Source organism: Actinocatenispora sera (assembly GCF_018324685.1).
Lineage (GTDB): Bacteria > Actinomycetota > Actinomycetes > Mycobacteriales > Micromonosporaceae > Actinocatenispora > Actinocatenispora sera.
The window spans coordinates 115344-172575 of sequence record NZ_AP023354.1; the positions used below are offsets into that span (position 1 = coordinate 115344).

The 57232-nt window shown below is 72.6% G+C and carries 52 protein-coding genes (1 of these 52 running past the window's edge); 25 read left to right on the top strand and 27 right to left on the bottom strand.

All coding sequences use genetic code 11. The features are described from left to right. Positions 1-392, top strand: partial view of a GNAT family N-acetyltransferase gene (locus Asera_RS00465; RefSeq protein WP_051801888.1) — the 3' portion only. It extends 115 nt beyond the left edge of the window; only the last 392 of its 507 coding nucleotides appear in the window; its start codon lies beyond the left edge, outside the window; its stop codon occupies positions 390-392. A gap of 241 nt (positions 393-633) precedes the next feature. Here Asera_RS00465 and Asera_RS00470 read toward each other — a convergent pair whose 3' ends face one another. Next, a complete protein-coding gene (locus Asera_RS00470) occupies positions 634-1413 on the bottom strand; it encodes a GNAT family N-acetyltransferase (RefSeq protein ID WP_035295746.1) in 780 nt (259 codons plus the stop codon). Positions 1414-1498: 85 nt separating this feature from the next. Between Asera_RS00470 and Asera_RS00475 the strand changes: the two genes are divergently transcribed. After that, entirely contained in the window at positions 1499-2158 is a 660-nt protein-coding gene (locus tag Asera_RS00475) for a class I SAM-dependent methyltransferase (protein ID WP_030444952.1), read from the top strand. Positions 2159-2202: 44 nt separating this feature from the next. Here the strand turns inward: Asera_RS00475 and Asera_RS00480 are convergent, their stop codons facing one another. From Asera_RS00480 to Asera_RS33830, 8 genes are all read right to left on the bottom strand, one after another. Then, on the bottom strand, positions 2203-2613 hold the full coding sequence (locus tag Asera_RS00480; protein WP_035295743.1) for a DMT family transporter: 411 nt from the start codon (positions 2611-2613) through the stop codon (positions 2203-2205). A gap of 44 nt (positions 2614-2657) precedes the next feature. Continuing rightward, complete coding sequence (locus Asera_RS00485; RefSeq protein WP_030444950.1) at positions 2658-2978, bottom strand: DMT family transporter; 321 nt, start codon at positions 2976-2978, stop codon at positions 2658-2660. Positions 2979-3101: 123 nt separating this feature from the next. Continuing rightward, positions 3102-3578 (bottom strand): MarR family winged helix-turn-helix transcriptional regulator, encoded by a 477-nt coding sequence (locus Asera_RS00490; protein WP_030444949.1) that lies wholly within the window; start codon positions 3576-3578, stop codon positions 3102-3104. Between the two features lie 83 nt (positions 3579-3661). Next, positions 3662-3868, bottom strand: a complete 207-nt coding sequence (locus Asera_RS00495; RefSeq protein ID WP_030444948.1) for a hypothetical protein — start codon at positions 3866-3868, stop codon at positions 3662-3664. Between the two features lie 36 nt (positions 3869-3904). Continuing rightward, positions 3905-4375 carry a pyridoxamine 5'-phosphate oxidase family protein gene (locus Asera_RS00500; protein ID WP_212804465.1) on the bottom strand — a complete coding sequence of 157 codons (471 nt, stop codon included), beginning with the start codon at positions 4373-4375 and terminating at the stop codon, positions 3905-3907. Beyond that, positions 4375-4845 carry a P-loop nucleotide/nucleoside kinase family protein gene (locus Asera_RS00505; protein WP_030444946.1) on the bottom strand — a complete coding sequence of 157 codons (471 nt, stop codon included), beginning with the start codon at positions 4843-4845 and terminating at the stop codon, positions 4375-4377. Before Asera_RS00505 ends, Asera_RS00500 begins: the two co-directional genes overlap by 1 nt. A gap of 62 nt (positions 4846-4907) precedes the next feature. Beyond that, a complete protein-coding gene (ychF, locus tag Asera_RS00510; RefSeq protein WP_030444945.1) occupies positions 4908-5981 on the bottom strand; it encodes a redox-regulated ATPase YchF in 1074 nt (357 codons plus the stop codon). Positions 5982-6029: 48 nt separating this feature from the next. Continuing rightward, positions 6030-6398, bottom strand: coding sequence for a response regulator transcription factor (locus tag Asera_RS33830; RefSeq protein ID WP_425305929.1), 369 nt, complete (start codon positions 6396-6398; stop codon positions 6030-6032). Positions 6399-6688: 290 nt separating this feature from the next. Between Asera_RS33830 and Asera_RS00520 the strand changes: the two genes are divergently transcribed. The 3 genes from Asera_RS00520 to Asera_RS00530 all read left to right on the top strand — a co-directional run bounded on the left by Asera_RS00520 (position 6689) and on the right by Asera_RS00530 (position 11199). Further along, positions 6689-7885, top strand: coding sequence for a sensor histidine kinase (locus Asera_RS00520; protein ID WP_051801885.1), 1197 nt, complete (start codon positions 6689-6691; stop codon positions 7883-7885). Between the two features lie 132 nt (positions 7886-8017). Next, the gene (locus Asera_RS00525; RefSeq protein WP_030444943.1) at positions 8018-8680 is read left to right on the top strand and encodes a response regulator transcription factor; all 663 of its coding nucleotides are present in this window, start codon (positions 8018-8020) and stop codon (positions 8678-8680) included. A 146-nt stretch (positions 8681-8826) separates the two neighbouring features. Then, positions 8827-11199 carry an MMPL family transporter gene (locus tag Asera_RS00530; protein ID WP_212804467.1) on the top strand — a complete coding sequence of 791 codons (2373 nt, stop codon included), beginning with the start codon at positions 8827-8829 and terminating at the stop codon, positions 11197-11199. A 77-nt stretch (positions 11200-11276) separates the two neighbouring features. Here the strand turns inward: Asera_RS00530 and Asera_RS00535 are convergent, their stop codons facing one another. Further along, complete coding sequence (locus Asera_RS00535) at positions 11277-12137, bottom strand: SMI1/KNR4 family protein (RefSeq protein WP_030444940.1); 861 nt, start codon at positions 12135-12137, stop codon at positions 11277-11279. 1178 nt (positions 12138-13315) lie between these two features. Between Asera_RS00535 and Asera_RS00540 the strand changes: the two genes are divergently transcribed. Both Asera_RS00540 and Asera_RS00545 read left to right on the top strand, forming a co-directional pair. Continuing rightward, entirely contained in the window at positions 13316-14872 is a 1557-nt protein-coding gene (locus tag Asera_RS00540; protein ID WP_030444938.1) for an AlkA N-terminal domain-containing protein, read from the top strand. A gap of 280 nt (positions 14873-15152) precedes the next feature. Continuing rightward, complete coding sequence (locus Asera_RS00545; RefSeq protein ID WP_030444937.1) at positions 15153-15647, top strand: methylated-DNA--[protein]-cysteine S-methyltransferase; 495 nt, start codon at positions 15153-15155, stop codon at positions 15645-15647. Here the strand turns inward: Asera_RS00545 and Asera_RS00550 are convergent. After that, positions 15613-16038, bottom strand: a complete 426-nt coding sequence (locus Asera_RS00550) for a hypothetical protein (RefSeq protein WP_157034660.1) — start codon at positions 16036-16038, stop codon at positions 15613-15615. The two genes, Asera_RS00545 and Asera_RS00550, sit on opposite strands and share 35 nt — an antisense overlap. A gap of 146 nt (positions 16039-16184) precedes the next feature. Between Asera_RS00550 and Asera_RS00555 the strand changes: the two genes are divergently transcribed. From Asera_RS00555 to Asera_RS00580, 6 genes are all read left to right on the top strand, one after another. After that, positions 16185-17999 (top strand): ABC transporter ATP-binding protein, encoded by a 1815-nt coding sequence (locus tag Asera_RS00555; protein ID WP_051801882.1) that lies wholly within the window; start codon positions 16185-16187, stop codon positions 17997-17999. Beyond that, positions 17996-19894, top strand: coding sequence for an ABC transporter ATP-binding protein (locus Asera_RS00560; RefSeq protein WP_030444934.1), 1899 nt, complete (start codon positions 17996-17998; stop codon positions 19892-19894). Before Asera_RS00555 ends, Asera_RS00560 begins: the two co-directional genes overlap by 4 nt. 165 nt (positions 19895-20059) lie before the next feature. Next, positions 20060-21835 carry a hypothetical protein gene (locus Asera_RS00565; RefSeq protein ID WP_051801881.1) on the top strand — a complete coding sequence of 592 codons (1776 nt, stop codon included), beginning with the start codon at positions 20060-20062 and terminating at the stop codon, positions 21833-21835. Between the two features lie 213 nt (positions 21836-22048). Next, positions 22049-23362, top strand: coding sequence for an HNH endonuclease signature motif containing protein (locus Asera_RS00570; protein ID WP_051801880.1), 1314 nt, complete (start codon positions 22049-22051; stop codon positions 23360-23362). 48 nt (positions 23363-23410) lie between these two features. Then, entirely contained in the window at positions 23411-26005 is a 2595-nt protein-coding gene (gene valS, locus Asera_RS00575) for a valine--tRNA ligase (protein WP_030444931.1), read from the top strand. 116 nt (positions 26006-26121) lie between these two features. Then, complete coding sequence (locus Asera_RS00580) at positions 26122-26751, top strand: DUF1707 SHOCT-like domain-containing protein (protein ID WP_211255491.1); 630 nt, start codon at positions 26122-26124, stop codon at positions 26749-26751. A 56-nt stretch (positions 26752-26807) separates the two neighbouring features. Here Asera_RS00580 and Asera_RS00585 read toward each other — a convergent pair whose 3' ends face one another. Then, complete coding sequence (locus tag Asera_RS00585; protein WP_030444929.1) at positions 26808-27569, bottom strand: hypothetical protein; 762 nt, start codon at positions 27567-27569, stop codon at positions 26808-26810. Positions 27570-27699: 130 nt separating this feature from the next. Here Asera_RS00585 and Asera_RS00590 point away from each other — a divergent pair, with 130 nt between their 5' ends. The 3 genes from Asera_RS00590 to Asera_RS00600 all read left to right on the top strand — a co-directional run bounded on the left by Asera_RS00590 (position 27700) and on the right by Asera_RS00600 (position 31284). After that, positions 27700-28947, top strand: coding sequence for a DNA recombination protein RmuC (locus tag Asera_RS00590; protein WP_425305930.1), 1248 nt, complete (start codon positions 27700-27702; stop codon positions 28945-28947). A gap of 129 nt (positions 28948-29076) precedes the next feature. Further along, positions 29077-30531 (top strand): M6 family metallopeptidase, encoded by a 1455-nt coding sequence (locus tag Asera_RS00595; RefSeq protein ID WP_030444927.1) that lies wholly within the window; start codon positions 29077-29079, stop codon positions 30529-30531. A gap of 201 nt (positions 30532-30732) precedes the next feature. Next, positions 30733-31284 (top strand): hypothetical protein, encoded by a 552-nt coding sequence (locus tag Asera_RS00600; RefSeq protein WP_157034659.1) that lies wholly within the window; start codon positions 30733-30735, stop codon positions 31282-31284. Between the two features lie 99 nt (positions 31285-31383). On the opposite strand, the gene Asera_RS00605 is transcribed toward Asera_RS00600, so the two are convergent. Continuing rightward, on the bottom strand, positions 31384-32337 hold the full coding sequence (locus Asera_RS00605; protein WP_425305931.1) for a 4-hydroxy-3-methylbut-2-enyl diphosphate reductase: 954 nt from the start codon (positions 32335-32337) through the stop codon (positions 31384-31386). Between the two features lie 110 nt (positions 32338-32447). On the opposite strand from Asera_RS00605, the gene xseA reads away from it, so the two are divergent. Continuing rightward, the gene (gene xseA, locus Asera_RS00610; protein ID WP_030444924.1) at positions 32448-33683 is read left to right on the top strand and encodes an exodeoxyribonuclease VII large subunit; all 1236 of its coding nucleotides are present in this window, start codon (positions 32448-32450) and stop codon (positions 33681-33683) included. Between the two features lie 10 nt (positions 33684-33693). Beyond that, positions 33694-33909, top strand: coding sequence for an exodeoxyribonuclease VII small subunit (locus Asera_RS00615; RefSeq protein ID WP_030444923.1), 216 nt, complete (start codon positions 33694-33696; stop codon positions 33907-33909). Between the two features lie 229 nt (positions 33910-34138). Here Asera_RS00615 and Asera_RS00620 read toward each other — a convergent pair whose 3' ends face one another. Continuing rightward, positions 34139-34723: a DUF4245 domain-containing protein gene (locus Asera_RS00620; protein ID WP_157034658.1), complete on the bottom strand. Its 585-nt coding sequence runs from the start codon at positions 34721-34723 to the stop codon at positions 34139-34141. Positions 34724-34857: 134 nt separating this feature from the next. On the opposite strand from Asera_RS00620, the gene glpX reads away from it, so the two are divergent. Next, positions 34858-35883, top strand: a complete 1026-nt coding sequence (gene glpX / locus Asera_RS00625) for a class II fructose-bisphosphatase (protein WP_030444921.1) — start codon at positions 34858-34860, stop codon at positions 35881-35883. A 38-nt stretch (positions 35884-35921) separates the two neighbouring features. Here glpX and Asera_RS00630 read toward each other — a convergent pair whose 3' ends face one another. The 3 genes from Asera_RS00630 to phoH2 all read right to left on the bottom strand — a co-directional run bounded on the left by Asera_RS00630 (position 35922) and on the right by phoH2 (position 39144). Then, positions 35922-36692 (bottom strand): rhomboid family intramembrane serine protease, encoded by a 771-nt coding sequence (locus Asera_RS00630; RefSeq protein ID WP_084130988.1) that lies wholly within the window; start codon positions 36690-36692, stop codon positions 35922-35924. A 154-nt stretch (positions 36693-36846) separates the two neighbouring features. Continuing rightward, positions 36847-37509: an aggregation-promoting factor C-terminal-like domain-containing protein gene (locus tag Asera_RS00635; RefSeq protein ID WP_157034657.1), complete on the bottom strand. Its 663-nt coding sequence runs from the start codon at positions 37507-37509 to the stop codon at positions 36847-36849. A gap of 309 nt (positions 37510-37818) precedes the next feature. Next, entirely contained in the window at positions 37819-39144 is a 1326-nt protein-coding gene (phoH2, locus tag Asera_RS00640) for an RNA 5'-3' helicase PhoH2 (RefSeq protein ID WP_051801873.1), read from the bottom strand. Between the two features lie 536 nt (positions 39145-39680). On the opposite strand from phoH2, the gene Asera_RS00645 reads away from it, so the two are divergent. Beyond that, positions 39681-40307, top strand: coding sequence for a LysE family transporter (locus Asera_RS00645; protein ID WP_030444917.1), 627 nt, complete (start codon positions 39681-39683; stop codon positions 40305-40307). A gap of 3 nt (positions 40308-40310) precedes the next feature. On the opposite strand, the gene Asera_RS00650 is transcribed toward Asera_RS00645, so the two are convergent. From Asera_RS00650 to Asera_RS00660, 3 genes are all read right to left on the bottom strand, one after another. Then, positions 40311-41081 (bottom strand): isoprenyl transferase, encoded by a 771-nt coding sequence (locus tag Asera_RS00650; protein WP_030444916.1) that lies wholly within the window; start codon positions 41079-41081, stop codon positions 40311-40313. Between the two features lie 219 nt (positions 41082-41300). Then, entirely contained in the window at positions 41301-41891 is a 591-nt protein-coding gene (locus Asera_RS00655; protein ID WP_030444915.1) for a hypothetical protein, read from the bottom strand. Between the two features lie 76 nt (positions 41892-41967). Continuing rightward, positions 41968-44166, bottom strand: a complete 2199-nt coding sequence (locus Asera_RS00660; RefSeq protein ID WP_157034656.1) for a class II glutamine amidotransferase domain-containing protein — start codon at positions 44164-44166, stop codon at positions 41968-41970. Between the two features lie 158 nt (positions 44167-44324). Between Asera_RS00660 and Asera_RS00665 the strand changes: the two genes are divergently transcribed. Continuing rightward, positions 44325-44636, top strand: a complete 312-nt coding sequence (locus Asera_RS00665) for a nuclear transport factor 2 family protein (protein ID WP_030444913.1) — start codon at positions 44325-44327, stop codon at positions 44634-44636. 162 nt (positions 44637-44798) lie between these two features. On the opposite strand, the gene Asera_RS00670 is transcribed toward Asera_RS00665, so the two are convergent. The 6 genes from Asera_RS00670 to mca all read right to left on the bottom strand — a co-directional run bounded on the left by Asera_RS00670 (position 44799) and on the right by mca (position 52890). After that, positions 44799-46811: a thioredoxin domain-containing protein gene (locus Asera_RS00670; RefSeq protein ID WP_030444912.1), complete on the bottom strand. Its 2013-nt coding sequence runs from the start codon at positions 46809-46811 to the stop codon at positions 44799-44801. Positions 46812-46904: 93 nt separating this feature from the next. Continuing rightward, positions 46905-47546: a family 43 glycosylhydrolase gene (locus tag Asera_RS00675; protein WP_212804469.1), complete on the bottom strand. Its 642-nt coding sequence runs from the start codon at positions 47544-47546 to the stop codon at positions 46905-46907. Next, complete coding sequence (locus Asera_RS00680) at positions 47480-48616, bottom strand: family 43 glycosylhydrolase (RefSeq protein ID WP_212804471.1); 1137 nt, start codon at positions 48614-48616, stop codon at positions 47480-47482. Before Asera_RS00680 ends, Asera_RS00675 begins: the two co-directional genes overlap by 67 nt. Positions 48617-48754: 138 nt before the next feature. Continuing rightward, on the bottom strand, positions 48755-51244 hold the full coding sequence (locus tag Asera_RS00685) for a putative bifunctional diguanylate cyclase/phosphodiesterase (RefSeq protein WP_051801872.1): 2490 nt from the start codon (positions 51242-51244) through the stop codon (positions 48755-48757). A 288-nt stretch (positions 51245-51532) separates the two neighbouring features. After that, the gene (locus tag Asera_RS00690; protein ID WP_084131033.1) at positions 51533-51796 is read right to left on the bottom strand and encodes a hypothetical protein; all 264 of its coding nucleotides are present in this window, start codon (positions 51794-51796) and stop codon (positions 51533-51535) included. Between the two features lie 221 nt (positions 51797-52017). Beyond that, positions 52018-52890, bottom strand: a complete 873-nt coding sequence (mca, locus tag Asera_RS00695; protein ID WP_030444909.1) for a mycothiol conjugate amidase Mca — start codon at positions 52888-52890, stop codon at positions 52018-52020. Between the two features lie 86 nt (positions 52891-52976). On the opposite strand from mca, the gene Asera_RS00700 reads away from it, so the two are divergent. The 3 genes from Asera_RS00700 to Asera_RS00710 all read left to right on the top strand — a co-directional run bounded on the left by Asera_RS00700 (position 52977) and on the right by Asera_RS00710 (position 54542). Further along, positions 52977-53477 (top strand): DUF4307 domain-containing protein, encoded by a 501-nt coding sequence (locus Asera_RS00700; protein ID WP_084130987.1) that lies wholly within the window; start codon positions 52977-52979, stop codon positions 53475-53477. Between the two features lie 131 nt (positions 53478-53608). After that, entirely contained in the window at positions 53609-54109 is a 501-nt protein-coding gene (greA, locus tag Asera_RS00705; protein WP_030444907.1) for a transcription elongation factor GreA, read from the top strand. 232 nt (positions 54110-54341) lie between these two features. After that, positions 54342-54542, top strand: coding sequence for a PspC domain-containing protein (locus tag Asera_RS00710; RefSeq protein ID WP_030444906.1), 201 nt, complete (start codon positions 54342-54344; stop codon positions 54540-54542). Between the two features lie 38 nt (positions 54543-54580). Here Asera_RS00710 and Asera_RS00715 read toward each other — a convergent pair whose 3' ends face one another. Then, complete coding sequence (locus Asera_RS00715) at positions 54581-55645, bottom strand: DUF2332 domain-containing protein (protein WP_051801866.1); 1065 nt, start codon at positions 55643-55645, stop codon at positions 54581-54583. Between the two features lie 65 nt (positions 55646-55710). Here Asera_RS00715 and Asera_RS00720 point away from each other — a divergent pair, with 65 nt between their 5' ends. Beyond that, on the top strand, positions 55711-57051 hold the full coding sequence (locus Asera_RS00720) for a citrate synthase (RefSeq protein WP_030444904.1): 1341 nt from the start codon (positions 55711-55713) through the stop codon (positions 57049-57051). The last annotated feature ends 181 nt before the right edge of the window (positions 57052-57232 follow it).

A 57232-nucleotide genomic window follows, 5' to 3' on the forward strand; every position in this document is an offset into this window, starting at 1 on the left:
GGGCGCACTTCGATCGGCTCGCCGCGAACGCCGAGGCCGGGCGCGGCAAGCGCGGCTTCGGGGTCTGGTGGGACGACCGGCTGGCCGGCTACGTCGACTGCGACCCGGACAACCGGGACGGCCTGCAACCGGGCGAGGCTCCGGTCAACCTGTCCTACTGCGTGCACCCGTGGGCGCGCGGGCACGGCGTCGCCGTCGCTGCCGTCGGCCTGATCTGCTCGTACATCACCGACAACGCCATCGGTGAGACGGCGGCGATCCGGGTCGAGCCGGCCAACACCGCCTCGGTACGCGTCGCGGAGAGGTGCGGCTTCCGGCGCTGCCGCCGCTACCCCGCCCGGGACCCCGCCGGCAATCCCATCAGCTACGACCTCTACCTCCATGACCTCTGACGACCGCCCTGGCAGCTCGGCCGGGGCGGCGGCGTTCAGCGAACCTGGCCCCGGGACGGGCGGTGGCTGTTCGGCAGTCCTGACGAAAGAAGGTGGCAGAGGGCGTGTAGCCGAGGGCGGCGTAGAAGTCGTCGGCGCGGCTGGTCGCGAGCGCGACGTAGGCGGCGTCGTGATCGGCGGCCCAGGACTCGGCACCGCGCATGAGCACCCGCCCGACACCGTCGCCGCGCACCGACTCGGCTCAACGCTTCCAGACGTAGGGCGTGGTGGTCGAGACCTTGACGAGGCCGGCGCGTTCCAGGATCGGGCGGGAGTACTCGGTCGAGTCGCTGTGCAACAGCGTCTTGCCGGCGGCGAGCGCGGACCGCGCCCGGACGGCGGTCAGCGCGCGGTAGATGCCGCGGTGACGCCACTCGGGAAGCGTTGCGCCACCCCAGATCCCGGCGAAGTCGGTGCCCGGCACCGGCTCGAGCCGGCCGGCGCTGACGATCCGGCCCGCGGCCTCGGCGGCCCACAGCTCCAGCCCGTCGCCGTCCGCCAGCTGTCGCAGCAGCGCCGCCGCACCGTGGAAAGCGGACGGCGTACCGAACGCCTCGTCCTGCATCGCGCACAGGGCGCGGACGTCGGGCTCCGCGGTGACGCGGCGCAGCGTCACGCCCGCCGGCAGCGGTACCTCGACGGCGAGCGCGGCCGCGTCGCCGAGCATGATCGACTCGCGCTCCTCCGGGACGAACCCGTTGGCCACCAGCGTCGCGTGCAGCCCCGGGGCCCGGTCGTGGCCGCGGGTCTTCCACTCCACCTGCCCGATCGCCGGATCGGCGCGGTAACGCTCGAGCGCCTCGGGTACCAGTCGCTCGACGTTCGCGCCATCCAGGTCGCGGTAGCTCACGAAGCCCTGCCCGCCGGCGAACGTCATCAGCCACAACGGCCCGAGGCGGGTCACCGAGACCGCGCCGTGCGCCTCGGCGTCGGTACGCAGCTGGTCGTCGTACGCGCGAAGCAGCGCGGCCTGATCCATCATCGGGAGCATCCTCGCGGCCCGGCCGCGAGCCGGCAAGCCGAATTCCGCGGTTGCGGGGCGGCTCGGTGCGGGCGACGATCCGGGGGTGACGGCAGAAGAAGCGACCGATCTCGACCAGCTGCTCGACGAGCAGATCGCCTACTACCGGGTGGCTGCCCCGGAGTACCAGGACCACGCGCTCCCGTACGGTGGCGGGGACGAGCTGTCCGCTGCCCTCGACGCGTTCCACCCCACCGGCGAGGTGCTGGAACTGGCCTGCGGCCCGGGCCTGTGGACCCGGCAATTGGTACGCCACGCGGACCACGTCACCGCGGTGGACGCGTCACCGGAGATGCTGGCGCTCGCCGCGCGCGATGTGGACGGCGACCGGGTCCGGTTCGTCCGGGCGAACATCTTCGACTGGCGGCCGGACCGCCGCTACGACGCGGTGTTCTTCGGCTTCTTCCTCTCCCACGTCCCGCTGGAGCGGTTCGCGTCGTTCTGGGCGATCGTCGCGGACTGCCTCGCCCCGGACGGGCGGGTGTTCTTCGTGGATGACGGGTACCGCACCGCCGACGAACTGATCGAGGGCGAGGACTCCACGACCATCCAACGCCGCCTCACCGACGGCAGTACCCATCGGATCGTCAAGGTCCCGCACCAGCCCGCCGACCTGGCACGACGCCTGGCCGCCTGCGGCTGGTCGGTCACCGTCACCCAGGCGCCCGGCGGACCCTTCTACTGGGGTACCGGCCGACCGGCCTGACCCGCCGACGGCGGTCCCGAGCCGTCGAGACGCCCTCGATGCCGTCAGCGGCGACGCTCGTGGCCGGCGGCCGGGCCCGCGTCGTTCGCCCTGGCGGCGCGGGCACGCCGGCCCGGCACGCCGTCGGCGAGCTTGAGCCAGACGACACCGGCGATCACGACGGCGAGCCAGAACGCGCGCAGCGGGGTGAGGTGCTCGTCGAACAGGACAGGGCCGAGCAGCGCCGCCCCGACCGCACCGATGCCGGCCCAGACCGCGTACCCGATCCCGACGTCGATGCGCCGCAGCGCGACGCTCAGCGCGAACAGGGTCAGCAGGAAGAACACTGCCGCCGAGACCGACCAACCGAGGACGGTGAAGCCGTTGCTGCCACCGACGCTGAGCGCGTAACCGATCTCGAAGCCCCCGGCGAGCAGGAGCATCGCCCAGGGGCCGGCCTGCTTCGTGGTGCGCATGAGGTGGATCCCTTCGCTGCTGGTGGGTGCCGGGTCCGGCCGGCTCACGCCGCGCCGCTGAGCTGCAGGCCGGCGACGCCGCCGATGATGATCGCGATGCCGAGAGCCCTGCGCCAGTGCAGCCGCTGGCCGAGGAACAGCGCGCCGATCAGGACGATCCCGATGCCGGAGATGCTCGTCCAGATCGCGTAGCCGACGCCGACGTCGAACGTGAGCAGGGCGCGGCTGAGCAGGACGGTGCCGGCGGCACCGCTGGCGAGCGTGCCGAGTGTCCACCACAGCCGGGTGAACCCCTGCGCCTTGCTGGCGAGGAGGCCGACGGCCACCTCGAAGACGACGGCGAGGCCGAGGTAGAGCCAACTCATGACGGGTGCCCTTCGATCGGATGTTGTCGTGTGTACCGCGAGCATTTCAATGCCTGTACATGCATGTATTTGCCCCTGCCGAGGCACCCACTGCCCGCCTCCGCGTGCACCGGGCGCGCCGGGTCAGTCGGCCAGCAGCGCGCCCACCGTGCCGAGAGCGCCCGCGAGGCGCGGCAGATCCAGTTCGGGGAACCGCGCGCCCGCCGCGGACAGCAGGTCCCGGACCCGCTCCTCGTACGGCGTGCGCAGGTCGCCGAGCAGCGCCTCGCCCTGCGCGGTGAGGACCGCGTACACCCCGCGGCCGTCGTCGGTGCAGACGTCTCGACGCACCAGCTTCTTGGCTTCCAACCGGCTCACCAGGCGGGTCGCCGAGCTCTGGGTCAGCCCCACCTGCTGGGCAAGCTCGCTGACCCGCAACTCCTTGTCCGCCGAGCGGCTCAGCGCCGCGAGCGCGCGGCAGTCGGTCAGCCCGATCCGGTACCGGTCCGCGAGCCACCGATCGAGTTCGGCATCGACCGCCGACGCGAACGCGGCGACCGCGGCCCAGGCCGAACTGACCGGGGCGGCGGCCCCACTCGAACCACGTACCTGCATGTGCATGCATTGATAATACCGAGACGTGCTCGGCGCGCAAGCCTTTGAGGCACGGCACACGATGGCGCGGTCCCGGCGCCCCGCCGCGCTCAGCGGCGGCGTTCGGTGCCGCGCCGGTAGTTGCCGGTGACGCGGGCGAGCAGCTGCTGGTCGGCCTCGTCGCCCGCACCGAGGCGGGCGACCACCCGGTCCGCCTGCGCCCCGCGCAGCGTCACGACGACGCGGCCACCGCGGCTGATCCGCACCTCACCGGACTTGGTCACCTGGTACGAGAACGGATCGTCCGCGAGCCCCACCGTCGCCTCCCTGCCGGCCGCCGGCCCGAACCGGGCTCACCACCCGGCGCCCTCCGCCACCCGCGCCGGCTCGGTGCGGGCGTCGTAGCAGCGCAGCCAGCGGGGGCGGATCCGCACGAGCGAGAACCCGTCGTCGAGCGCCCGCGACCCGGGAAACTGCGACAGGTACGTCTCGCCGCAGGCGGCCCGGTCGGCGCCCGCCAGGATCTCGGCGCTCCCCTCCACCTGTACCGACACGGCGTCGTCCGTGCCGATCACTACGGCGACCCGCGGATCGTTCCGGAGGTTGCGCATCTTGCGGGCGTCGCTCGGCGCATCGAAGACCAGTTCCCCGGCGTCGGTGACGGCCAGCCCGACCAGCGCCGCCTCCGGGTTCCCGGCCGGGTCGACGGTGGCCACCACACCCAGCCGGGTGCCACGGACGAACGCCACGAACCGCTCCCGCGTCATCAACTCCATGAACTGGCTGGACGTTGAGCGGAAGTCGACGATGTCGCCGTCGCGCATCACGTGGTCCTTGCCACCACCGTCAAGGGGCCTTCGTCCGGGGTCGGCGGCTCGAAATGATCGAAGTAGGCCGCCGCCGTCTCGGTGTCCACGGCGAAGTCGTCACCATGGGCGAGTCCACGTGCGGCAACGCGCTCCAGGCACGTGGACCGTTCGGTCGCCAGGTAGATCGTCTCGGGAACCACGCCGAGCGGCCCCAGCACCCGACGCCACTCTTCGCGCATGGCGCGCGACCAGAACGAGAAGTCGAGCACGACGTCACGCCCCGCACCGACGAGCGCGGCAAGCCGTCGCTGCAGGTGCGTCCCGATGTCGGCATGCACGTCCTCGGACAGCGGCATGTGCCGGATGCCCCGGTCCCAGGCTTCTTGGTCGTACGACAGGCGAACGAAGCCGTTGGCTTCCCAGCGGCGAGCGACGGTCGACTTGCCCGAGCCGGCGGGTCCGCACATGAAGACGACCCTCACCATGCGCCTCACTCTAGCTGGTGCGCTTCCCGGCACGATCGCGGTTCTCGACGGGAACGGCGGTCCTACACGTTGAAGCGGAAGTCGACGATGTCGCCGTCGCGCATGATGTAGTCCTTGCCCTCCATGCGGACCTTGCCCTGAGCCTTCGCCTCGGCCATCGAGCCGGCGGCGATCAGGTCGTCATACGAGACGATCTCGGCCTTGATGAAGCCGCGCTGGAAGTCGGTGTGGATCACGCCGGCCGCCTCCGGTGCGGTCGCACCACGGCGGATCGTCCAGGCGCGGGACTCCTTCTCCCCCGCGGTCAGGAACGTCTGCAGGCCGAGGGTGGCGAAGCCGACCCGGGCCAGCTGCGACAGGCCGGACTCCTCCTGTCCCATCGACTGCAGCAGCTCCAGCGCCTCGTCGTCGGGCAGCTCGACCAGTTCCGACTCGATCTTCGCGTCCAGGAAGATCGCCTCGGCCGGGGCAACCAGCTTGCGCAGCTCCTGCTTGGCGCCCTCGTCGGTGAGCTGGTCCTCGTCCACGTTGAACGCGTACAGGAACGGCTTCGCGGTGAGCAGGTGCAGGTCGTACAGCGGCTCGGGGTCGAGGCCGGCGGCGAACACGGTACGGCCGGAGTCGAGGACCTGCTTGGCCTCCTCGACGGCGGCGAGCACCGGCTGCTTGTCCTTGATCAGCCGGGCCTCCTTGGTCAGCCGCGGCAGGACCTTCTCGATGGTCTGCAGGTCGGCCAGGATCAGCTCGGTGTTGATCGTCTCGATGTCGTCGTGCGGCGACACCCGGCCGTCGACGTGCGCCACGTCGTCGTCGTGGAACGCCCGGATGACCTGGCAGATCGCGTCCGACTCGCGGATGTTCGCGAGGAACTTGTTGCCCAGCCCCTGGCCCTCGCTCGCGCCCCGCACCAGGCCGGCGATGTCCACGAACGTCACGGTCGCCGGCACCACCCGCTGCGAGTGGTACATGTCCGACAGCACGCCGAGCCGTGGGTCCGGGACGCCCACCACGCCGGTGTTGGGCTCGATCGTCGCGAACGGGTAGTTCGCGGCCAGGACCTCGTTGCGGGTCAGCGCGTTGAACAGGGTGCTCTTGCCGACGTTGGGCAGGCCGACGATGCCGATCGTGAGACTCACAGCGGGCCAGTCTACGTGCGCTCCACCGACCCGGCAGCCGCGGCGGTGTCAGTGCTGCGGCCGGACCAGGCGATACTCGTACGCCCAGATCACGGCGTGCACGCGGTCCCGCAGGCCGAGCTTGGCCAGGAGGCGGCCGACGTGGATCTTGACGGTACCGGCGGAAAGGTGCAGCCGCAGACCGATCTCGGCGTTGGTGCCACCGCGGGCGAGCTCCAGCAGTACCTCCCGTTCCCGGGCGGTGAGCGGGGCGAGCGGATCGGCGGTACCGGCAGCGGGCAGACCGGCGGCGACGTGGTCGAGCAGCCGGCGGATGGGGGACGGCGCGATCACCGCATCGCCGAGCACCAGAACCTTCGGGGCCGGGCCGCGGGCGACGAGGCGGCGAGTGGCCTTGGCGCCGTCCCGCCGCGGCACCGGACGTCCATCAGGACGACGTCGGCGGCGGTCACGGCGAGGCGGTCGAGCGCCTGCGCGCCGTCGTCGGCGATACCGCAGACCGGGCGGCCGGACCTGGGATGCCGACCGGTAGACGCCGGGGTGGGCGGCGTCGCCGTGACCCGCTCGCCGGCCCGCACGATCACGGCCCTGGCGGTGACGGGATAGCGGGCCGGCCCGGTGTGGCGCCCGGCGTACATCGGCGGGAGTACGGGGTGCCTTCCCGCGGAGGACACGCCGGGTGTGCCGGCACGCCTAGGCTCGGTGACGTGACGACGACGCGGTACCAGGGGGTGGTGCGGTGGCGACCGCGCCCGCGGCTGGTGGACGCGGCGCTCGCGGTCGTGGTCACCGCGCTGGTGGTGCTCGGCTCGGTGGGCGAGTCGTACCCGAGCAACCCGGACGACGTGGTGGCCGGGCTGGTGGCCCCACCGTGGCCGGCGTACCTGGTCGCCGCCGCGGCCGCGGCGGTACTGGGGTGGCGGCGGCGCTGGCCGGTCGCGGTCTGGGCGGTCTCGCTGGCGCTGGTCGTGCTGTACACGATCCCCGGCTACGTCAACGGTTCCGCGCTCATCGCCCCGGTACTGGCGGTGTACACGGTGACCACGCTCGGCCGGGTGCGGCGGGCGCTGCTGCTCGCCGGGATCACCGTCGTGGTGCTGATGGGCAGCACGATGCTGTTCAGCCCGTTCGGCTTCGGTGGGCCGGTCACGGTGATCCCGTTCGAGGTGGCGGTGGCGCTGGCGGCCGGGCTCGCCGTGGCCAGCCGCCGCGCGTACGTGGCGGAGATCGCCGACCGGGCGGAACGGGCCGAACGGACCCGCGAGCAGGAGGCGCGCCGACGGGTCGACGCGGAGCGGCTGCGGATCGCCCGGGAACTGCACGACGTCGTGGCGCACACGATGGCAACCATCAGCGTGCAGGCCGCGGCGGCCGCGCACGTGCTGAAGGATCCGCCGCCGGAGGCGGCGACCGCGCTGGCCGCGATCCGCGCCGCGAGCAAGGACGGCCTGGTCGAGCTGCGGGCGATCCTGCGGCTGCTGCGTACCGAGGGCGAGGCCGATCCGCGGCACCCGACGCCCGGGCTGGCCCAGCTCGCCACGCTCGCCGAGCGCACCCGGCAGGCCGGGGTTCCGGTCACGCTGCGGCTGCCGACGCCGCTGCCGGAGCTGCCCGCCGCGACCGAACTCGTCGCGTACCGGATCGTGCAGGAGTCGCTGACCAACACCGTCAAGCACGCCGGTCGCGCCCGCGCGACGGTCACCGTCGACACCCGGGACGGCCACCTGGAGCTGACCGTACTCGACGACGGGATCGGCTGTACCGCACCGGAAACCGACGGCCACGGGCTGCTCGGTATGCGCGAGCGCGCGGCCTCGGTCCGGGGTAGCGTCGAGGCCGGCCCGGATCCGGCCGGCGGCTTCCGGGTGCACGCCCGGCTCCCGTTGCCGGGCGGTGCCCGATAGTGGCCCGGCGACACCTGCCCGGCCCGGGCCGGCGCGGCGCCCGATCGCCCGCCGGCCACGGCTACCCCGACCTGTCCCGGCCGGCGCGTCCCGGTCGAAAGTGGTACTCCGAACCGTGAGGTTGATGCCGTGGTGATCAAGGTGGTGCTCGCCGACGACCAGGCGCTGATCCGGGCCGGGTTTCGTACCCTGCTCGCCGACGCCGGTGACATCCAGGTGGTGGCGGAGGCCGCGGACGGCGACGAGGCGGTCCGGGCGGCGCGGGACACCGCGGCCGACGTGGTCCTGATGGACATCCGGATGCCCGGCACCGACGGGCTGACCGCGACCCGCGAGATCGCCTCCGACGACGACCTGGCCGGCGTCCGGGTGCTGATCCTCACCACGTACGAGACCGACGAGTACGTGTACCAGGCGCTCAAGGACGGCGCGTCCGGCTTCCTGGTCAAGGACATCGAGCCGGACGAGCTGCTGCACGCGATCCGGGTGGTGGCCCGCGGCGATGCGCTGCTCGCGCCGTCCATCACCCGCCGGCTGATCGCCGACCTCGTCGCCCGGCCGGCCAAGCGCGTCGCCGACACGTCGGTGCTGTCCCGGCTCACCGACCGGGAACGCGAGGTACTGGTGCTGGTCGCCGGCGGGTTGAGCAACGACGAGATGGCCGGCCGGCTGTTCCTGAGCCCGCTGACGGTCAAGACGCACGTCAGCCGGATCATGACCAAGCTCGCCGCGCGCGACCGCGCCCAGCTCGTCGTGCTGGCGTACGAGAGCGGCCTGGTCACGCCGGGCGGCTGAGCACCCCGGCCCCGAACGGGGTCGGGGTGCGTACTCCGTCGGGATGCCTCCGACGGGGGTACCGGTCGGCAACTCGGGGTGGACGACCGGAAACGGCCGTGGCGCGAGGCTCAGGGGGTCCATTCGAGCCCCTTCAGGAGTGCGTCATGCATCCCAGGCACACCAGTCGATCCCGGTCCGAGAACCGGTCCGGGTCCACGCCGAGACCGACCGGGCCGCTGGCCGGGCTGGCCCGCGGCTGCTACCGGCACCGCTGGCTGGTGCTGGCCTGCTGGCTCGTCGGTACCGCCGCGCTGCTCGTCGCCGGCTTCCGCTACGCGGCGCCTGCCGACAACGACTTCTCCGGCGGTACCAGCGAGTCCGCGCACGCGCAGGAGCTGATCCGGCAACACTTCCCGAAGCAGAACGGCGACACCCTCACGCTCGCGGTGACCGCGCAGCAGCCCGTCACCGACCCGGCGGTACGCACCCGGGTCGAGTCGCTGTTGCACACCCTGCGCGGCGCTCCGCACATCGTCGAGACGGCGGACCCGTACCGGACGCCGGGGCAGATCTCCGCCGACCGGCACACCGCGTACGCCACGATCCGGTCCAGCGAGGACCAGATCTCCGCCGACACGGTGACTCCGCTGCTGGACAAGGTGAAGCACGCGTCCGGCGACGGCGTCACCTTCACCCTGGGCGGCGACGCGGTGCTGTCGGTCGAGCAGCCGCCCGGCGGGCCGAGCGAGGGCGTCGGCGTGCTCGCGGCGGTGATCGTGATCCTGATCAGCTTCGGTTCGCTGCTCGCGATGGGGCTGCCGCTGATGACCGCACTGTTCGGCATCGGTACCGGCCTGGCCGGCATCGAACTGCTCGGCCACCTGCTACCGGCACCGTCGTTCACCCCGATCGTGTCGACGCTGATCGGGCTCGGCGTCGGGATCGACTACGCGCTGTTCATCGTCACCCGCTACCGCGAGGCATTGCACGGCGGAGCCGGGCAGGGCGCACAGCACGGCGGAGCCGGGCAGGGCGCACAGCACGGCGGAGCCGGGCACGGCGCACAGCACGGCGGAGCCGGGCACGGCGCACAGCACGGCGGAGCCGGGCACGGCGCACAGCACGGCGGAGCCGGGCACGGCGCACAGCACGGCGGAGCCGGGCAGGGCGCCTGGCAGGGAGCGACACCGGAGCAGGCCACCGTCATCGCGATCACCACCGCCGGCCGGGCCGTCCTGTTCGCCGGCAGTACCGTCGTGATCGCGCTGGCCGGGCTGTTCGTGATGCAGCAGCCGCTGCTCAACGCGACCGCCGTCGCCGCGTCGGTGACGGTGCTCGCCACCATGGTCGCGGCGGTCACGCTGCTGCCGGCGCTGCTCGGCTTCGTCGGGCGCAACATCGACCGGCTCCGACTGCCGTACTTCGGCCGGACGTCGACGACCAGCCCGCTCGCGTCCCGCTGGGCCGGGACGATCCAGCGGCATCCGGTCGTCGGCCTGGTCGTCGGCGCCGCGGTGCTGCTGACGCTCGCGGTACCGGCGCTGTCGATGCGGCTCAGCTTCGCCGACGCGTCGACCGCGCCGCGCGACACGTCCGCGTACGCCACGCACCGGACCCTCGCCGACGCGTTCGGTCCGGGCCGGGACGCGCCGCTGGTGATCGTCACGGACGGCTCCGGCGCCGCGCTGCGGCCGGTAGCCGACGCGGTCCGCGACACCCCGGGCGTCGCCGCCGTGACGCCGGTGCGTACCAGCGCGGACGGCGGGGCCAGCGAGTTCGTCGCGATCCCGACCACCGGCACCCAGGACGCCGCCACCCCGAAGCTGGTACATCGGTTGCGGGACACCGTGATCCCGCACGCGGCGCCGGGACAGCGGGTGTACGTCGGGGGGCCGAACGCGGCGACGATCGACTTCGCCGACTCGGTCACCACCCGCCTGCCGTGGCTGATCGCGGTCGTCGTGGCGCTCTCCCTGCTCGTCCTGCTGGTACTGGTGCGCTCGGTGGTGATCGCGGTCAAGGCGGCGGTGATGACGCTGCTGTCCACGCTCGCCGCGTATGGGGTGCTGACCGCCGTCGTGCAGTGGGGCTGGTTCGGCCACGCGCTCGGGTTCGCGACCGACCAACCGGTCACCACCTGGGTACCGCTGTTCGTGTTCCCGATCCTGTTCGGGCTGTCCACCGACTACGAGGTGTTCCTGGTGTCCCGGATCCGGGAGGAGTACGACGCGGGCGCGGACACCCGCGAGGCGGTACGGCGCGGGCTGGCGTCGACCGCCCGGATCATCACCGCGGCCGCGGCGATCATGGTCCTGGTGTTCCTGACCGTACTGCTGGGCGACGACCCGGCGGTCAAGCAGTTCGGCCTCGGCCTCGCGGTCGCGGTGCTGCTGGACGCGACGCTGGTCCGGATGGTGCTGGTGCCGGCGCTGATGGAGCTGTTGGGCGCCGCGAACTGGTGGCTGCCCCGGCCGCTGGCCCGGCTGCTGAGCCGGCGTGCCGAGGCCGAGCGGGCGGACGATCCGGTCCGCGCCTGACCACCACCGCGGTCCGGCCGGTCGACGCTGGCCGGATCGCGGTGCCCGTCTGCGGGCCGGGACGGATCCGGCGGCCGTCAGAGCGAACCGCGCAGCAGCCGCCTCGGGCCGGCGGACACACCGAACGCGGCCGACCACTCGATCTCGACCTCGAAGGTGTTGTTCCCGGCCAGCTCGGCGGCGGCAAGGCCGACCGGGATCGCGTCGAGGTCGCGCAGCCGTGCCCACTGCCCCGCGTCGAGCACCAGGACCCGCAACCGGGGCAGCCCGACGACCAACTCCAGATCCGGTACGTCGACGCCGGACAGGTCGAGCCGCGCCAACTCGGGCAGAGTGGCCAGCGGAGCGATCGACACCGGCGCGCCGGTACCGGACACGGTCAGGTCCCAGATGCTCGGATGCCCCGAGAGACCGGTCAGGTCCACCGCCGGCGCGCTGACCATCAGCGACTCGACGGGGACCCGGTGCGGCAGCGCCAGCTCGACGGTCTGCACATCACGCACCTGCAGGACCCGCAGCCGGCTCAGCGGAGCGCACCCGGCGAGGTCGATGTGCGGGCAACCGCCGAGGACACAATGCTGCACGTCGTCCGCCGCGGCCAGACGGGTGACCGAGTCGACCGGCCACGGACCATCCGGTCGCCCGGTGTACGTGGCTTCTTCGGCTCCGTGCACCCATGCCGGCGTCGTGGAGTCCCGGCCGCCGGCCGCGTCGACGAACCGACGCAGCAGCGCGGTGACGGACCCGGCGACGAGCTCGACCGGCCATCCGCTCGGCCCTATCTCGTAGCAGAACAGCTGCCCGGCGGTACCGGCCGGGCCGGGGTCGAGGTCGACCGCGATGAAGCGCCGGCCACCGCCGTTTCGGCCCAACGTCAGCCAGCGCGCGTCGTGCGAGACCCGGCGTACCGCGTCGTGCGGGAGCCCGCCGAGGACCACCCGATCGGCGGCGAACAGGTCGTCCCCCGCAGACCGCGGTGCCCAGTCCCGCCCGGTACTCCGGCCACTCGAGCAACGACCCGTCCGGGTTGCCGAGGTAGCCGGCGACGACGTCCTCCAGCGGAAACAGCAGCTGATCGGCGAGCAGTCCGTGCTCATCCAGATCGTCGTGCACGATCCGGTACAGCGCCCGCAGGTCCGCCGGCAGTCGCAGCCCCATCGCCGCCTCGGCCGCGGCGAGCTGCTCCTCCGAGTACCCGACGCCGAACGCCGGCGGGTGCCCCGTGCTCCGCTCGTACGCCGCGGCGAACCGGTTCACCAGCTCGCGCACGGTGGCCATTGCCTGCGGGTCGGTCGGTCCCGGTTCGGGCGCCGGGCCCGGCCGGATGACCGGCGCGGGATGCCCCGGATACCGGTACTCGGGGTCGAGGACCACACGGGTGACCGGCCGGGCCGGACCGTCGGCAGCTGCCAGGTGGTACCGGAACGCGTACCGACCGGCGCCGACGTGCAGCTCCATCTCGACGTCGGCGTCGTCGGGTGCAGCCAGCTCGGCGCGGACCGCGCACGCCACCTCGTCGAGCAGCTGCCGGCCCGGTCGCCGCCAGCGGGCCCCGCCGCTCTGTTCGAAGCTGACCCGCATCGACGGTGGCGGCGCCCGGTCGGGTAACCGATCGGGCGCCGCCGCTGCCTCCGACCGCTGCCAACCGTTGTCCGCCAGCTGGACCCGCACCTGCGCCGACGGCGCGTCGGCGCCCTCGACCGACTGACGCACCATTCGCCGTACCAGGGTCGAGAGATCGGACATCGCGGGCTCCCTTGCATGATCGCTGCCGAGCCACCGCACGGTAGAAGACGCGGGCGAGCCGGCCGACCGCGCGCCATGCCATGCTCCGAAACGGCCGATGGAGTGGCCGCGATCGGGTCCGAAACCGCCCGGGTGGGTCGCATGGTCGAGTCCGGCAGCGTTGGCCGGGCTGGCCATGCCTGGGCCCGACAGCCCCTGGCGCGGGTGGCCATGGCCGGTCCGAAAACCGCCGGCGGGCGCCGCCACGGTCGCCTCCGAAACCGCCGGCGTGCGTGGCCACGGTCGCGTCCGAAAACCGCTGGCGAGTGTGGCCACCGTCGTGTCCGAAAGCCGCGAGCCATTCGCCCGCGACGGTGCCAGGATCGAACGCGTGAACACGCTTCCGGACTTCGAGCACTGCTACCGCGCGGTGGCCAGCCGCGACCAGCGGTTCGACGGCTGCTTCTACACGGCCGTCACCTCGACGAAGATCTACTGCCGACCGAGTTGCCCGGCACAGACCCCGCGGCGCGCGAACGTCCGGTTCTACCGGTCCGCGGCCGCCGCCCAGGGCGCCGGTTTCCGCGCCTGCATGCGCTGCCGGCCGGACGCCACGCCCGGTTCCCCCGAATGGGACAGCCGGGCCGACGTCGCCGCCCGCGCGATGCGGCTGATCGCGGACGGGCTGGTCGACCGGGACGGTGTCGCGGGACTGGCCAGCCGGCTCGGCTACACCGAACGTCACCTCAACCGGCTGCTGTCCGCCGAGGTCGGCGCCGGGCCGCTGGCGCTGGCCCGGGCGCAGCGGGCGCAGACCGCCCGGCTGCTGATCGAGACGACCCCGATGGGGCTCGCCGAGATCGCGTTCGCGGCCGGCTTCGGCAGCGTCCGGCAGTTCAATGACACGCTGCGCGAGGTGTACGGCAGCACCCCGTCGGCGCTGCGGGCCGCGAAGCGGCGCGGCGGCCGTACTGCGGGCCGGACCGCGACCGCCGGCCGGCCCGGATCCGCGGCGATCCCGCCGGCGCGGCCGGTCGAGGCCGGTGCGCCGGGGACGGGGACGGACTGGACCACGGTGCCGGTACGCCTGGCGTACCGGGAGCCGTTCGCCGCCGCCGAGGTGGTCGCGTTCCTGGCGGCGCGCGCGCTGCCCGGCGTCGAGTCGGTCGTGGACGGTACGTACCGGCGGACGATGCGGCTGCCGCACGGCGTCGGGTGGGCCGAGCTGAGCCCGGCCGACGGGTACGTGTCGGCGGTGCTGCACCTGGCCGACGTGCGCGACCTGGCCCCGGCCGTGTCCCGCTGCCGGCGGCTGTTCGACCTGTCCGCCGACCCGGTCGCGGTCGACGCGATACTCGGCGCCGAACCGGCACTGGCCGCGGACGTCGCGGCCACCCCCGGGGTACGGCTGCCGCGGTCGGTGGACGGGTTCGAGATGCTGTGCCGCGCGATCGTCGGCCAGCAGGTGTCGGTCGCGGCGGCCCGCAGCATCCTCGGCAACCTCGCCGCGGCGCTCGGCGATCCGGTCACCGCGGGCGAGCTGAGCCACACGTTCCCGACCGCCGCCGCGATCGCCGACGCGCCCGACGAGCTGCTGCCGATGCCGAACGCCCGGCGCCGGGCGCTGCGCACCGCGGCCGGACTGGTCGCCGACGGCGCGGTGGACCTGGACGGCGGCGACCCGGACACGGTCGCCGAGACGCTGCTCGCGGTACCGGGGATCGGTCCGTGGACGGTGAGCTACGTGAAGCTGCGCGGGCTCGGCGAGCCGGACACGTTCCTGGAGGGCGACCTGGGCGTACGGCACGGCGCCGCGGCACTGGGCCTGCCGGACGCGCCGAAGCCGCTCGCCGCCTGGGCGGCCACGGTGCGGCCGTGGCGCTCGTACGCGGTGATCCGGCTCTGGCGGCAGGCGGCCACCGCAGCCGGCCGCGCCAGCGGCGGCTGATCCGCCCGCGCCGGCTCGCCAGCGGGTGGCTGACCCGCCCGCTTGCGGCGCCTGCCCACCACACCGGCGCACCGCACCGAGCGTGGCCGCATCGCGCCCGGGGCCGGCGCACCGGCTCCGGCGGGCCGAGCCGCAGGAGGCACACCGGCTCCGCCGGCCGCCCGAGCAGCACCGAGCCCGCCGAGCCGCCCGAGCCGCAGCCGCTCGGCCGGCGGGGTCGAGCACGCCGGTGCCGGGACATGCCCGGTACCGGCACGAAGACTGCACGATGGAGGAAGAGATGACTGCCTACACGTTCACGACGAGCACGCCGGTCGGGCCGTTCACGGTGCTGGCCGCGACCGACCACGCGGTACTGGCCAGCGGCTGGACCGACGACCCGGAGACGCTGCGGGTGTTGATCCACCCGTCGCTGCGGCCGGATCGCGTGGTCGCCGGCGACGGCGGCGACATCGCCGCGGCGGTCGAGGCGTACCTGGCCGGTGACCTGACCGCGACCGACCGGGTCCAGGTCCGGCAGGCCAGCGGTCCGTTCCTGGCGCACTCCTGGGACGTGCTGCGCACGGTGCCGGCCGGCGACCCGGTGACCTACACCCGGTACGCGGAGCTGGCCGGTCGACCGACCGCGGTCCGGGCGGCCGCCAACGCCTGCGCGCGCAATGCCGCGGCGCTGTTCGTACCGTGCCATCGGGTGCTGCGCACCGACGGTTCGCTGGGCGGGTTCCGGTGGGGGCTGCCGGTCAAGCGCTGGCTGCTCGACCACGAGGCGCACTGATCGCACGCCATCCGCGCACGCACAGGTACGCGATGAGCAGCAGGACGAACAGGCCACCGTCCGCGGCGAGGATCGTGGCGGTACCGGTGGCGCTGCCGGCCAGCTGGTAGCCGAGCGCGGCGAGGGTCAGCGCGAGCTTGCTCGCCAGTACCAGCTCCCACAGGTACGGCAGGGCGTGCGGGCGCAACGCGAGCAGGGCGAACAGGCCGGCGAAGACCGCGAGGCCGACCATCCGCCAGGTTTCCACGATGCGGGTGTCGGCGCCGGCACCGACAACGTCGGCGATCGCGGTCACCGCCGAGACGAGGGCCGCGGCGGCGGCGATGCCGGCGAGCACCCGACCGGCGGTGAACGCCGGGCGCCGTCCGACCCGAGCACTGTTAACTGTCATAGCCAAAAAGCTAATGCTAGTAGCCAGAAGAAGCAAGAGCAGGGCGGTGAACTCCGCCACACCGCCGCGGGCACCGAGCCTGTCCGTGCAGTACAGCGGACGAAATTGACGCGAAGGCTGTCGGTCCTTACCGATAACGTCGTGGTGTGCCCCAGGAACCTCCCGAACCCAGCCGCAGTGCGCACAACCCCCTACACAATCTGTGGCGAATCCGGCACTATCTGCGTCCCTATCTGGGCCACATGATCGTCATGCTGGTGTCCGCCGGCCTCGCCGTCGGCGCCAGCATCGTGGTCCCGCTGGTCATGCAACGCGTCGTCGACGGGCCGGTCCGACACCACGACCAGAACGGCCTGATCTGGTTCGGGCTGGCAGCGCTCGCCCTCGGCGCGCTGGAAGCGTTCATGGTCTTCCTCCGCCGCTGGACCCAGTCGTACGCGTCGCTGTCGATGGAGGCCGACGTCCGCGACGACCTGTACGCGCACATGCAGAAGCTGCCGCTGACGTTCCACGACCGCTGGCAGTCCGGGCAGCTGCTGTCCCGGGCGATCACCGACATCGGCTCGCTGCGCCGGTTCCTGTCCTTCGGCGTGATCTACCTGATCGTCAACGTCTGCCAGTACATCGTGGTCGTCGTCCTGCTGATCCGGCTGTACCCGCCGCTCGGCGCCCTGGTCGCGCTGTCCGCGGTGCCGCTGTTCCTGATCAGCCGGCAGTTCGCGAAGCGGTTCCTGCGGGTGTCCCGGCAGGTGCAGGACGCCCAGGGCGACCTCGCCACCTACGTCGAGGAGTCGGCGCACGGGATCCGGGCGGTCAAGGCGTTCGGCCGGCGCCACCACATGTTCACCCGGTTCACCGCCAACGCCGACAAGGTCTACCAGCTCGCGGTGCAGCGGGCCCGGCTCGACTCCCGCTTCGCCCCGCTGTACGAGCTGATCCCGAACCTGTCGCTCGCGGTCATCATCGTTGTCGGCGCCGTCGCGGTGGTCCAGCACCACATGACGCTCGGCCAGCTCGTCGCGTTCGCCACGCTGCAGATGGGGCTGGTCTGGCCGGTCGAGTCGCTCGGCTGGATCCTCGCCAGCGGGCAGGAGGCGATGACCGCCGCCGACCGCATCTACGACGTGTTCGACACCGAGCCCACCGTCGTCGACCGGCCCGGCGCCATCGACCTGCGGCGCGACCAGCTGCGCGGCGCGGTGCGGTTCTCCGACGTCCGGTTCAGCTACCCGGGCAGCGACACCCCGGTGCTCTCCGGCATCGACCTGGACATCGCCCCCGGCGAGACGATGGCGCTGGTCGGCGTCACCGGCTCCGGCAAGACCACCGCCGTCTCGCTCGTCCCCCGGCTGTACGACGTGACCGGCGGCCGGATCACCATCGACGGCCACGACGTTCGCGACTGCACGCTCGACTCGCTGCGCCGCAACGTCGCCACCGCGTTCGAGGAGCCGATCCTGTTCTCCATGAGCGTCCGGGAGAACCTGGCGCTCGGCCGCCCCGACGCCACCGACGACGACCTCGCCGAGGCGCTGCGCGTCGCCCAGGCCGACTTCGTGTACGAGCTGCCCTGGGGGTTGGACACCCGGGTCGGCGAGCAGGGACTGTCGCTGTCCGGCGGGCAGCGGCAGCGGCTCGCGCTCGCCCGCGCCGTCGTGTCCCGGCCCAAGGTGCTGGTGCTCGACGACCCGCTCTCCGCCCTGGACGTCAACACCGAGGCCCTGGTCGAGGAGGCACTGGAACGGGTACTCGCCGGTACCACCGCGCTGTTGGTGGTGCACCGGCCCAGCACCGTCGCGCTCGCCGACCGGGTCGCGCTGCTGGAGGACGGCCGGATCACCGCCGTCGGTACCCACTCCGAACTGCTCGCCACCGTGCCGAGCTACCGCGCCGTGCTGTCCGCCGAGGCGGACGACCGACCGGATCTGCTGCCCGAGGGGAAGGGGGTCGCGGCCCGATGAGCACACGTCAGCGCACCCCGGACCGGCGCGCCAACACACCGAGCGGCCCCGACGAGCCGCTCGACATCGAGGCGTGGCGCGGGATCGCCAGCGAGGAGAACTCCGAACGTACCGCCGCGGAGGCGACCGACCGGCGATCGGTGGCCCGGCTGCGCTCCCGCAGCATGCAGCTGCTCGGCTCGCTGGTCCGGCCGCACCGCCGCATCCTCGCGCTCGCCGTGGTACTGCTGCTGGTGCAGGACGTGGCCACGATGGCCGGCCCGTTCCTGGTCCAGGTCGGCATCGACCGCGGTATCCCGCCGCTGCGCGATCACCACAGCTACGCGGTGCTGGTCTCCGTCGGAGTCGCGTTCCTCGTCGCGTCCGGACTCGGCTACCTGACCAAGCGCGCGTTCCTGATGCTGTCCGGCCGCATCGGCCAGTCGATCCTGTTCGACCTGCGCCGCCGGGTGTACAAGCACTTCCAGAAGCTGTCCCTGTCGTTCCACGAGCGGTACACGTCGGGGCGCATGATCGCCCGGCTGACCTCCGACATGGACTCCATCTCGGAGATGGTCGACAACGGCATCGACGATCTGGTGCTCGCCGGGCTGAACGTGCTCAGCGTGGCGGTCATCCTGCTGTTCCTGGACTGGCCGCTGGCGCTCGTGACGCTGTGCTCGTTCCCGTTCCTGCTGTGGCTGTCGGCGTGGTTCCGCAACCAGTCGGCCCGGGCGTACCGGAAGACGCGCGAGACGGTGTCGCTGGTCATCGTGCACTTCGTCGAGTCGCTCGGCGGCATCCGCGCGGTCCACGCGTACCGGCGCGAGCCGCGCAACCAGGAGATCTTCGAGGCCGTCAACCACGAGTACAAGCGGGCCAACCAGCGTGCGTTCCGGCTGATCGCGATCTTCTCCCCCGGGATCAAGCTGATCGGCAACGTCACCATCGCCGTCGTCCTCACCTACGGCGGCTACCGGGTGCTGCACGGCCAGGCCGAGATCGGCGTGCTCGCCGCGTTCGTGCTGTACCTGCGGAAGTTCTTCGAGCCGATGCAGGACCTGTCGATGTTCTACAACTCGCTGCAGTCGGCCACCGCCGCACTGGAGAAGCTCGCCGGCGTCCTGGACGAGAAGCCCGACGTCGCCGAACCGGCCACCCCGCACGAGCTGACCGCCGCCCGCGGCGAGCTGCGGTTCGAGGCCGTGCAGTTCGGCTACCGGGCCGACCGGCTCGTGCTGCCCGAGCTGAACCTGACGCTGCCCGCCGGTCAGACCGTCGCGGTCGTCGGCGCCACCGGCGCCGGCAAGACCACCATCGCCAAGCTGGTGTCCCGGTTCTACGACCCGACCGCCGGCCGGGTCGCCCTCGACGGCGTCGACCTGCGCGAGGTGTCCGAGGTCGATCTGCGGCGCGCGGTCGTCATGGTCACCCAGGAGAACTTCCTGTTCTCCGGCACGGTGCGGGAGAACATCGCGTTCGGCAAGCCGGACGCCACCGACGAGGAGATCGAACGCGCCGCCCGGGCCATCGGCGCGCACGAGTTCATCGCCGCGCTGCCCGACGGGTACGGCACCGACGTGGCGAAGGGCGGCGGGCGGCTGTCCGCCGGGCAGCGGCAGCTCGTCGCGTTCGCCCGGGCGTTCCTGGCCGACCCGGCGGTACTCATCCTCGACGAGGCGACCAGCTCGCTGGACATCCCGTCCGAGCGCCTGGTGCAGCGGGCGCTGCGCACGATCCTCGCCGACCGTACCGCGATCGTGATCGCGCACCGACTGTCCACAGTGGAGATCGCCGACCGGGTACTGGTTCTGGACGCCGGCATCGTGGTGGAGGACGGCACCCCGGCGCAGCTCATCGACGGCGACGGCCGCTACGCCGACCTGCACCGTCAGTGGGAGGACTCCCTGGTCTGACGGGTGCCGATATGTCCGCCGCGGCCCCGAGCAATCGACCTGCGCCGATACGATCCGACAGCTTCATCACCTCCTTTCACCACGCAGAGGGGAACTCGTGTGCGAAGACTGTCGATGCGCCGACTCATCGGATGCCTTGCCGTTGCCACGATCGCGGGTACCGGCATGTCGGCCGCCCCGGCGACCGCTGGCACCTACTACCGGGATCTGAGCCAGGTCAGCTGGTCCTACACCGACTCGCGCGCGCCGGCTGCATCGCATGCCGATCCGGCCGACCCGGTCCCGCTCGGAGCCTGGCAGGACGAGTCCGGCGCGACGCACGTCTCCCGGGTGTACGCGAGCTTCGATCTCAGCTCGCTGGTCGGCCGGCACGCGCTCGGCGCACGGCTCTACGCCAAGGAGTCGACCGCGACCGACTGCGCCGACCGGCAGATCGAGGTGTGGCGCACCGCGGACGGGCCACCCCACCCGACCTGGCAGCACCCGCGACACCCGCTCCGCCAGGTAGGCACCATCGGCGCCACCAGCCGCTGCCCGTCTCCGCTCGCCGTCGACCTGACCCACGCCGTCACCTCGGCGCTGGCCGACGGGCACACCACCCTGTCCCTCGAACTCCGCGAGCCCGCCGACGTGGAGGGACAGCTCGCCCACGGGCGGCAACTGGACGCCGGCTACGGCCTGAAACTCGACGTCAGCTCCAACGGGACGCCCAGTACTCCCACCGAGCTGTCCAACGACAGCCGGCCGTGTGCGAGCGACACCGCGTACCCCTACCTTCCCGCCACCGACCTGAGGCTGGCGGCGCGCTTCTCCGATCCCGACTCCAGTGACCGCCCCACCGGCGAGGTCGAGTACTGGCCGGTGGACCACCCGGATCAGCGCACGGTGCTGACCGCGACCTCGGTCTCCAACGGATCGATCCACGGCTTCACGGTCACCGGGACGTTGAACGACGGCGCCACCTACGCCTGGCACGCCCGTACCAGGGACGACCTGGACGAGTCGTCGTGGTCCACGACGTGCTACTTCGTCGCGGACGCGGCCGGCCCGGCGAACCCACCGGCGGTCTCGTCGGACAACTACAGCACGACCGGTCCGAACACCGGCGGCACCCCGATCGACCTCACGTTCGACGCCAACGGCGAGACCGACGTGGCGGCCTTCCAGTACTCGTGGGACACGCTCAGCATCCCGGTCACGCCGGTCGGGCAGAACTGGACCGACCCGTTCGACGGCGACCAGTTCGTCCGCGCCGACCACCTCGGCGGCTCGGCCACCCTCCAGCTGGTACCGCCGGAGAGCGGACCGGTGACGCTGAAGGTGGCGAGTTACGACCGCGCCTACCAGCGGTCGACGATCACCACGATTCGCTTCGTCGTGGGCGACACGTCTCCCCGGGTCACGACCGACCAGGACCCTCAGTACGAGACCCCGCTCACCGTGCACCTCGCGCCCGGGCCCCACGTGGACAGCGTCAGCAGCTACGAGTACCAGGTCGACTACGGCGAGTCGGTGACGGTTCCCGCGCAACCGGACGGCACCGCAACGATCACCATCACGCTCACCGACCCGACCAGCAACTGGGTCTACGTGCGCAGCCACAGCCCGAACGGTTGGGTCTCCTCCTGGTACCGATGGTGGATCCGGTTGGACACGGCGCCCACCGTCACCTCCGACACCTATCCGGAAAACACCACCGGCGGCGGGCCAGGCGTCCCGGGCGACTTCACCTTCTCCTCGGGCGTATCGACCGTGGTGTCCTTCCGGTACTCGTTCGACGGCGCCGCGGGCACGGTCGTCGATGCCGCCGACGGAGGCTCGGCGACCGTATCGTGGACGCCGACAGCCAGCGGGTCGCACTACGTCTACGTCTCCCCGATCACCTCCGACGGCACTCAACTGTCCACAACCTTCTACGCATTCACCGTCGCCGCGCAGTGATGTACGAGCGTCTCCCGGTGGCATCACCGACCGCCACCGGGAGACGTTCGAGCGCTCTTCGTCCACTTCGTGTCCTGATGTCCCATTCGAGGCCGGACGGTCGGACCGGTTGCCGCGCGTGCGTACTCACCGAGGCCGGTGCCCGATCGGAACGGGCGATGCGAACAGACGCGGAGCTGGCAGCTACGACGCAGGCGTGGCTATTCTGGACACATGTTCGAAACGGGGGCGGTGTGCGTCGGCGATCCCACCGTGCCCGACATCGTGGACGACCCCCTCGGTGAACCCCCGATCGACCCCGCTGGCCTCGAACCACCCGTGGACCAGTCCGCCTTCGAACTGCCGGTGCTGCCGGCGGACTGGCTGGACACAGACGACTGCCTCTCCGCCCTCGCCGCGGCCGAACAGCAGATCGCGATGCTCTACGCACGGCAGTCCCGGGTCATCGCCCGATTCGCCGAGCTCCGCCGCGAGCACCCACTACGCCCAACCTCCGAGTTCGCTGCCGACGAGCTCGCCGCCGCGCTGAGCTGGCCGCGCTGGCAGGCGACCCGGCGCCTCGCCGATGCCGAAGCGCTGACCAGCCGGCTCCCGGTGACGATGGCGGCGCTCGACGTCGGCGCGATCGATCAGCCGACGGCGGAAGGTCTCTGCCGGACGACCGCACAGGTGGCCGATCCTGCCGTCGTCCACGCCGTGGAGCAACGAGCGCTCGGGCCGAACCCCGAGACGCTGACCAGCGGACAGGTTCGAGCACGAGCCCGGCGCGCGGTCGCCGAACTCGACCCGCACCACGCCGACCGCCATGCCCGCGCCACCATGCAGCGGCGGGTCACCCTGGTGCCGCAGGACGACGGGATGGCCGGGCTCTGGGCGTTGCTGCCGGCTGAGGACGCGGTGGCGATTCGCGACCGCCTCACCGCACTCGCGCGCGACGCCGGCGACGACGCCCGTACCGTCGACCAGCGTCGCGCCGACGCGTTCGTCGACCTGCTGCTCGGCACACCGGCGCAGCGGGAGGTGCGGGTGAACCTCACGGTCCCGATCGACACGGCGCTGGGCGGGAACAGCCCGGCCGAACTGGCCGGGTACGGGCCGATCGACGCCGACACGGCGCGGCGACTCGCAGCCGACGCGACCTGGCGCCGCATCCTCACCGATGAGGCGACAGGTACGGTCGTCGACGTCGGACGCACCACGTACCGGCCACCGGCCGCGCTCGCCGACTTCGTCGCCGCTCGAGACCAGCGGTGCGTCTTTCCCGGGTGTACCTACCCCGCCGAGTCCTGCGACCTGGACCATACGGTCTCCTGGCAGGACGGTGGAAGCACCAGCGCGGCAAACCTGGGTGCGCTGTGTCGACACCACCACCGGTTGAAGCATGAGCAGGCATGGCAACTGGAGCAATCCGCGCCCGGCCATTTCCGATGGACCAGTCCGACCGGCCGGCGGTACACAACGGGATCAGCACCGCCGCGCGGGCGACCGAGCGCCGGACACCCAACCCGCCCCGAAAGCGACCCCTAGGTCAGGAAACTCGTCGCCGGCGATGGCCGCACTCCGTAGCATCGGCACATGACCGATACGGAGCGCGCCGGCGTGCGCGTCCCCGACCGGCCATCCCTCGACGGGCTGGCCGAGAAGTGGACGCGGCGTTGGGCCGAGCTGGGGACCTACACCTTCGACCGGCGAAAGAACCGGTCCGAGGTATTCGCGATCGACACCCCGCCACTCACCGTATCCGGTTCTGTCCACATTGGACACGCGTTCTCCTACACGCACACCGACATCGTGGCCCGGTTCCAACGGATGCAGGGTAAAGAGGTCTTCTACCCGGTGGGATGGGATGACAACGGCTTGCCCACCGAACGCCGGGTGCAGAACTACTTCGGGGTGCGCTGCGACCCCACCCTGCCCTATGTCGCCGGCTACCGGCCGCCCCAGCAGCCGGTAGAAGAACAGCAAGCAGTCTCCCGGCGCAACTTCATCGAACTCTGCGAGAGGCTCACCGCCGACGACGAGCTGGTGTACGAGGAAACCTGGCGGCGCCTGGGGCTCTCGGTGGACTGGTCCGCGCGCTACACCACGATCGGCGCCTCGGCTCAGGTGGCCAGCCAGCGAGCCTTCCTCCGGAACCTGCGCAGAGGCGAGGCGTACCAGGCAGAGGCTCCGTCGCTGTGGGACATCTCGTTCGGTACCGCGGTGGCGCAGGCGGAGCTGGAGGATCGGGACCGTCCCGGTGCCTACCACCGGCTGCTGTTCCGGGCCGCGACGGCCGCGGCCGACCCGGAGGAAGACGGGGGCACCGGCGAGTCCTTGTACGTGGACACGACGCGACCGGAGCTACTGCCGGCCTGCGTGGCGCTGGTGTTCCACCCGGACGACGACCGGTATCGGCGACTCGCCGGTACGACGGCGGTGACGCCGCTATTCGGCGTCGAGGTGCCGATCCACCCGCATCGGCTCGCCGACCCGGAGAAGGGCACCGGCCTCGCCATGATCTGTACGTTCGGCGATCTGACCGACGTGATCTGGTGGCGCGAGCTGAACCTGCCGATCCGCTCGGTGATCGGACGCAACGGCCGGATCCGGCACGACGTACCGGCCGGGCTGGAGTCCGCCGAGGCGGGTTTCCGGTACGCGCAGCTGGCGGGGCTGACGGTGGCCGCGGCACGGCGGCGAATCGTCAAGCTGCTCCGGGAGTCCGGGGACTTGATCGGGGAGCCCCAGGCCATCACCCATCCGGTCAAGTTCTACGAGTACGGTGACCAGCCGCTGGAGATCGTCACGGCGCGCCAGTGGTACCTGCGTAACGGCGGGCGGGAGCTGCCGCTGCGGCAGCGGCTGCTGGAGCGGGGACGCGAGCTGCGCTGGGTGCCGGAGTTCATGCGACATCGGTACGAGCACTGGGTGAACGGGCTGACCGGTGACTGGCTGGTGAGCCGGCAACGGTTCTTCGGCGTGCCGATCCCGGTCTGGTACCAGGTTCGAGACGACGGCACGCCCGACCATGACGCGCTGATCCTCCCAGCCGAGGCCGAGCTGCCGGTGGATCCGCAGAGCCAGCCGCCGTCCGGATACTCCGAACAGCAGCGTGGCCGGCCGGGCGGGTTCGCCGCCGATCCGGACGTGTTCGACACGTGGGCGACCAGTTCGTTGACGCCGCAGATCGCGGGCGGCTGGGAGCGCGACGACGACCTGTTCGACCGGGTGTTCCCGATGGATCTGCGGCCGCAGGCGCACGAGATCATCCGTACCTGGCTGTTCTCCACGGCGGTGCGTAGCCAGCTGGAACACGACGCGCTGCCGTGGCGTACCGCGGTCATCTCCGGCTGGATCCTGGACCCGGACCGGAAGAAGATGTCCAAGTCGAAGGGCCGGGCGGTCGGGCCGGACGAGTTGCTGGACCGGCACGGCCCGGACGCGGTGCGGTACTGGGCAGCGTGCGGCCGCCCCGGGGCCGACTTCACTCTGGACGAGAACCTGATGCGGGTCGGCCGCCGGCTCGCCACGAAGGTACTCAACGCCAGTCGGTTCGTGTTGGGTCTGGGTTCGGCCGACGCGTTGCGGGCCCCGGTCACCGAACCGCTCGACCGGGCGATGCTGTCAGAGCTGCGCGGCGTGATCGCGGCGGCGACGACGGCGTTCCAGGCGTTCGACCACACGGCCGCGTTGGAGGCCGCCGAGCGCTTCTTCTGGGCCTTCTGCGACGACTACCTCGAACTGGTCAAGTCCCGCGCGTACGGGGAGCGCGGCGACGCGGCCGCCGCCTCGGCCAGGTCGGCGCTCGGCTGGGCGCTGTCGGCCCAGCTGCGGCTGCTGGCGCCGGTGGTGCCGTTCGTGACCGACGAGGTCTGGTCGTGGTGGCGGTACGGGTCGATCCACCGCGCCACGTGGCCGACCGCGCACGAGCTGACTCCACTGGTGGGCGACGAGCCAGGGCTGCGGCTGGCTACGGTCGGCGAGGCGCTGCGGCAGATCCGGAAGGTGAAGTCGCAGCGGAAGGTCTCGATGCGTACCGAGGTGTCGCTGGCGGAGGTGAGCGCGCCGGCGGCGGTGATCGAGGAGATCCGGCTCGCGACCGACGATCTGCGCGCCGCCGGCCACATCGACAAGCTGGAGTTCCATCCGGAGGCGGCGCCCGAGCTCGTGGTGGCCTGCACGTTCTGACGCGTGGTGGCCTGCACGTTGTGATTCGTCCGGTGGGGGTGCACTCCCCCGCCGGACGACGGTCGGACCGCGCCATGCGGCTGCCCCGGCACGGGGGCGCGGCTAGGCTTTCGGCTGTGGCGGACGAACCGGAGCGCAGGCCGGCGGTACGACCCCAGGCGGCGGTCGAGCGGACCGCCATGCGCGCCTCCGACGACGATCGGGAGCGTGTCGCGCGGGTGCTTCATGCAGCAGCGAGCGAGGGCCGGCTGACCCTCGACGAGCTGCAGGAGCGACTCGACACCGTGTACGCCGCGCGCACCTACGGTGAGCTCGAGCCGGTGCTCGCCGACCTGCCCGACACCGGTACCCCGCTGGTCGCTTCGCCGCGCCGGGTGAGCGAGGAGCCGGAGGACACCCGCGTCGTCGTCGGCTTCCTGTCCGGCCCGTCCCGGCGGGGCAGTTGGCTGGTGCCGCGGACGCAGATCGCGGTGGCGGTGATGGGCGGTGTGACGCTCGATCTGCGGGAGGCCCGGTTCGGCACCGACGAGGTGACGATCCAGGCGTACGCGATGATGGGCGGCGTCGAGATCATCGTGCCGGACGATCTCGACGTCCGGGTCGACGGATTCGGACTGATGGGCGGTTTCGACGACACCGCGGCCGGCGGCGGCGACGGCACCGGCCCGCGCGTGCGGGTGACCGGTTTCGCGTTCTGGGGTGGCGTCGACGTCAAACGCAAGCGTCGCCGCCCCGCCGACGATTGACCGCGGCGGTTCGGCCGGCCTGCAGGGCCGGCCGATGCCGCACGGATCGACGGGTCTCAGTCGCCGCCGAAGTCGCCGAAGTCGAAGCCGCCGTCGAACATGCCGCCGCCGTCGCCGCCCCCGCCGAAGTCACCGCTGTCGCCGCCGTCCTGGCCCTGGGCGAACCCGTCGGCGAACCCGTTGTCGTACCCGCCGTCGAAGCCTCCGATGCCCATGCCGGGCGAGAAGAACGCGTCGAACAGCAGCATCGTGCCGACCCCGGCGGCGCCGGCGACCAGTGCGGTCTTCCACCACGGCTCCGAGTACCACCCGGCGGGGACGGGGCGCCCGCGCACCATGCCGCCCGGGTAGTAGTACGGCGTGTCCGAGCTGGCCTGCGGACCGGCCCGGTACTCCTTGCCCTCCAGGGTGACCTCGCGCTCGGCGGTGAGGGCGCCCGCAGTGCGCTGACCGGGCATCGGCGGCAGCTCGGGGCCGGGGTCGAGATCCATCGCGGTCCGGGCGGCGCGCACGTAGTAGAGCCCCTCCAGCGCGGTGTGCCCGGCGAGCTCGAACTGCTTGGTACTGGTTGCCTGGTCGAGCTGGCTGCCGGCCGCGTTGTACCGCTCACCGGCGTCGACCAGTGCCTGCTTGACCGCGGCATCGTCGTTCGCGACCAGGTTCATCACCTGGCCACCGAGCCGTTCGTACCACCGCTGGGCGTCGGCGCGCGCGTCGGCCAGCGCGCGCTGCTTGCGCTGCTTGCTGGCGCGAGACCACCACACGGCGCCGGCGATCACCAGCACCACGAGAACGAGGACCAGGACGAGCGTCGTCATGAATCGACGGTACCCGCATTTGCCCAGCGCTTACCTGAGAGCCGAGGCACCGGAGTCCGGTAAGTCCGCATCGATCTTTACCGGGTGGCGGTGCGTGAAATCGTCGTACCCGCGGGGCATGCTGGCGCTCATGGACGCCGCTGTCGTACTCGTCGTCGCCGTGCTCTGCCTTGTCGCCGGTGTGGCGATCGGGGTGCTGTTCGCACGCTCGCGGGCCGCCGCCGACACCGCCCGGTTGGAGGAGCGGCTGGCTGCGGCGCGCGACGGTGAGCAGCGGCTGGAGCAGTCGCTGCGGACGCTCACCCATGACGCGGCCCGGGAACAGTCGGCGAGCCTCGGCACCCTGGTCGCTCCGCTGCGCGACAGCCTCTCCCGGTACGAGCAGCAGCTGGCCGAGCTGGAGCGGTCCCGGGTCGGCGCCTACGCCGAGCTGCGCGAGCAGTTGCGGGAGGTCGCCGGTACCTCCGAGCAGTTGCGCACCCAGACCGGCCAGCTGGTGTCGGCCTTGCGGGCGCCGCAGGTGCGCGGCCGGTGGGGCGAGCACCAGCTGCGGCGCATCGTCGAGGCGGCCGGGCTGGTGTCGCACTGCGACTTCGACGAGCAGGTGACGGTGACCACCGACGACGCGGTGGTGCGGCCCGACCTGGTGGTGCACCTGTCCGGCGGCAAGCAGGTGGTGGTCGACGCGAAGGCCCCGTTCAGCGGCTACCTGGACGCCATGGAGGCGCGGGACGAGCAGACCCGCAACGCCCGGCTCGACGCGCACGCCCGGCACCTGCGCGGCCACGTCGACCAGCTCGCCGCCAAGGCGTACTGGTCGGCGTTCGAGACGGCGCCGGAGTTCGTGGTGCTGTTCGTGCCGGCGGACACGTTCCTCGACGCGGCGCTGCAGCGCGATCCGACGCTGCTGGAGCACGGGTTCGAGCGCAACGTCGTGATCGCCACTCCGGCAACACTGATCGCCCTGCTGCGCACGGTGGCGTACGCGTGGCGGCAGGACGCGCTCGCCGCCAACGCCGCCGACGTGCACCGGCTCGGCAAGGAGCTGTACGGGCGGCTGGCGACCATGGGCGGGCACGTCGCCAAGCTCGGCGGCGCGCTGTCCGGTGCGGTCACCGCGTACAACAAGACGGTCGGGTCGCTGGAGAGCCGGGTGCTGGTGACCGCGCGCAAGTTCGCCGATCTGGGGGTTGCGGGCGAGGCCGAGGCTGCCGAGCTGCTCGGCGCGCCGCCGCAGGTCGAGTCGGCGGCCCGGCAGTTGCAGGCGCCGGAGCTGGTGGCGAGCGAGCAGTCCGCGCTGGTGGCGTTCGACGACCTGCCCCGCCAGCCGCGCGACCCGGCTCCGGCGGAGCCCGGTCGGCGCAGCGGCGAGGGCTGACAGCATCGCCCGTTCCGCCACGATGCGTGAGCAGATGCCAGCACTGTAGTGAATGGGTGTTTTTGCCACTGTTACTGGCGTCTTCGGTCACCTATCCTGACCTGTTCTGCTCACGGCCAGGGAGGTCCCATGCGCCTGACGACACGACCGCGCACCATCGCACTGCTCGGTGGGGCCGCCCTTGCCGGCGCCCTGCTCGCCGGCGCCACCGGTGCGTCGGGCACGCCGGCCCACCGCGCCGTCACCTCGAACGCGGGCACCCCGATCCGGGTGCTGTTCGACAACACCAAGGCCGAGACCGCCGGCAACGCCGACTGGATCATCAGTACCTCGCAACCAGATCCGTTGGGGCAGAACGCGAACCCGCAGTCCGAGACCGACTGGACCGGCGCGTTGTCGGCCTGGGGCGTGACGCTGCAGAAGACCGGCGGGTACAGCCTGCAGACGCTGCCGTCCGGCGACTCCATCACGTACGGCGGTGGCGGCGCGCAGGATCTCGCCAACGTCGACGTGTTCGTCCTGCCCGAGCCGAACGTGGCGCTCAGCGCGGCGGAGAAGACCGCGGTGATGAAGTTCGTGCAGGCCGGCGGCGGGCTGTTCATGATCAGCGATCACGACAACAGCGACCGCAACAACGACGGCATCGACTCGGTCGGCGTGCTCAACGACCTGATGACGAACAACAGCGTCGACTCGTCCGACCCGTTCGGCTTCTCGATCGACGTCAAGGACATCAACGCCGACACCCCGAAGGCGATCTCCGACAGCAGCAACCCCGTACTGCACGGCGGCTTCGGCGACGTGACCTCGTCCAGCATCAACGACGGCACCACCCAGACCCTCAAGCCGGCCGACAACGCCGACGTCAAGGGCCTCGTGTACCAGTCGTCGGCGACCGCGGGCGGCACCACCGGATCGTTCTTCGCCACCAGTACGTTCGGCAGCGGGCGGGTCGCGGTCTGGGGTGACAGCTCCACCATCGACGACGGCACCGGCCAGTCTGACAACAAGCTGTACGACGGGTGGAACACCAACAGCAACGCGGCGCTGGCGCTGAACGCGACCGCCTGGCTCGGCGGCGGCTCGACCAGCGGCGGCGGTGGCACCGGCGGCGGTACCTGCACCGCCGGCCAGCTGATCAGCAACGCGGGCTTCGAGAGCGGCAGCATCGGCTGGTCCGCGAGCTCCGGCGTGATCACCAGCAGCTCGCAGGAGCCGGCGCACACCGGCTCGTACAAGGCGTGGCTGGACGGCTACGGCACCGCGCACACCGACACGCTGTCCCGGTCGGTGGCCGTCCCGGCCGACTGCGGCACCGCGACGTTCTCGTACTGGCTGCACATCGACACCGCCGAGACCAGCAGCACCGCGTACGACAAGCTGACGCTCGACGCGGTCACCTCGGCCGGGACGACCACGCTGGCCAGCTACTCCAACACCAACGCGACCTCCGGCTACGTGCAGAAGTCCGTCGACGTCTCCGGGTACGCGGGGCAGACCGTCACCCTCCGCTTCACCGGCACCGAGGGCTCCAAGCTGCAGACGTCGTTCGTCATCGACGACACCGCCCTCGACGTCTCCTGAACTCGTCGTGCCGCCGGGTCCTCGCCCCCCGGCGGCACGCCCGGACCGCACTGTCGGGCGGGATTTCCCGCCCGCGGATCGCCCGCGCCGGGCCGATAACCGACGACGGTCTCCCCTCACCGTCACCGGCCCGGCCAGGTGCGGGCGATCCGCACCGTACGGCCGATGGCGGCCCGCACGTGCTGCCGCCATGATCATCGCGTGCTGCTGACCGTGGTCTCCCGAGCGACGACGATCGTCGCGGTGTTCGCGGCGGGGGCGGTCCTGTGGTCGCTCGCGCCGGGCGCCCCGCCGCTGGGTGCACCCTTCGTCGCCGGCACGAGCGCCGTTGCCGCCTGCCTGTACGCCATCGCCGTCGTCAGCCTGGTCCGGCGCGGCAACCGCTCCGCCCGCGACATCCGCCTGCTGCTCGCGGCCGCGCCCCGATGGCGGTTGATCCTCGCCGGCGCCTTGATCGCATGCTTCGTCGCGGCCGCGATCATCACCGTGTCGTTGATGGATCTCCGGGGCGCACCGACGATCCATCACGGCCACTACGCGCTCGACGATCACGGCAGGTTCACGGTGGTCTCGAAGCGTACGTACGACGAGCAGACCCGTGTCGGGCTTCGCATTCCGCTCATCGTCGTCGGCGCCCTGAACGCCGTCGGCGGAGCACTCACCGCGGGCGCACTACGGCGCCGCGACGACGGTACGGGTGAACGGTCCCTGCTTCGCGGAGCCATGGCGGAGTTCCGAACCGACCGGTGGTGAATCCCGGGTCAGCCATCGGCGCCGGCCCTACCGGGGCGTGTCTTCGGAATCCGCCCCGGCGCCGGATGACCACACGCGCCGGTGGCCGGACCGGTGGGGTCAGGTGTTGCGGGCGGCGAGGTCGCGCTTGATCTCGCGGGGCAGGGCGAAGGTCTGCCGCTCCTGCACGGTGGTGATCTCCTCGACGTCGGCGTACCCGCGTGCGGCGAGGTGGCCGAGAGCCTGCTCGATCAGGTCCTCCGGTACCGAGGCGCCGGAGGTGAGGCCGACCGTCGAGGCGCCGGTGAGCCAGCCGTCGTCGATCTCCGACGCGAAGTCGATCAGGTACGACGCGCGGGCGCCGGCCTCCAGGGCCACCTCGCGCAGGCGTACCGAGTTGGACGAGTTGCGGGACCCGATCACCAGCAGCACGTCGCAGTCGGGTGCGATCTGCTTGACGACCTGCTGCCGGTTCTGCGTCGCGTAGCAGATGTCGTCGGACGGCGGCGACTGCAGCCCGGGGAACTTGGCCTTCAGCCGGTCGACGGTCTCCAGCGTCTCGTCGACCGACAGCGTGGTCTGGGACAGCCACACCACCTTGCTCGGGTCGCGGACCTCGACCTGGTCGACCGAGTCGGGCCCGTCGACCAGGGTGACGTGCTCGGGCGCCTCGCCGCTGGTGCCGACGACCTCCTCGTGCCCCTCGTGCCCGATGAGCAGGATGTCGTACTCGTCCCTCGCGTACCGCCGGGCCTCCTGGTGCACCTTGGTGACCAGCGGGCAGGTCGCGTCGATGGCGTGCAGGTTGCGCTGCCGGGCCTGCTCGTGCACCTCGGGGGCGACGCCGTGGGCCGAGAAGATCACCGTGGCACCCTCCGGTACCTCGTCGTTCTCCTCGACGAAGATCGCGCCCTTGCGCTCCAGCGTCTGCACCACGTGCTTGTTGTGCACGATCTGTTTCCGCACGTAGATGGGTGCGCCGTAGAGTTCGAGCGCGCGCTCGACGGTCTCCACGGCTCGGTCGACGCCGGCGCAGTATCCGCGCGGCCTGGCCAGCAGCACCCGCTTCGTCATGATCCCCATGGTAGGCCGCCGCCCTGGTACCGCAGGCCGAGGTGAGGTCCTCCACAAACCGCGCGGGCGCGCCCGCCATGCGCACCCGGTACAGGACCTAAGCTCGTCGGATGGCCGAATCTGCCGCCGAGGCGCCCCGTACCAGCCCGGACGAGCCCTGGCCGGTACGGGTGGTCAGCCAGAAGATCTCCGCCTGGATCGCCCGGCTCGGCTGGGTCTGGGTGGACGGGCAGATCGCGCAGGTCAGCCGCCGTCCGGGCGCCGGGCTGGTGTTCCTGACGCTGCGCGATCCGTCGGCCGAGATGAGCCTGTCGGTGACCTGCTACCGGGACACGTTCGAGTCGTGCGACCCGCCGCTGCGGGAGGGTTCCCGGGTGGTGGTGCACGCGAAGCCGGAGTTCTACGCCGGCCGCGGCAGCCTGTCGCTGCGCGCCGACGAGCTGCGTCATGTCGGGCTCGGTGAGCTGCTGGCCCGGCTGGAGCGGCTGAAGAAGGTACTCGCCGCGGAGGGGCTGTTCGCGCCGGAGCGGAAGCGGCGGCCGCCGTTCCTGCCCCGTACCGTCGGGCTGGTCACCGGGCGGGCCAGCGCGGCGGAGCGCGACGTGCAGAAGAACGCGGCGGCGCGCTGGCCGGCGGTGCGCTTCGCGGTGCGTAACGTGCCGGTGCAGGGTCCGACCGCGGTGCCGCAGATCCTCGACGCGCTGGCCGAGCTGGACGCCGATCCCGAGGTGGACGTGATCGTGCTGGCCCGCGGTGGGGGCAGCGTCGAGGATCTGCTGCCCTTCTCCGACGAGGCGCTGTGCCGGGCCGTGTTCGGCTGCCGTACCCCGGTACTGTCCGCGATCGGGCACGAGACCGACACCCCGCTGGTCGACTTCGTCGCCGACGTGCGCTGCTCGACGCCGACCGACGCGGGCAAGCGGGTGGTGCCGGACCTGGCCGAGGAGCGGCGGGTGATCGAGCAGCACCGGTACCAGCTGGACCGGGCGGTGACCCACCTGCTCGACGGCGAGCGCCGGTGGCTTTCGGCGGTCCGGTCCCGGCCGGTACTGGCGCGCCCCGAGCTGCTGCTGTCGGGCCGGCGCGACGAGGTCGACGGGCTACGGGACCGGGCCCGGCGCGTCCTGGCGCACCGGGTCGACGCGGCCGGCAGCGACCTGCACCACACGGTGGCCCGGCTGCGCTCGCTGTCGCCGCTGACCACGATGCAGCGCGGGTACGCGGTCGTGCAGCGCGCCGCCGACGACGCGGTACTGCGGGACCCGGCCGACGCGGCACCGGGCGCGGCGCTGCGGGTACGGCTGGCCGGCGGCGAGCTGGCCGCCACCGTGCGGCCCGGGCCGTAAGGTGACTGTTGTGACGGACGAGGACACGACGGTCAGCTACGAGAAGGCGCGCGCGGAGCTCGCCGCGGTGGTGGAGAAGCTGGAGGCGGGGGGTACCTCGCTGGAGGAGTCGCTGGCGCTGTGGGAGCGCGGCGAGCGACTCGCGGACGTCTGTCAGCGCTGGCTGGACGGCGCGAAGGAGCGCCTCGACGCGGCCCGCGCGGCCCGCGACGACACCGGGTCCTGACGGTTCCACTGGGCCCGTGGCACGCCGACCATCCGTTCGGTCAGGACCTGGTGTCCCAACGTCGGGTTAATTTGCCGCACCTCCCCTGTCGGAACGCACCGCCGGAGGGCTATGCCTGAGGGCAGCGATCGGCCGAAGCGTGTTTCCGGGGGTACACGCATCGTCGGACCCGCAGACATCGCCCATCGACGTCGTCGGTGGGCGGTGTGCTGTGCGAACCCGCGAGCGGTCAGTGCAGCGAGCCGGCGAGGGTGCGCATCTCGTCGTCGTTGGTCTGGCCGACCACGAGGATGGTGCGGTCGGGCTGCATCAGCGCGAGCACCTGGTTGTTCTTGTCGCCGGTGTAGCGGGCCCAGTCGGCGCCGCCGATGTGCTGGCTGCCGGCCGGCCGGGCCTGCTTGGGCACCGCATCGGCCAGCAGCTTCGCCGCGTCGCCGTTGCTCTCCACGATCTGCGCGAACCCGCCGGACGGGGTCACGTAGCCGAGCCGCAACGTCACCGTGCCGTGCTTGTCGGTGGTCTCCGCGCTGGTGACCTTCCAGTCGGGCCCGAGCCGCCGCGGCGTCACGACCGGGAACCGGTCGGCCTGCTGGGCCTGGGTGATGGCCGGCTTCGCGTCGACCACGGTGACCTGCCGGTCCGAGGACAGGTAGCGCCACACGCCGACCGCGATCAGGATCGGCACCAGCAGCACCGCCATCGAGATGACCATGTCCCGGCTGGTGCCGCCGCGGCGACGGCGCCGCGTCGGCTCACCCTCGGTCGGAGCCGGGGGCGTGCCCTCGTCTGTGTACAGCGGTACTCGGCGCGCCACGTACCCATCGTCGCCGATCGACGCGGCCGCGACCACGCCGGGGTGGCCACGGGCCCTGGGTCACGGCGCGCCCGCGCGCTGCGTACCGATCTGCCAGGATTCGAGGGAGTGCTCAGCTGGCGGAGGGGAAGACCATGGCAGACGCTTCGCGACACACCGAGGTGCTGGACCGAAACCTGGCGTTGGAGCTGGTACGGGTCACCGAGGCGGCGGCGATGGCCGCGGGCCGGTGGGTCGGCCGGGGCGACAAGGAGGGCGGCGACGGCGCCGCGGTCGACGCCATGCGCCAGCTGATCAACTCGATCCAGATGCGCGGCGTGGTGATCATCGGCGAGGGCGAGAAGGACAACGCGCCGATGCTCTACAACGGCGAGCGGGTCGGCGACGGTACCGGGCCGGAGGTCGACGTGGCGGTCGACCCGGTCGACGGGACCACGCTGATGGCGGCCGGGATGCCGAACGCGCTGGCGGTACTCGCGGTGGCCGAGCGCGGCGCGATGTTCGACCCGTCGGCGGTCTTCTACATGGACAAGCTGGCCGTCGGCCCGGACTGCGCCGACGTCGTCGACATCGAGGCGCCGGTCCGGGAGAACCTGCGGCGGGTCGCGAAGGCGAAACGCACCAGCATCTCCGACGTCACGGTGTGCGTGCTGGACCGGCCGCGACACGACCGGCTGGTGGCGGAGATCCGGGAGACCGGCGCGCGCATCCAGTTCATCCGGGACGGGGACGTGGCCGGCGCGATCAGCGCCGCGCGCGAGCAGTCCGGGGTCGACGTGCTGATGGGCATCGGCGGTACCCCGGAGGGCATCATCGCCGCCTGCGCGATGAAGTGTCTCGGTGGCGCGCTGCAGGCGAAGCTGTGGCCGAAGGACGACGCGGAACGGCAGAAGGCGATCGACGCCGGCCACGACCTGTCCCGGGTACTGCGCACCGACGACCTGGTCGCCGGCGACAACGCGTTCTTCGCGGCCACCGGCGTGACCGACGGCAGCCTGCTGCGCGGCGTCCGGTACCGGTCCGGCGGGGTGACCACGCAGTCGATCGTGATGCGCTCCAAGAGCGGCACGATCCGCATGATCGACGGGGTGCACCGGCTGGAGAAGCTCCGCCAGTACTCCATGGTCGACTTCGGCGGCGACCCGGTCGAGGCGGACTGACCCCGCCCGTTCGACGCCCCTGACGCCCGGCCGGGGCGTCAGGGGGAGGTGCCGCCGGGCATCTCGACGGTGCGGTCGGAGCCGGTCTTGCCCAGGCCGAGGCCGTCGACACCGGGCAGCGTCAGCGTCGGTGACGATCCGCCCAGACCGGTCGTCGAGCCGGTGCCGGTCGGCTTCGGTCGGCGCGCCCGTGGCTGGCGGAACAGGATCGCCGCGACCAGGCCGGCGAGGAAGCCGCCCAGGTGTCCCTGCCAGGAAACGTGCTCCTCGCCGGGCAGGATGCCGCTCAGCTGCCAGCCGAACAGCAGCCCCATCAGCAGGCTGATACCGAGGCTCCACCAGCGCCGCTCCACCAGGCCGCGCAGCAGCAGGTAGCCGAGGTAGCCGAAGATGACGCCGCTGGCCCCGACGGTGATCGAGTTGCTCGGGCCGAACACCCACACGGTCAGCCCGGACACGACCGCGATGAACGCGGTGATCAGGAAGAACCGTTTGGTCTGCCCGGCCAGCACGAACGTGCCGAGCAGCAGCAGCGGCACGCTGTTGGCCAGCACGTGGGTGAAGCTCGCGTGCAGGAGCGGCGCGAAGACGATGCCGTCGAGGCCGGTCAGGTTGCGCGGTGCGATGCCGCCGGCGCGGTCGAGCGCGCCGCCGAACAGGGTGTCCAGCCCTTCGATGCCCCACAGCACCGGGATGAACGCGCACATTGCGAGGAACGCGCGCCCGATCGAGGCGTAGAAGGGCTCGGTGCCGAACCGCAGCCGTTCGTCACCTGTCGCCGTGTCGGTGCGCAGCCCGCCGGTAGCCATGCTTCCTTGGTACCAGCGTCACGCCAGCTCGCCCATCGGGGTTTTCCCCGGTTCCGCCGGATCGAGCACACGAATGCGGCGATACCCGGTCGTACCGTTCGGGTGTCGCCGCGGTTCGCGCTGCCCCGCGCCGACGATCGGCGCGGCCGTGATCTCAGTACCAGCCGGTGGACTCGGAGTGGTCCCAGGCACCACACGGCGTGGAGTAGCGGTTCTTGATGTAGTTGAGGCCCCACTTGATCTGGGTGACCGGGTTGTCCTGCCAGTCGTCGCCGTACGAGGCCATGGAGTCACCCGGCAGCGCCTGCGGGATGCCGTACGCGCCGGACGGGTTCGCGGCGTGCACGTTCCAGCCACTCTCCCGGGTCCACAGCTTGTCCAGGCAGGCCATCTGGTCGAGGCCGAACCCGGCCTGCAGCAACAGCGTGCAGCCGGTGGCGCGGTTCCCGCTGTACTCCTTGCAGGAGCTCGGGACGGGCCCGGCCGAGCCGCCGCTGGTGCCGCTCGAGTCGGTTTTCTTCTGTTCGGCCGCCTTCTTCGCGGCGTCAGCGTCGCCGGCGACCGCCGCGGCATGCTCGCCACCGGCCGCCGCGTGCTGCTTGGCGTCCCGGGCGGCACTGCGGCTCGCCTCCTCGCGCATCTTCTGCTGCCGGTACCCGTCGGTCGCCTGGCGCTGCGCCTGCTGCTCCTCGATCGGGTCGATCGGCTGCCCGACGACCTGCTGCTGGGCCACCTCGGTCGGTTGCTGACCGGGACGGTGCACCGTCAGGTACGCGCCGCCGGCGAGGCCGCCGACGAGGACGAAGACTGCGAACATCCGAACGGACAACTTCGTGCCGATCCGGCTCACGCGTCGTTCCCTTCGACGGGGACAGGGGGTGGAACGGCTACCGTGCGTGCCGGCGACCGTTCGGCGTACCACACTGACGCACCCGAAGGCGACACGCCAGGCCGGAGCCCGCGGAGAGTGGCATCCGTCACCGTCAGTCGCAAACACCGTGAGCCGTACGGACTCGCCACATCACGCTGAGTCAACTCAGTGCAGACGATCGCCCGTTGGTCCATGCCGGGGCCAACGGGCGATCGAGGCTTCAGGTGACTCGTCGGGTCACCCGGAGGTGGTGATCTATGGGGTCAAATCCTCCAACAGATCCGTTACCACTTCAGCGATCCGAGATCGTTCCGACCGGGTGAGTGTGACGTGCGCGAACAGCGGATGGCCCTTCAGCGTCTCGATCACCGCCGTCACCCCGTCGAACCGGCCGACCCGCAGGTTGTCGCGCTGCGCGACGTCGTGGGTGAGCACGACGCGTGACCCGGTACCGATCCGGGACAGCACGGTGAGCAACACGCCGCGTTCCAGCGACTGCGCCTCGTCGACGATCACGAACGCGTCGTGCAACGACCGGCCCCGGATGTGGGTCAGCGGCAGCACCTCCAGCAACCCGCGGGAGACGACCTCCTCGACGACGGTTTCGGAGGCGAGCGCGCCGAGGGTGTCGAACACCGCCTGACCCCACGGCGACATCTTCTCGGCCTCGCTGCCGGGCAGGTAGCCCAGCTCCTGCCCGCCCACCGGGTACACCGGGCGGAACACCACGACCTTCTTGTGCGCGCGGCGTTCCATCACCAGCTCCAGGCCGGCGCAGATCGCCAGCGCGGACTTGCCGGTACCGGCCCGGCCGCCGAGCGACACGATGCCGATCTCGTTGTCCAGCAACAGATCCAGCGCAACCCGCTGCTCGGCGGACCGGCCGTGCAGGCCGAACGCCTCGCGGTCTCCCCGAACCAGCTGGACGTGCTTGTCCGGCCGGACCCGGCCGAGCGCCGAGCCGCGCGGCGAGGACAGGACGAGGCCGGTGTGGCAGGGCAGGTCGCGCGCGTCAGTCAGGTCGAGCGGTTCGCCGCCGTAGAGCGTCGACATCTCGTCGGCGGTCAGTTCCGTCTCGGCCATCCCGGACCAGCTGGGATCGGAGGCCTGGCCGTGCCGGTACTCGTCGGCGGGCAGGCCGACCGACGCGGCCTTGACCCGCAGCGGCATGTCCTTGGTGACCAGCGTGACATCCTGGCCCTCGGCGGCCAGGGCCAGCGCGACGGCGAGGATCCGGGCGTCGTTGCTGCCGTTGCGGAACCCGTCCGGCAACACCGCCGGATCGGAGTGGTTCAGCTCGACCTGCACGGTGCCGCCGTCGTCGTTGACGGGCAGCGGCTCGTCGAGCCGCCCGTGCCGGTACCGCAGGTCGTCGAGCAGCCGGAGCGCCTCGCGGGCGAACCAGCCGAGCTCGGGGTGGTGCCGCTTGCCTTCCAACTCGCCGATGACGACGAGCGGCAGGACGACTGCGTGCTCGGCGAAACGCCGGAACGCGGACGGATCGGACAGCAGCACCGAGGTGTCCAGCACGTAGGTGCGGCGGGGTGAGTCAGGGGCCTTGGTGCTACGACGTGTGCTCACAGGGCCACTCCGCGAGGCGCGCACCTCCACGCCGGGTCGGTGGGAGGTCCCGCCGCCGCGGCGTCCCGGGGCGTGTTTCGGGCCCGCGGCGCGGGCCACCGAACCACGGACCGGCGACGGCACGGCCGTCAGGCCCTCTCCGGCCGGCGCGGTGATCCCCACGCCGGTGACTGCTCGGCCGGACTCGCCCGCACGCGGGCCGGGTGCCGGCCCACCGTGACGACGTACGCCGCATCCGGGCCTCCCGGGTGGCCCGGGACGTCCCCGTACCACGATCCAGACGTTAGCCAGCAAATCCGGATACGGCCAGTAGCCCGCCCTTACTCACTGCGCGTGTCACCCGTCGGTCATGTGTCGATCCTCGTCGTCCCGGCGGCGGCCGGGGCCGAAAACGCGTTGCCGGCGCCGCGGCCGACCTGACACCGTCGGGGCATGCGTACGACTCTCACCCACCTGCCGACTGCCCGCGCTCCGCGTTCCACCGCGGCGCGCCAGCAGCAGCACGTCCGGGTCGGGAGGCGTACCGGCGTCCGACCGTGACCGGGGCGCTCGTCGCGGGGCTGCTCGCCGGGTACGGCATCGCGATTCCGATCGGCGCGGTCGGCGCCTACCTGGTCACCCTGAGCGCCACGTCCGGCCCGCGGGTCGGCGCCGCGGCCGCCCTGGGGGTCGCCACCGTCGACGGCCTGTACGCCGCGGTGGCGGTGCTCGGCGGCACCGCGCTGTCCAGCCGGATCGCCCCGTACGCCGGGGTCGCCCACCGGCTCGCCGCGCTCGTCGTGCTGGTCGTGGCGGGATGGCTGGTCGCCGGCGCGATCCGCCGGTACCGCCGGCACACCACCGCCACCGCCGGCCGCGACACCGCGCTGACCCCGGTACGGGCGTACGCGGTGCTGCTCGGCATGACGCTGCTGAACCCGACGACGCTGGTGTACTTCGGCGCAGTCGTGGTCGGCGGTCAGGCGGGCGGTCTGGGCGGGCCGGCCACCGGCGTGGTGTTCGTCGTCGCCGCGTTCCTCGCGTCGGCCAGCTGGCAACTGCTGCTCGCCGCCGGCGGGCTGCTGCTCGGGCGGCTGCTCACCGGGCCGCGCGGCCGGCTGGTGACCACGCTCGGCGCCGCCGTCGTGGTGGTCGTGCTCGCGATCCGGCTCGCCCTCGGCTGACGGTCAGTGCCCGTAGCGGCGTTGGCGGTTCGCGTAGGACCGGAGTGCGCGCAGGAAGTCGGTGCGCCGGAAGTCCGGCCAGTGCGCCTCGCAGAAGTAGAACTCGCTGTGGGCCGACTGCCAGGTGAGGAAGCCGGACAGCCGCTGCTCGCCGCTGGTCCGGATGATCAGGTCCGGGTCGGGCTGGCCGCGGGTGTAGAGGTGCTCGGCGATGTGGTCGACGTCGAGCACCTCGGCGAGTTCCTCGATGGTGGTACCGGCGGCGGCGTGTTGCTGCAGCAGCGACCGCACCGCGTCGGCGATCTCCCGCCGCCCGCCGTACCCGACGGCGACGTTGACGCGGGCCCCGCCGGTACGGTCCGCGGTGCGTTCCTCGGCCGCCTTGAGCACCTCGGCGGTACGGGCCGGCAGGACGTCCAGCGCGCCGGCCACGTGCACCCGCCAGGGCCGGTCGTGGGCGGACAGCCCGGTCACCACGTCCTCGATGATCCGCAGCAGCGGCTCCAGCTGCGCCACCGGCCGGTTCAGGTTGTCGGTGGACAGCATGTAGATCGTGACGTGCCCGATGCCGAGGTCGTCGCACCAGTGCAGCAGTTCCTCGATCTTGCGACCGCCGGCCTGGTGCCCGAGCGCCGGGTCGTCGAAGCCGTTCTCCTTGGCCCAGCGGCGGTTGCCGTCGATGATGACCGCGACGTGGTGCGGCAGCGGCTTGCCGGACAGTCCCGCGCGAAGCCGTCGCTCGTACAGGCCGTAAACGAGGGTGCGCAGGCTCACGGCTAGGCAGCGTACGCCGACCGCCACCGACCGCAAGCGGCCAAGGGCCCGCGTCGGTGGCGACGAACACCCCCGACCGCACCGGGTGCGGCCACCGGTGACGACCCGGCCGGGTGGAACGGGACCGGACCAGGCCCACCGAAGTACCGGCGCCCACCGACCGGCCGCGTCGGCGGCGACATCCGTACGTCGCCGCCGACGCGGGGGACCGCACCGTGGTCAGCCGAGGTCCGGGCCCTTGCGGCGGAGGTCCTCGACGGTGGACATGGCGCCGCGCAGCTCGCCGAGCCACGCGTCGGCATGCTCGCCGACGAGCCGGACGCACCAGGCCAGGGCCTCCGACCGGGACCTGGCGACACCGGCATCGACCAGCGTGTCCAGCACGACGCGCTGCGGCTGCCGCAGCCGGGTCATCACCGGTACCGACTGGGTGGTGAACAGTTCGCGGGTCTCGCCGCAGGTGACGCCCCAGCTGGCGTGCCGGCGGTAGCGGTGCTCGATCTGCTGGGCGATGCCGATCCGTTCGTCCCGGGTCTGCTCCCGGAACCGGGCGATCCGGCCCTGTTCGGCGCCGGCGCGCTCCGCCTCGGTCACCGGCTCGTCGCCGGACTGCTCGGGCGGCGGGATGGCGCCGACGATCAGGATCTCCTCCCGGTCGACGGTGATGGTCGGCGGCTCGACGAACCACTCGTCGGGCAGCCGGCCGTGGATCCAACCCGCCGCGTCGGCGGCGGACGGCGGCTCGGGCTGCGCCCCGCCGCGACCCCTTCCCCAGCCCCGGTGCGGCGGCCAGGCTCCCTCTCCTCGCATCGTTCCTCCCCATTGAATGAAATGATGATTACAGCATTACACGCGCAATCAGCATTGCCAATGGAGTGGAGCGACGTCAGCGGGCGGCGGCCCGGCGCGCGGCGCGGGAGCCGTTCCGGCGGGGCCGCGGCGCGCTGGTCGCGGTCTCCGGTGGAGCGAGCAGCAGCACCGCAGCTGGCGTACCGGCGAGGCGGCCGAGCGGATCGTCCGCGCAGGCGGCGGCGTAGAAGTCGGCCGGCCGGTCACCGACGCAGGCGAGCACCTGGCAGCCGCCGCCGACCCGGTCGGTGCCGACCACCGCGCAGCCGGCGATGCCGGTGGCCACGTCGTCGCGCAGCCCCGCCCGTACTGCGGCGAGCAGTTCGGCGGCGGCCGCCCCGGGGTCGGTCGGTGCGGCGGCCACCGCGACGTTCGCCGGGAAGGTGGCGCGCTCCACCGGGCCGCGCACCTGCCGTACCGGCTCGCCGGCGACCCGGTCGAACATGCCCTGCCGGTGCACCAGCCGCCCGCCGGCGCCGGCCGCGGCGGCGAACAGCATCCGGCGCAGCCCCGCCTCGTCGATCGCGGTCTGCATCGTCCACGGGTTGCCGAGGCCCTGCCAGGAGCGATCCCGGACGAACCCGGACATCCGCCGCGCCCACCAGCCGGGCCGCAGCTCCCACAGCGGCCGTACCCGACCCTGCGCGACCGCCAGCGGCCGGGCCGCGACGACCAGGTACCAGCAGCGACCGAACCGGCGCCGGTACCGGTCGTCGGCGCAGGCGGCACGCACCCGTTCGGTGACGTACCAGGCGATCGAGTCGGCGTAGGCGTCACCGGCGCGCAGCGTCCGGGTCACCACCGGCAGCCGCAGCCAGCGCGCGCCGTCCACCGTGGTACTGGACGGCCGCTCCGGGGCGGCCTCGACCGGCCGGACCGGCGTGCCGGACTCGATCAGCCGCAGCCAGCGCTCCAGCAGGAACGCCCGCCAGAACCGACCGGCGTCGCCACGGCGGCCGGCCAGCAGATCGCCGAAGCCGGCGACGACCTCCCGCGGGTCGGGCCCGGGCCGGCGGGCGAACGACGTGGACAGGAACGTGGCGTACACGTCGGCCCGCAGCGCGCGCAGTACCGCCAGCGTGGGGTCGGCCGGCGCCGGGTCCGCTGCCGGCACCGCCTCGGCGGGCAGCCCGCGCCGGCACCGGGCCAGCAGTTCGCGGGCCGCGCCGGTACCGGCGACGTGCCGGTACGGCATCTGCAGCGCCACGCCGAAGCGGGTGGTGACCCGGTCCGCCACCCGGGTCAGGTAGCCGGGCGCCACGGTGTCGGCGAGCAGCGCGGTACCGCCGAGCGGGTCCAGGATCGCGTCCACCTCGCCGGCCGCGCGCCGCGCCACCACCCAGGCGGCCAGCACGTCCGGATCCGGTACCGGTTCGCCCAGCCCGGCGAGCAGGTCGTCCACGTCGGCGACGGTCACCGGTACCGGCGCGTCCCGCAGCCCGGGCGCGGTGACCGCGTCCGGGGTGGTCGCCTCGGGGAGCAGGGCGCGGTAGACCGGCAGTGCGTCCGCGTCGTCGCCCGCCGCCGGGTCGGCGGTCGGGAGCGCGTCGGCGGGCGGGACCGGCTCGGTGCGCGCCAGGCCGAGCAGCGCGACGCCGGTCATCGCGCCGTCCAGCCGTACGCCGAGGCGCAGTCCGGCGCCCACCGGCGGCGGCGTGGCCGGCGTACCGGCGCCGTGCGCCACCGGGCGGACGCCGTGCGCTCCGACCTCGAGTACCTGGCCGGGCAGCAGCCGGCGCACCCCGGCGAGGAAGGTACGGGTGTCGACGTCGCAGTCGCCGTCGACGCGGAAGCGCGCCATGGTGTCCGGATCCGGCCGCGCCGGTACGCCGGCGGCGAGCAGCGCGGCCGGTTCGGACGCGACGAGCACCGCCCCGTCGTGCCGGGCGTAGTAGAGCGGCGGACCGTCGCCGTGCCGGCACAGCACCAGCACCCCGCGCGCCGGGTCGGCGAGCACCGCGGCGTACGGGTCGGTGGCCGCCCGGCCGCTGACCGCGCCGGCGCCGCCCTCGGCGTACCGGGCGAGCAGGGTGGAGGGCTCGGCGACGCCGTCCACGACGACGGCCGCCCCGCGGTGGTCGCGGTGCACCTGCGGGATCCCGGCCCGTACCGCCATCGCCAGGTGGCCGGCGTCGTCGTGCCAGTCGGCGACCTCGTCACCGCGCGGCGCCAACCCGCGGACCAGCTCGTCGAGTGCGTGGCCGCCTATACCGAAATACGCGGCAAGTCCTGCCATCTGGCGTCATCTCCATCGATCGGGCGATGACTGATCGTACATACGTGCTCACGGACGGACTTCTCCGGCGTCACCTTCGGATCATGCGGCGAATCCGGGCGGTGACCCGATCGGCCCGTCTACCGTCGAGATCTGGTACTTCGTGCGAGGAGGGGCCCATGATCGAGCCATCGCGGCCGGAGGTGCGGCAGTTCGTCGCGGCGGTCAACGCCGGAGACCGGGCGGCGCTCAGCGCGACCCTCACCGCCGACGCGACGATGTCCGACGACGGCACCGACCGGGACCTGCGCGAGTGGACCGAGCGGGAGATCTTCACCAGCAACGGGACGATGGCGGTCGAGTCGGAGTCCGACGACGGCCTCGACCTCCTCGTCCGCTACACCAACTCCACCTGGGGCGTGATGAACACCCGGTGGCACTTCGTCGTCGCGGACGGCCGGATCAGCCGCTTCGAGACCGGCCAGGCCTGACCCGCGCCGCAGCGGCCCGGCGCTGCCGTGGGCAGCGACCAACCGAGCCGGCGCTGCCGCCGGACAACGACCGGCCTGCCCGGCGCTGCCGTGGGGCGGTGATCGGCCGGCGGGGTTCCGGCTGCGGGCGGGCACGGCACCGAACAGCGAGCGGCCGCGGCGTCAGCGGGACAGCTGGGCGCGGAGCTCGTCGACGGTACGGGCCGGGCGGTCGCAGACGAACCCGCGGCACACGTACGCGGCCGGGCTGCCGTCGACGAGGCCCCGATCGGCGAGTAGCGGCACCCCCGGCGCGTCCGGCTCCCCGGCGACCAGCACGGAACCGGCCGGCGCGGCCCGCCACGCCGCCGCGCGCAGCGCATCGCCGCCCACCACCGCGATCTGGTACGGACCGGTCAGCGCCGCCGCCGCGACCGCCAGCGCGTGCCCGGCGAACCGCGGGTGTTCGGCGACGATCGGCGCCAGTACCGACAGCGCTCCCTCGGCATCGTCGCGATGCTCGGTGGAGCCGGTCAGCGCCGAGTAGGTCAGCAGCGCCTCGGCGATCGCGGACAGCCCGCTCGGCGTCGCGTTGTCGGTCGGGTCCGCCGGCCGGCTCACCAGCCGTTCCGCGTCGTCGGCCGTGTCGTACCACCCCTCGTCGGAGCGGAAGTGTTGCCGCGCAACGGACAGCAGCGCCTCGGCGCGGGTCAGCCAGACGGGGTCGGCGGTGTGCTGGTGCAGCGCGCAGAACGCCTGCGCCACCGCACCGTGGTCGTCGAGCACGCCGGCGGGGGTGCCGACCCTGCCGGCGCGGGACACGCGCCGCAACCGGCCGTCGACGACGTGCACGTCGGCGAGGAACTCCCCCGCTTCGACGGCCGCGTCGCCCGCGGCGGCGTCGCCGGTGAGGTTGGCGTACTCGACCAGGGCGGTGATCGCGAGGCCGTTCCAGGCGGCGACGACCTTGTCGTCCCGGGCCGGCTGTGGGCGCTCGGCGCGCGCCGCGAGCAGCCGCTCCCGGACCGAGTCGAGCCGGGCCACGTCGTCCGGCCCGAGCGCCCCGGCTCCGCCGGATCCGGTGGCCGGCACGGCTTCGGTGGGGTCGGTGGGCAGCTGCAGCACGCTGGTACCGGCCTCGAACGTGCCGGCATCGGTCACCGCGAACGCCTGTGCCGCAAACGATCCATCCGCGTCACCGAGCACCGCGCGCAGCTGCGCCGGCGTCCACACGTAGGTGCTGCCCTCCGCGCCCGCGGCGTCGGCGTCCAGTGACGCCGCGAACGCCGGGCCGGCCCGCAGGTCGCGCAGCAGGAACTCGACGGTCTGCGCGGCGACCCGGCGGACCGGCTCGTCGCCGGTCAACCGCCACAGGTGGGTGTAGGCGCGCAGCAGCAAGGCGTTGTCGTACAACATCTTCTCGAAGTGCGGCACCGTCCAGGTGGCGTCCACCGCGTAGCGGGCGAAACCGCCGGCGAGCTGGTCGTACATGCCGCCGCCGGCCATCGCCGCGCAGGTGTGCCGCGCCAGCGCGAGCGCGTCCGCGTCACCGGTGCGCTCGTACTGCCGGATCAGGAACTCCAGCACCATCGACGGCGGGAACTTCGGTGCCCCACCGAATCCGCCGTTCGCCTCGTCGTACTGGCCGGCCAGCGTCCGGGCGGCCGCGGCGAGGTGGTCGGCGGTCAGCGGCGCCCCGGGGCGTACCGGTGCGGCGGCGCGACGCAGCGCCGCGGTCACCGCCTCGCCCTGCCCCACCGCCTCGTCCCGCTGGTCCCGCCAGACCCCGGCGACGGCCTGGACCAGCTGCACGAACGGCGCCTTCGGCAGGTACGTGCCGCACCAGAACGGCGCGCCGTCCGGGGTGGCGAACACGGTCATCGGCCAGCCGCCCTGCCCGGTCATCGCCTGGGTGGCGGTCATGTACACCGCGTCGACGTCCGGCCGCTCCTCCCGGTCGACCTTCACCGGCACGGTGTGCTCGTTGACCACCGCGGCGACCGCGGGGTCCTCGAACGACTCGTGCGCCATCACGTGGCACCAGTGGCAGGCCGCGTACCCGACCGAGATCAGCAGCGGCACGTCGCGCCGCCGCGCCTCGGCGAACGCCGCCTCCCCCCACTCCCACCAGTCGACCGGGTTGTCGGCGTGCTGCAGCAGGTACGGCGAGGTGGCCTGCGCAAGTCGGTTGGGCATGCATCCCATCCTCGCGCAACCACCGCCGCCCCGCTCGGACACCACCGGACGGGCCGGCCGGACCGCCTCACCAGGTCGGCCCGGCGGGCAAGATCACGGTCCGGCGAGCACGGTGATGGGGACGGTGACGGTGACCGGGCCGGGGCGCACCGGACCCTGGTTGCGCACCGTGGCGTAGCTGCCGTCGGCGCGTTCGCGCTGGTAGGTCAGGCGCAGCCAGGTGTGGCCGGCGCGCAGCGCGTGCACCGTGACGCCGGCCCCGGTCGCGTCGGACAGGCTCGCGACCGACGGGTCGGCGATCGTGGCGGTGACCCGGTTCAGCGGGTTGGCCAGCGCCAGCGAGCCACCGTCGGCGTTGCGCACGTCCGCGCCGACCTGCTGCGTACCACCCACCGACAGCGAGACCGCCGATGCCGAGGCGTCGATGGCGTACGGCGCCACGCCGGACGGGATCGGTTCGTCGGCGGTCGACTGCTCGATCCGCAGCGCCGGATTGCCGTCCGCGTCCGGGTGCTTCGCGTCGAACACGAGGCGCTCGGTGTAGAGCCGGCGGTCCGGCGTCGTCGCGGTCGGCCGGCCGTGGTGCACGTAGTACAGCTGGCTGCCGTCCGGCGAGGCGACGATGCTGCCGTGCCCGGTGGAGTACATGCCCAGCGTCGCGTTCTGGCTCAGTACCGGGTTGCCGGGGTGCTTGTGCCACGGGCCGAGCGGGCTGTCCGCGGTCGCGTAGCCCACCCCGTACTCGGGGTCTGCCAGTTGTTCGCCGAGTAGGTGAGGTAGTAGACGGTCCGGCCGTGCACGGTGCGGGCCCAGGTCGTCGAGCCCTCCTCCCAGCGGCGGTCCTTGTTCTGGCCGTTGGTCTTCGCGTAGTCGTTCACGTCGGCGTTCTCCCACGACTGCTTGTCGTGGTCGTAGTCGAGGATGCGCACGAACCCGTCCTTGCGCGCGCCGGTGTCACCGGCGGGCCGGTTCGCGTCGCGGTAGCTCGGCGCGATCGTCGGCATGGTCTGCCCGGTCGGGTCGCGCCACCAGTCGCCGGTCAGCTCGACCGCGTAGATGTTCGACTCCTCGATGTACTTGCCGAGGTCGTCGTCCCACACCCAGTTCCGGTACGCGTTGCGCGAGAAGTACAGGTAGACCCGCCCGTCGCGGTCGAAGAACACGTTCGGGTCGATGAACGGCAGGTACGTGCCGAGCGGCGCGGTCTCGCCCTCCTGCTCGGTGGCCGGCGGCTGCTTCTGGTCCGGCCCCATGATCAGGTTGACGTCGTGGTAGTCCGGGTCGTACGGCCAGTAGTCGATCGGCTGGTCGGTGATGTTGTGGAACGGGCCCGCCGGCGAGCTCGACACGGCCACACCGACCTTGCACGGCTCCTCGAAATCGGCGTAGCCGAACCACTTCGCGGCGTTCGCGTCCGAGCGCGCCGCGTAGAACAGGAAGTACAGGCCGGTCTTCGGGTTGTGGTAGACCTCCGGCGCCCAGAACCAGGTGTTGCCCCACTGGTTCGCGTCCTTCGCCGGCAGCGCGCCACCCGGTACCTTCTGCCACGTGGCGAGGTCCGCCGAGCGGTAGATCGCGAAGTGCCAGCCGCGGTCCGCCCCGTCGGTGGAGTAGGCGTAGTAGGTGCCGCTCGCCTTGTCGTACAGCACGAACGGGTCCGCGGCGTTGACGCTCGCGGCGTTGAAGTAGGTGGCGTTGGTCCGGTGCGGTGGCGCGGCCCGGCCGTGTGCCATCGCCGTCATCGGCGTCCCAGCGAGCAATGCCAACAGCAACACCGCGGTACCAGCGATCCGCAGCCTGCGCATGTCCGCCTCCACCTGTGGCGTCCGCCGGGCGCGCCCGACCACAGATGGATCAACCTAGCCAGGCCGTACCAGGCAGTCAATCGCCGGAGCGGTCGCAGCCCGCCGCTACCACAGCCAGTACGCCCGCATCGCCGGCGGTCACTCCTGGCCGGGCTGGGCGGTACGGGCGGACAGCGGAATCACCTGCGCGCCGCGCGAGCTGGCGGCCTCGCGCAGCGTCCACAGCACCTTCGCGGTCTTGTCCGCCGGCATCGGCGGGAAGAAGTGGTAGCCCTGGCCGGCCTCGCAGCCCATCGCGGACAGCGCCGCCTTCTGCTCGGCGGTCTCGACGCCCTCGGCGACCACCCGCAGCCCCAGCGCGCGGCCGAGCTCCACGGTGGACCGCACGATCGCCTCGGCCTCGGGCGCCTCGCCCATCCGCGCCACGAACTCCTGGTCGACCTTGACCTCGTCGACCTCGAACCGGGCCAGGAACGTCAGCGACGAGTACCCGGTGCCGAAGTCGTCCACCGACAGCCGGACGCCGAGCGCCCGCAGCCCGGCCAGCACGTCGTCGATGATGTCCAGCTCGGTCATCATCACCGTCTCGGTGATCTCCAGGACCAGGCGCTCCGGCGGCACGTGGTGCCGGCCGAGCAGCTCGGCCACGTCGGCCGGCAGGTTACGGTCCAGCAGGCTGCGGGCGGACATGTTCACCGCGACCGGGATGTCGAGCCCCTCCGCGCCCCAGCGGGACATCACCCCGAGCGCGACGTCCAGCACGTACCGGGTGAACGGACCGACCAGTTCGCTCTGCTCGACCACGCCGACGAACTCGCCCGGGCCGATCAGGCCGCGCCGCGGGTGCTGCCACCGGATCAGCGCCTCGGCCCCGGTCGGCTCCCCCGACGCCAGATCGATCGCCGGCTGCACGTGCAGGATCAGCTGGTCGTCCACCGCCAGCGCGGCGCGCAGCTCGGCCAGCAGTGCCAGCCGGTCGGTGCTCGCCGCGTCCCGCGCCGGGTCGTACCGGCAGATCGCGCGGCCGGTGCGTTTCGCCTGGTACATGGCCACGTCGGCGCGGCGCAGCAGCTCGGCCATGACGCAGCCGCCGGCCGGCACCGCGGCCACCCCGATCGCCGCCTCCACCGACAGCGCCACGCCGGCGATCTCCACCGGCGCGGCGAGCGCGGCGGCGAGCTGCCGGGCCCGTTCCGCGGCGTACTCGGAACCCTGCCGCCACACCGGCGGGGACCCGATGAGCAGTGCGAACTCGTCCCCGCCGAGCCGGGCCAGCACCTCGTCCGGCTCGATCCGGGCCGACAGCGTGGTGGCGATGGCGCGCAGCAGCTGGTCCCCGGCGGCGTGTCCGAGGGTGTCGTTGACGTCCTTGAAGTGGTCCAGGTCGAGCAGCAGCAGCGCCACCTCGCGCGGCTCCGCGTTCGGCTCCACCCGCAGCTGCTCGTCGCCGTACTCCAGCAGTTTGATCCGGTTCACCAGGCCGGTGAGCAGGTCGTGCTCCGCCTCGTACGCCTTGCGGTCGGCCATGTCCTGCAGCCGGGCGTGCGAGGACGCGTTGTGCAGCGCGGCGCCGAGCGCATCGGCGAACGCGGACAGCGCGAGCCGTTCCCGGGCCCCGACGGTGCTCGGGTCGTGGAACCGGACCCGCAGCTCACCGACGGTCTCGACGCCGACGGACAGCTCGTGCACGAGCACCCCGGCCCCGTCCACCGGCGGCTCGGTGACCGGGTGGACCTCGCCGGCGGTGTCGCTGCGGTACCGCTGGGTCGGCGCGGCGGGGCGGCACACCGCGACCTCGACCGACTCCGGCGAGAACAGCCGGTGCGCGCCGGCGGCGGCCGCGGACACCACCCCGGACACGTCCAGCCGGCTCATCGCGTGCACCGCACCGGCAAGTTCCTGCCAGGCCCGGCGCTCGTCGCCGGCCCGCATCCGCGCCGTGTACACCTCGTGCAGCAGCCAGATCAGCGGCGGCGCGGCGGCCAGGTAGCGGAAGTCGGCGAGGCCGAGACCGACCGCGACCAGGCCGAGCGTGATGTTGCCGGCGAGCATGACGAGCTTCGCGCTCAGGTTGCTGAACACCGCGTTGCGGGCCCGCGCCCGACCGGCCGTCAGCCAGATCGCCGCCGCCGCGAACGGGAAGCTGACCAGCCAGTACGTCACGCCGCCGGCGGCGAGCGCCAGCCCGGTGCGGACGGTGAGCGGTGGCACGTCGCCGACGCCGCCGAGTGCGGCGGCAACCGAACAGGCCGCGGCCACCCCGATGGTGGCCGCGGCCGTGTTGTACAGCGCCTTGATCGGCGCCGCGCCGCTGATCAGGCCGCCGGCCAGCACTCCGACCGGGACGACCGCGACCAGCCAGTGCGGCGGCAGCAGGCACATGCCCACGAGCAGCGCCGCCTCACCCCAGTGCACCCCGAGCCGCTGGCTACCTGCGCGGATCCAGAGCGCGACACTGCGGGCGAGCGCGAACAGACCGATCGTGGCAAGGAAACGGTACGGCCCGGGTGGGTGCTCGGCACCGGCGATCGCACCACCGGCGATCGCCAGCGCCACCAGGCAGGACACGGTCACCAGGACACGCAACCGGCCTGGCACCGCGCCGGAGAAGGGCCGGACGGACTTCATCCGCCTGCCTCCTCCCACACCCGCGCCGCGTCGGCAGCGCCATCATCCCCAGCTGACCTCACGCATGAGCGGTGCACCCCCCTTCTCGGTACGGCAGAAAGGGTCCGGCACCTCCCCGCCACGAGAGTAGGGATGTCCGGTATCAATCGGAATTGGAAAACCGGCCGATGTGACCCGATCGATGGTACCGAAGCGGCCGAAGGGGCGCAGTCCGACAAAACGGTCGGCGCAAAAGTACTCAGAGAGTGAAACAAGGACGACTTCGAGTGGCGTCCGGGCGGCAGGCGATCAGCGCTGGTCGGTCGAACCCGACTGGCTGCTCGCCTCCGCATCACCGGCTGCCTCGCTCTGCTCGGGATGGTCGCCACCGGAATGGCCCTCGCCCGTGTGATCCTGCCCCGAAACCTCGTCCAGCGGGAGGGGCTGCTCGGATGTCGAACCATCGTCGAACCGGGCGGGCAGGCGTCGCAACCGTCGGTTCATGTTGCGGATGAGCAGCACGGTGGCGATCGCCAGCAGGATGATCACGACGAGCCCGAGCGGCCCGGCCATGCCGCCCGCCTCGGTGTCGCCGAAGTTGTTCTTCGCCAGCGGCAGTGCCTGCACCGGCGACGCCGCGTGCACCGACGAGACCGCGCCGGCCACGGCCGACCCGGCAGCGAGCACGGACATCGACGGCACCTCCACACCCTCGGCGCATTCCACGCATCGGCCGGCGCCGTCGCCACTGCGCCGGCCGGTGCGTCAACGGTACGCCTGGGGCGGGGTTCGGCTCAGCGCAGCCCGGCGAACAGGTCGTCCTCCGGCATGGACGTCTCGACCAGCGACTTCGCCAGCTCGAAGTCCTCCGTCGGCCACACCTTCTGCTGGATGTCGAGCGGCACCCGGAACCACTGCCCGTCCGGGTCGACCTGGGTCGCGTGCGCCCGCAGCGCGTCGTCCCGGATCGAGAAGTACTCGCCGCACGGCACCCGGGTGGTGACCCGGCCGCCCTTGTCCCGGCTCCAGTCCCACTTCTCGATCGCCTCGGCCCACGGCGACTCCAGCCCCGCGGCGAGCATCGCCTCGTGCTGGGCCAGGATGCGCTCCTTGCTGAAGCCCATGTCGTAGTAGAGCTTGCTCGGCTGCCACGGCTCGCCGAACTCCTGGTAGCGCTCCGGGTCGCCGGCCGCCTCGAACGCCTCCATCGTCACCGTGTGGCACATGATGTGGTCGGCGTGCGGGTAGCCGCCCTGCTCGTCGTAGGTGGTGACGACCTGCGGCCGGAACTCGCGGATCAGCCGCACCAGCGGCGCGGCGGCCACCTCGACCGGCACCCGGGCGAACGAGTCCTCGGGCAGCTCGTCGACCCGCGCCGGGGTGTAGCCCTCCAGGTAGCCGGAGTCGACGAAGCCGAGCCAGGACTGCCGCACGCCGAGGATCTCGCGCGCCGCCGCCATCTCCTTGGACCGGATCTCGGCCAGGTCGCGCCACACCTCGGGTCGGTCCATCTTCGGGTTGAGCACGTCACCGCGCTCGCCGCCGGTGCAGGTGGCGACCATGACCTCGACGCCCTCCCGCGCGTACCGCGCCATGGTGGCGGCACCCTTGCTGGACTCGTCGTCGGGGTGTGCGTGCACCGCCATCAAGCGGAGATCACCGGACACGTATGCTCCTCGAAACTCATCGTGTGACTTAGCCCATATCGAGCTGGCCAACGCACGGCCGGCTCGCTTTACCAGGTCTCGCTGGCATGATGGAGCCGCTGTCCCTGGGGCGTCGGTACAGCATTCTTGCCGACGCATCTGACAACACTGCGAGGACATCGATCGTGACCAGCATCCGGAGCGGCGTGACGACGCCGACATTCCCGCCGGGCCGCTACGGCCGCCGGCGGGAGCGTCGTGCCACGCCGCGATGGGTGCTTCCGGTGCTGATCACCGGGGTTGTCGTGGCGGGCCTGGCCGTCTCCGTCGGGTACTACCAGCAGTACGGAGAGTCGGAATACCAGGCCCAGGTGGTGCGTTCGCGAGTGGTGAGTTCGTCCACGGTGGCGATGACCCTGCGGATCACGCGCCCCGACGACGAGGCCACCAGCTGTACGGTCCGGTCCCGCGCCTACGACGGCGCCGAGGTGGGACGGGCCACCGTGACGCTCCCGGCGGGTGCGGCCGACGACACCGTCGGCTGTTCACTGCACACGTCGCGCATGGCGTACACAGCCGAAGTCGTGGGCTGCGGCCCGGCGCACTAGCCGACACACCGCAGCCGATCGACAGCATTCCGTAAGTCGGGGTACACCCATCGGTGTGCTCCGCTGCTAGCTTTGGAAATTCGCAGTCAGCGCCGGCATGCCGGCGAGGATCGCACGTGAAGGAGTACCAAGTGTCGACGACCGACCGCGAGGCACCTGTGACCTGGCTGTCCCAGGACGCCCATGACCGGCTCAAGAGCGAGCTTGACGAGCTCATCGCCAAGCGGCCGGAGATCGCCGCTGAGATCAACGAGCGGCGTGAAGAGGGCGACCTGCGCGAGAACGGCGGATACCACGCCGCTCGCGAGGAACAGAGCAAGATGGAGGGCCGGATCCGCTACCTGCAGGAACTGCTGCGCGGCGCGCGGGTCGGCGAGGCGCCGAAGAGCGACTCGATCGCACCCGGCACGGTGGTGACGATCCAGTTCGACGGCGACCCGAACGACACCGAGAAGTTCCTGCTCGGTTCGCGCGAGATCGCCGCGACCACCGACCTGACCGTGTACAGCCCGGAGTCCGCGCTGGGGCAGGCGATCCTCGGCCACAACTCGGGCGACACGGTGAGCTACACCGCGCCGAGCGGCGCCGACATCTCGGTCACGATCGTCGATTTCGAGCCCTACCAGGGCTGACGCTCGACCTCGCCGGAGGCGCCCGTCGCGGTCCGCGGCGGGCGCCTCCGCCGTGTCGGCGGCGGTCCCCCTCGGGTGGCGGGTCCGGGTGTGCCCCGGCCGGCCGCCCGGTACCGCCCGTAGGGGCCGGGGCCGGACAGATCCGCCCCGGAGCCGATGCCCCGGGCCGGTACCGCACCTACCGTTGATCTTGTCCGGACGAGGTCCGGTCAGACGAAGGGGTGAGGGAGCCATGGCGTTGTATCGTCCGCGCGAGGGCCGCATGGTCGCCGGGGTGTGCGCCGGGCTGGCGCACCGGTTCGGGCTGTCGGTGGGCCTGGTCCGGCTGCTGTTCGTGCTGTCCGTGATCCTGCCCGGCAGCCAGGTGTTGGTGTACGTGATCCTCTGGCTGCTGATGCCCAACGAGGACCGGGCCAGCTACCACGTCGCCTGAGCGTTCAGCGGCCGTCGAACGGGCGCTGCGGCCGCTCATCAGGCCGACAGCGGCTCGATCCAGGTGAGGTGGCCGTCGGCGGCGGCGATCCGGCGCGCCGGCCGCGCGCCGGCGCGCACCTGAAGCGCGTAGCTGATCCCGTACCGGCGGTACCACTCCGCGGCGTCGTCCGGCGTCTCCAACGACACCGTGTACAGCCGGCGGCGCCGACCGAGCGCGCCGATCGCGGCGTCGAACGCGGGCCGGCGCTCCTCCGGTACGTGCACCCGGGTGGCGGCGTGCCAGACCACGAGCGGGCGGTCGGCCGGCAGCTCCGCATCCAGCCGCGGCAGCGCGGTGATCGCATCGCCGGTGAGGATCCGCGGCCGGCGGGCGGCGACCAGTTCGGCCGCGGCCCGCAGCAGCTCGTACTGGGCGAGGTTCTCCGGCCAGACCAGGGCGCGCAGCCAGCGGCGCTCGGCCGGATCGGCCAGGTCGACCGGGTGCAGGTCGAGGCCGAGTCGCGCGCCGATCGCGGGGATGCGGGTGGACACCGGCCGTGGCGAGCGCCACGTGGTCTCGATGCGTACGGGGGAACCGGCCGGGCCGACCTCGGTGTCGCCGATGCGGCAGCGGTACGCGTCGAAGGCGAGGTGGATGCCGCCGCTGGCACCGACCTCCAGCAGGGTGACCGGGCCCGGCTCGTCGATCGCGGCCAGCCCGAGCCGCAGCGCGGCGGAGCGTTTGACCACGTTCGTCTGCACCAGGCGGCGGCTGACGAGGGCGGTCAGGTCGGCCTCGTTGGCCCGGCAGAAGTCGGTGAACGCCGTGGTCAGCGCCGGATCGCCGGGGTCGCGGGTGCCGCCGAGCGACCGGTACCAACCGGCGAGCGGCACCGGGGTGCCCGGTTCGGACAGCAGCAGGTAGTGCACCGCGGCGAACAGCAGGTTGGTGGGTTGCTGGCCGGCGCGGCAGTGCTCGGCGATGGCGAGCAGCCCGTCGTCGGCCGCGACGATGCCGGCCAGCCGCTGGTAGAGCGGCGAGGTGGGGAACTCCCGCTCGCCGTGCGAGAAGCGCTGGGCGAGGTCGTGGCGGGTGGGGCGGCGCACGTCGTCGACGGTCATGGCTGCCAGGCTCTGCCTCGGGCCATATATTGTCAATATTGATCGCATCAACATATCGTGGTCGGATGTCCGACCCCCGATGGCTGACGACCGAGCAGGCAGCGCAGCTCCTCGGCGTCAAGGCCGCCACCGTGTACGCGTACGTCAGCCGCGGCCAGCTCACCCGGCACCGCGGGCCCGACCGGCGCAGCTCCCGGTTCGACCGGGCCGAGGTGGAACGGGTCGCCGCCCGGGCGCGCCGGGGCGGTCGCGCCGGCGCGCTCGACGTGGTGCTGGACACCGAGCTGACGCTGCTCGACCCGGCCGGCCGGCTCTACTTCCGCGGCCGCGACGCCACCACGCTGGCCACCCGGCCGTTCGAGCAGGTCGCCGAGCTGCTCTGGGCCGACCCGACCGCCAATGCGATCGCCGACTCGACCGCCAATACGGCCGCCGATGCAACCAGCGATCCGACCGCCGATGCGATCGCCGATCCGATCGGCCGACCCGCGCCCGGGGGTGCGACGGGGCAGGCCGGACCGGCCGCGCAGGGGCAGCCGGAGGCCGCCGGTTGGGCCGCGGACGAGCGGATGCTCGCCGTGGTGCGCGCGGTGCAGGCGGCGCTGCCGGCGGGCACCCCGCCGGCCGACCGGTTCCGGGTCACCGTGGCCGCGCTGCCGGCGACCGACCCCTTCCGGTACGACCAAAGGCCGGCGGCGGTGGCCGCGACCGGCCGGGGGCTGATCGCCGCCGCGATCGACGCCCTGCCGCGCCGCAGCACACCGGTCGACGACGGCATCGCCGCCCGGCTGTGGGCCGGCTGCGCCGACCGGCCGCCGAGTCCGCCCGAGCTGCGCGCGTTCGACGCCGCGCTGGTGCTCAGCGCCGACCACGAACTCGCGGTCAGCGCGCTCGCCGCGCGGGTGGCCGCGTCGGCCCGGGCCGACCCGTACCTGGCGGTGCTGGCCGGGTTGGCGGCGCTCGGTGGCGGGTTGCACGGCGGTTCGGTCGGCGCCGCCGAGGCGATGCTCGCCGAGCTGGCGGCGGGCCGTACCGTCGCCGACCTGGTGGCGGACCGGTTCGGGGCGGGCGACCCGGTGCCGGGCTTCGGCCACGCCGTCTACACCGGTACCGATCCGCGCGCCGAGGCGGTGCTGCGGATGCTCGACCCGGACGGCCCGCTGGCCGGAAGGCTCGGCGAGTTGGTCGCGGCGGTGGGCCGGCACGGTGGCCCGCGGCCCAACTTCGACCTGGCGCTCGGCGCGCTCGCCGTGACGTTCGGTCTCGCACCGGGCAGCGCCGAGGCCGTGTTCGTGCTCGGCCGGTGCGCGGGGCTGCTCGGCCACACGATCGAGGAGTACCGGCACCGCTTCCGGTTCCGCCCGCGCGCCGTCTACGTCGGCACCGCACCGTCCACACCGGACTGACGCGGTACCGGCGGCGAGCGTCCCGGCCCCTCGTCGGTTGCCGCGGAGCGGATCAGGCGGCCGGGCGGAACGCGGCGACGGTGGCGCCCTCCGGGTCGGTGACGATCGCGTACGACGGTGTCGCCGGCGCGGATCACCCGGCCTGGCGGGTTCTCTTCTCGGTGGTCCGGTCGAGGAGCTG

Coding starts and splice junctions, on each gene's coding strand:
- Asera_RS00470 (WP_035295746.1), bottom strand. CDS start 1,413: ATGATGGATCAGGCCGCGCTGCTTCGCGCGTACGACGACCAGCTGCGT.
- Asera_RS00480 (WP_035295743.1), bottom strand. CDS start 2,613: ATGCGCACCACGAAGCAGGCCGGCCCCTGGGCGATGCTCCTGCTCGCC.
- Asera_RS00485 (WP_030444950.1), bottom strand. CDS start 2,978: ATGAGTTGGCTCTACCTCGGCCTCGCCGTCGTCTTCGAGGTGGCCGTC.
- Asera_RS00490 (WP_030444949.1), bottom strand. CDS start 3,578: ATGCACATGCAGGTACGTGGTTCGAGTGGGGCCGCCGCCCCGGTCAGT.
- Asera_RS00500 (WP_212804465.1), bottom strand. CDS start 4,375: ATGCGCGACGGCGACATCGTCGACTTCCGCTCAACGTCCAGCCAGTTC.
- Asera_RS00505 (WP_030444946.1), bottom strand. CDS start 4,845: ATGGTGAGGGTCGTCTTCATGTGCGGACCCGCCGGCTCGGGCAAGTCG.
- Asera_RS00530 (WP_212804467.1), top strand. CDS start 8,827: ATGCATCCCAGGCACACCAGTCGATCCCGGTCCGAGAACCGGTCCGGG.
- Asera_RS00545 (WP_030444937.1), top strand. CDS start 15,153: ATGACTGCCTACACGTTCACGACGAGCACGCCGGTCGGGCCGTTCACG.
- Asera_RS00550 (WP_157034660.1), bottom strand. CDS start 16,038: ATGACAGTTAACAGTGCTCGGGTCGGACGGCGCCCGGCGTTCACCGCC.
- Asera_RS00560 (WP_030444934.1), top strand. CDS start 17,996: ATGAGCACACGTCAGCGCACCCCGGACCGGCGCGCCAACACACCGAGC.
- Asera_RS00565 (WP_051801881.1), top strand. CDS start 20,060: ATGTCGGCCGCCCCGGCGACCGCTGGCACCTACTACCGGGATCTGAGC.
- Asera_RS00570 (WP_051801880.1), top strand. CDS start 22,049: ATGTTCGAAACGGGGGCGGTGTGCGTCGGCGATCCCACCGTGCCCGAC.
- valS (WP_030444931.1), top strand. CDS start 23,411: ATGACCGATACGGAGCGCGCCGGCGTGCGCGTCCCCGACCGGCCATCC.
- Asera_RS00585 (WP_030444929.1), bottom strand. CDS start 27,569: ATGACGACGCTCGTCCTGGTCCTCGTTCTCGTGGTGCTGGTGATCGCC.
- Asera_RS00590 (WP_425305930.1), top strand. CDS start 27,700: ATGGACGCCGCTGTCGTACTCGTCGTCGCCGTGCTCTGCCTTGTCGCC.
- Asera_RS00595 (WP_030444927.1), top strand. CDS start 29,077: ATGCGCCTGACGACACGACCGCGCACCATCGCACTGCTCGGTGGGGCC.
- Asera_RS00605 (WP_425305931.1), bottom strand. CDS start 32,337: ATGACGAAGCGGGTGCTGCTGGCCAGGCCGCGCGGATACTGCGCCGGC.
- xseA (WP_030444924.1), top strand. CDS start 32,448: ATGGCCGAATCTGCCGCCGAGGCGCCCCGTACCAGCCCGGACGAGCCC.
- glpX (WP_030444921.1), top strand. CDS start 34,858: ATGGCAGACGCTTCGCGACACACCGAGGTGCTGGACCGAAACCTGGCG.
- Asera_RS00630 (WP_084130988.1), bottom strand. CDS start 36,692: ATGGCTACCGGCGGGCTGCGCACCGACACGGCGACAGGTGACGAACGG.
- Asera_RS00635 (WP_157034657.1), bottom strand. CDS start 37,509: ATGTTCGCAGTCTTCGTCCTCGTCGGCGGCCTCGCCGGCGGCGCGTAC.
- Asera_RS00655 (WP_030444915.1), bottom strand. CDS start 41,891: ATGCGAGGAGAGGGAGCCTGGCCGCCGCACCGGGGCTGGGGAAGGGGT.
- Asera_RS00660 (WP_157034656.1), bottom strand. CDS start 44,166: ATGGCAGGACTTGCCGCGTATTTCGGTATAGGCGGCCACGCACTCGAC.
- Asera_RS00665 (WP_030444913.1), top strand. CDS start 44,325: ATGATCGAGCCATCGCGGCCGGAGGTGCGGCAGTTCGTCGCGGCGGTC.
- Asera_RS00670 (WP_030444912.1), bottom strand. CDS start 46,811: ATGCCCAACCGACTTGCGCAGGCCACCTCGCCGTACCTGCTGCAGCAC.
- Asera_RS00680 (WP_212804471.1), bottom strand. CDS start 48,616: ATGCGCAGGCTGCGGATCGCTGGTACCGCGGTGTTGCTGTTGGCATTG.
- Asera_RS00685 (WP_051801872.1), bottom strand. CDS start 51,244: ATGAAGTCCGTCCGGCCCTTCTCCGGCGCGGTGCCAGGCCGGTTGCGT.
- Asera_RS00690 (WP_084131033.1), bottom strand. CDS start 51,796: ATGGCCGGGCCGCTCGGGCTCGTCGTGATCATCCTGCTGGCGATCGCC.
- Asera_RS00700 (WP_084130987.1), top strand. CDS start 52,977: ATGATGGAGCCGCTGTCCCTGGGGCGTCGGTACAGCATTCTTGCCGAC.
- Asera_RS00710 (WP_030444906.1), top strand. CDS start 54,342: ATGGCGTTGTATCGTCCGCGCGAGGGCCGCATGGTCGCCGGGGTGTGC.
- Asera_RS00715 (WP_051801866.1), bottom strand. CDS start 55,645: ATGACCGTCGACGACGTGCGCCGCCCCACCCGCCACGACCTCGCCCAG.
- Asera_RS00720 (WP_030444904.1), top strand. CDS start 55,711: ATGTCCGACCCCCGATGGCTGACGACCGAGCAGGCAGCGCAGCTCCTC.